Raw genomic sequence first — 56,932 nt, 5'->3', positions numbered from 1 at the left:
GCTCCGCGCTGCTTCAGTCCGTCGACCAGGGCGTTCGTCAGCGCGCCGAAGTCGACATCCGTGCCGGCGGTGATTCGAGTGGCTGCGATCGGCTCGCGTGTGCGGCCCTTGATGAGCAGCGGAGCCCACTCGCGGATCACCTTGTGGTCTTCGCTGTACTCCATTCCGGAGAACAGCGGCTGGTCCTTCAGCGCCTTGTACCGTTTGCGCAGGTACTTCACGTTGTCGCCGCCGCGCACGAACGTCATGTGCGGGGTCGAGGTGATGAACGTGTTGGGGAGCTCGCCCTGTTCGACGAGCGAGGACCAGAACTGCCTGCTGAGCTGGAACTGCTCATTGATGCTGATCGCCTTGTCGGGCGAGACGCTGCCGTCTTTCGCCTCCGGCATGTAGTTGAGCTCGCACATCGCCGCGTGCCCTGTTCCCGCGTTGTTCCACGGGTTCGAGCTCTCTTGCGCGACCTCGCCGAGGCTCTCGTAGATGCGGATCGTCCAGTCCGGCTGCAACCGCTGGAGCATCGTGGCCAGCGTGGCGCTCATGATGCCCCCGCCGATGAGGACGACGTCTAACGGGGCTCGGGAATCACTCACTCGAACAATTCTATTGGCGTGAACGGGGTGCTGCCGACCGGGCGGGAACGCGCGCCCGGCGCCGCTGGGGGAGCAACACCGGACGCGCTGTCACCCCTGTGCGCTCCAACCGCGTGGCGTGCGCCTCGCGGCGAGCGCTTCAGGGATGTTCCGGGACGGCATCGTCTTCGGGTGACGCCTTCTCGGTACTTCGTGCTGCCGCATGATTCGGGTGATCGTGCGGCAGCACTCCTGCAGGCTATGCAGCGAACCTGGTCAATCGACCAGAAACGGCCAAATAGCGGCCGATGCCCAGGGTGTTCTCAGTCGCCGCCTTCGTGTTCATAGTCGCCGCACCCGTGGACCGCACCGCCATGCCGCCACCGGTCGCTACGCACGGGACGATCCGAGCACGATCAGCAGGATGCCGCCGCCCAGCATCGCAATCGTGAGCACGGTGAATCCCACCCAGATCAGCGCGCGTGCGCCGTTGGGCTGCTGCGGATCGCGGCCGATCACCGAGAAGAAGAAGCCTCCGGGAATGAGCAGGGCGCACGCCAGCACGGCGATGCCGACGACTTCTCCCCACACCCCGGCGTGCGCGGCACTCATCACGAGCAGCACGACGAGTCCGAGGATCACGAGCACGCCGGCATGCGCGTGGCCGGCGCGGAAGAACGACTTCTGCAGCGCATTCGCGCCCTGTTTGCCGGTGACCACGCGCAGCATGAACGTGCCGCCGTATGCGATGCCGATGACCGTCAGCAGTACCACGCCGACGGTGATGGTGGTGGATGCCGCGAGCATGACGCGCCTGCCTTCTCCGGCACTGCAGACCGGTCCGGATGCCCTCCGGCCCGGCGTCGTGCGCCGGTGTCGCTGATTGGATAGTTACAGTATCCAATATTGGATACCTGTACTATCCAATGTCAAGGGATACGTCCCGATGTGGCAGCACCCTCGAGGAGCAAGGGAGAGCGGATGCGCATCTCGGAGTTGGCTCGACGCAGCGGCGTGCCGGTCGCGACGATCAAGTTCTATCTGCGGGAGGGCATCCTGCCGACGGGTGCGGCCCGCGGCGCGACCCAGGCCGACTACGACGACGATCACCTCAATCGGCTGCGGCTGATCCGATCGCTCGCAGAGCTCGCCGCACTCCCGATCGCGCAGATCAAGACCGTGCTCGGGCTGATCGACCACCCTGACGCTGACCTGTTCACGACGCTCGGGAAGGCTATCTCGGCGCTGCCGCCCTACGTCGAGTCCGGCGGGGGCGAGCATCCGCGCGCGCGCGCGGCGATCGAGCACCTCGGCTGGACGTACGACGAGACGTTCCCGGCGACCTGGCAGCTCGAGCGCGCACTGGCTGCGGTGGAGGAGGCGGGCATCCCGCTGACCGACGAGCGGCTGGATGCCTACGGCGCCGCCCTGCATCCGATGGCCGAGTACGACGTGGCGGGAGCACCAGGTGGTGCGATCGACGCGGATGCCTCCGCTACCGGTCACCCTGTTATCGACCGCAGTGCTGCCGAGCGCAGTGCCGCCGCACGTTCGGCCGCCGTACGTTACGCGGTGCTCGGCACCGCACTCTACGAACCGGTCGTCGTCGCACTCCGCCGTCTGGCGCACCAGGACATCGCGGCGCGCCGCCTCGGCGCCTGACGTTCTCCGCGCGTCAGCCCCGGTACCGCTCCCCCACCGGGATCTCGACGCCGACCGTGTTGCCCGCCGGCGCCAGCGGGCACGCCCATGCCGGGTCGTACGCGCAGCTCGGGTTGTAGGCGAAGTTGAAGTCGAGCACGATCGTTCCCCGCGTGCCACCGGCTCCGAGGTCGGCGCCCTTGATGGTGTCGAGCAGGTAGCGGCCGCCGCCGTAGGTTCCGTCTTGATGCCCGGCCGAGGCATCCTTCACCGGCACGAAGAGCCCGCCGCCGTACGACCGCAGCCGCCAGACGTCGAACGAGCCGACGTCGGGCACGCGCACGGCGCCGATGCGTTCGAACGGCACGACTCCGTCTGTGCCGGTCTCCACGTCGAGCGCGGCCGGCTCTGCGTCGTCGATCGGCAGTTCGAATCGCCACGCGGGGTCGTACACCGGAACGGGCAGGCCGGAGAAGAGCGCTCGATCCTCTGGCAGCAGAGGCGTCGAAGGATGCGTCGCGAACAGCGCGTCGCGCTCGACGACCCACGCAGCGTGGGCTGCTGCGGGCTCCTCCTCCGACAGCTCGCGAACGAGTTCGTACAGTGCGAACACGCGACGCCGCCAGTCGGCGACGTCGACAGCGGTCTGGATGCCGGTCATGGGTCAACCCTGCCGCAGATGCGCGGATGCCGCAGCCGCACATGTCGCGGGCGGAGGAGCGCCGCGCCACGGATGTCGGGGGCCTCCGGCATGATGAGCGGATGCCCGACCGTGCCCTCGACACCTCGCCCGGCGGATCCCCCAAGGGAATCGGCCTCGCGCAGGGCACGGCACTGTACGTGGCCGCGGTGCTCGGCACCGGCATCCTGCTGCTGCCTGCGCTGGCCGCCGAGGCGGCCGGTCCCGGCGCGATCGTCGCCGTCGTCGTGCTCGCCGTCGTGTCCGTTCCGCTTGCGGCGACCTTCGCGGCGCTGTCGACGCGGCATCCGGATGCCGGTGGCGTCGCCACCTTCGCCCGTCGCGCCTTCGGCCCCACGTCCGCTCGTGTCGTGAGCTACTGGTTCTTCTTCGGCACGCCGATCGGCGCTCCGATCGCCGCCATCATGACGGCGCAGTACGTCGTGGCGATCATCGGCGGCAGCAGAACCACGGTGATCGTGATCGCTGCCGCGCTGGTGGTCATCCCCGTGCTGATCGCCGTCTTCGGCGTGCGCTTCACCGCATGGGCGCAGCTCGGGCTCAGTGCGGCACTGATGGCGATCCTCGTGCTCGCTCTCGCCGCCGCCGCCCCGCACACCCGCTCGGAGAACTTCACACCGTTCCTGCCGCACGGTCTCGCAGGCGTCGGCGTGGCGATCAGCCTCTACGTGTGGGCATTCGCCGGATGGGAGGCGGTCGCAGGCATCGCCGGCGAATTCTCCAGGCCGCGTCGCGACATCCCGCGCGCGACCGCGCTGGCGCTCGCCATCGTCGCTGTCGCGTACGTCGCCATCCAGACCGTGGTCGTCGGCGTGCTCGGGCCAGCGGCCGGGCACGGTACTGCGCCGCTGCTCGATCTGGTCACCGTCGGGCTCGGCCCCGGCTGGGGCGCCGTGGTCGCGTGCGTTGCAGTGATCGTGGTGGTCGGCGTCTTCAATGCATACATTGCGGCATTCAGCAAACTCGGTGCCGCAATGGGACGCGACGGGGATCTGCCTGCCTGGTTCGGCCATGGCTTCGAGCGAGGCGGCATCGCGCGCAGAGGACTGATGCTCAGCACCGCGGTCATCACCGTGTACTTCGTGGTCGTCGCGTTCATCCCCGATCTTCAGCCCGTGATCCTCGTGCACACGAGCATTGCCGCGGCCATCTACGGCATGGGCGTCGCGAGTGCGGTGGTGCTGCTGCCGCGCTGGAGCCTCGGCTGGTGGATGGCCGTCGTCTCCTGCGTGCTCGTACTCGGCCTGCTCGTGCTCGCCGGAGCGAACCTGGTGTATCCGGCCGTGGTCGCCGTGGGAGCCGTGCTGGTGGGCGTGATAGCGCCGGCGCGGGGGCGCCGGACATCCGACGTGGCCGCCGGAAGCTAGCCACCGGAAGCCGGGCGGGCGGGCTCAGACCGCGACTGCCGCCTTGCGCTGGGCCGCCACGATCTCCGCGATCTGCACGGCATTGAGCGCCGCACCCTTGCGCAAGTTGTCGTTCGAGATGAAGAGTGCGAGGCCGCGGCCCTCTGGCGCGCCCTCGTCCTGACGGATGCGACCGACGTAGCTGGGGTCGTTGCCGGCGGCGTGGAGCGGGGTCGGGACATCCTCGAATGCGACGCCTGGGGCATCCTGCAACAGCTCGGTCGCACGCTCGGGCGAGAGCGCCGAAGTGAACTCGGCGTTGATGGACAGCGAGTGCCCTGTGAACACCGGCACGCGCACGCAGGTGCCGCTGACGAGCAGGTCGGGCAGTTCGAGGATCTTGCGGCTCTCGTTGCGGAGCTTCTTCTCCTCGTCGGTCTCGTTCAGCCCGTCGTCGACGATGGAGCCGGCGAGCGGGATGACATCGAACGCGATCGGTCGCACGTATTTCTCGGGGGCGGGCAGCTCGATCGCCGATCCGTCGTGCACCAGGTCGAGCAGGTGGCCGGATGCCACGGCCGCCTCCGCCTGTCCGGCGAGCTCCTGCGCCCCGGCCAGTCCCGAACCGCTGACCGCCTGATAGGTCGAGACGATGAGCCGTGTGAGTCCCGCCTCGGCGTCGAGCACCTTCAGCACAGGCATGGCCGCCATCGTGGTGCAGTTCGGATTCGCGATGATGCCGCGGCCTCCCGCTGCACGGTCCGCCTCGGCGATCGCGTGCGGGTTGACCTCGCTCACGACCAGCGGAACCTCGGGGTCCATGCGCCAGGCGCTGGAATTGTCGATCACGATCGCGCCGGCATCCGCGAACTTGGGTGCGAAGGCGCGGCTACCGGTTGCACCCGCGGAGAACAGCGCGATGTCGATCCCGTCGAGGTCGGCAGTGGCGACGTCTTCGACGACGATGTCCTCGCCCTTGAACTCGAGCGTGCGACCGGCCGAGCGGCTCGTCGCGAACAGGCGCAGCGTCTCCACCGGAAAGTCGCGTTCCGCCAGGATGCGACGCATCACCGTGCCGACCTGTCCGGTGGCGCCGACGATGCCTACGGTCAATCCGTTGCTCATGCGAGTTCCTTCTGTGCCGGCCGGCGGGATGTCGCGCGGCGGTCTTCGTTTGCGGAGCCCGAGCATCCGCGGGTGTCAAAGCTCAATTCTGACAGAGCCGCCGCTATTCCCCGACCCATCTCCTCCCCGCAGCCGTCGACCCGGCACTGTGTTGCCGAGCGGCCCCCGAATTCGCGTGAACTGAGGGGTGGCTCGGCAATACAGTGCCGGGTCGACGAGGGCTGCGGGCACTTCATCCCCTCCGCATACATCGGATGTCTGGGCGGTGCAGCGGTACCATCGCGTATGGCCGTCACGGACGAAGCGATCCTCAAGATCAAAGGGATGATCACGAGCGGCCGGCTCGCTCCCGGCGATCGATTGCCGCCGGAGAAGGAGCTCAGCGAGAGCCTCGGGCTCTCGCGATCGTCGTTGCGCGAGGCTGTGAAGGCGCTCGAGGTGATCCGCGTGTTGGATGTGCGTCGCGGCGACGGCACGTACGTCACGAGCCTGGAACCCCGCCTGCTGCTCGAGGCGCTCTCGTTCGTGGTCGACCTGCACGACGACAGGTCGGTGCTCGAGATCTTCGGTGTGCGGCGCATCCTGGAGCCGGCCGCGGCCAGGCTCGCCGCCGCTCGCATCGACGACGACGAGCTGAAGGAGTTGGATCGTCTCGTCGAGAAGACCAGCGGCACCGACGGCATCGAGTCGCTCGTGCAGCACGATCTCGAATTCCATCAGGCGATCGCCCGATCCAGCGGCAACGACTACCTGGCTCAGCTCATCGACTCGATCTCCAGCCACACCGTTCGTGCCCGCATCTGGCGCGGGCTCACGCAGGGCGGCGCCGCCGATCGCACCATCGCCGAGCACCGCGCGATCCTCGACGCGCTTCGCCGCCACGATGGCGAGCTTGCGGCGGCACACGCCCTCACGCACGTGGCGGGCATCGAGGACTGGCTACGCGAGGCATCCGTCGCCACAGGCGAAAGGTCACCATCGTCGAGCACTGGGAAGGATGCCTGATGAAGGTCGCGCTTCATTCGACGCTCCGCGAGGGCGCGGCCGCCGACTACCGGCGCGAGCATGTGCGCATCCCCGACGAGCTGCTGGCGCTGTTCGACCGGGCGGGAATCCGCGACTGGATCATCTGGCGCTCGGGCGACCGGCTCTTCCACGTGGTCGACTGCGAGGATTTCGATGCAGCGATGGCCGTGATCCGCGCCGGCGATGCCGACCGTCGATGGCAGGAGCACATCGGCGTGTACGTCGACGACTTCTACGGCCCGGACGGCGAGCCCGGCTACCTGCCGCTCGAGCAGATCTGGGGTCTGCAAGACCAGCGGCGTGCCGACGCCGCGCTTCCCGACATGGGCATCGACTGATGCTCGTCGACGCCCACGTGCACGTCTGGAACGTCACGCGGCTCGACTACCCCTGGCTCGACAGCGTTCCTGTGCTGAATCGCACGTTCACGCCCGAGCAGATAGATCGTGCCGACGGCGCCACCACTCACGCGGTCTTCGTGCAGGCGGGATGCCTTCCACGTCAGTCGCTCGCCGAGGCACGGTGGGTAGAAGCCCAGGCGGATGCCTGGCCCGAGCTCTCCGCGATCGTCGCGGCCGCAGACCTGCGCTCCGGCGCTGCGCTCGACGCCCACCTCGATGCGTTGGCTTCTCTCGACGTGCAAGCTTCACCCGAGGCGGCCTCCTCCGACGCTCCGGCCTTCCCCTCGGTGCAGGATGCCCCGCCCGGACAGCCGTCGGGGCGTCGCGTGCCCGTCGCAGGCATCCGTCACCTGCTGCAGGACGAGTCACCGGAACTGCTCGCCGACCCCGCGAGCACCCGCGCCCTCGTCGACGGCCTTCGCCGTCTCGCCGAGCGCGGGCTGACGTTCGATCTCTGCGTGCGGCATCCGCAACTCGACACCGCGATCGATCTGCTCGAACGTGTGCCGGAGCTTCCGACCGTGCTCGATCATGTCGGCAAGCCGCCGGTCGACGACACGATCGACAGCGCGTCGGGTCGTTCCTGGGCACGTGCAATCGACCGGCTGGCCGCGCTGCCGCACGCACACGTGAAACTCAGCGGGTTGGCGGCAGAGGCATCCACAGCGGAGTCGCTCGATGCACACGTCGAGGAGTTTCTGGTGCATGCGCTGAACGCGTTCGGTCCGGCTCGGTCGATGATCGGCAGCGACTGGCCGGTCAGCGCGCTGACGGGTGCCGCGACCACGTTCGCGAGCTGGCGGGAGCGCGTGCGCGCCGCTGCTGCCACGGCCGGCTGCACCGGCGACGCAGCGCGCTCGATCGAGTCCGAAACCGCGGTGCGGTTCTATCGGCTACCGGTTCCTCGCTCCGCAGGGAGCCGAGCCGTGAACTCGTCCGACGACTGAGCCGGCGACCAGACGTGAACGATCAGGCCGCGCCGTCGTAGGCATCCTGCGACGCCGACACATCGCTGAGATGCTCGATCGACCACTCCTGAAGAGCCTTGAGCGGTTCCAGCAGTGTTCGACCGGCCTCGGTGAGCGCGTACTCGACGCGAACCGGCACCTCGGGGTAGACGGTGCGCAGCACGAGCCCGTCGCGTTCGAGTCCTCGCAGGGTCTGGGTCAGCATCTTCTGCGAGACGCCCTCGACGCGACGGCGGAGCTCCGAGAATCTCGCATCGCCCTCCCCCAGCACTCCGACGATGAGCACGGTCCACCGATCACCGATGCGGTCGAGGATGCGACGGGTCGGGCACCCGGCCTGGTACGGGTTGCCGAGAACGGTCGGCGATGTGGTTACCACAAAGTGCCTTCTTCCCAAAGGAGATCTGCTCTCTTATGGTAACCATGTGCCTCGTCATGAGGCGCAGTTCCTGCGAAGAAAGGCACACCATGTCCCGCATCACCGTCATCGGCGGCACCGGCTACGCCGGGTCCGCCATCGTCGCCGAGGCAGCCGCTCGTGGCCACGAGGTCACCGCGCTCAGCCGTTCGCTGCCCGCCGAGCCTGTCGCCGGCGTGAACTACGTGCAGGGCGACGCCACGGATGAGGCGGCACTGTCGTCGGTGATCTCCGGCTCGGATGTCGTGGTCGGTGCGCTCGCTCCCCGCGGTCCGCTCGCGCCCAGCGATGTCGCAGATCCCTTCCGCGACGTATACCGCACGATCACTCGGCTTGCCGACGCCGAGAGCGCCCCGCTGTTCATCGTCGGCGGCTACTCGTCGCTGCGTCCAGCTGCCGGAGCACCGCGCTTCGTGGAAGACCTCAGCCACACTCCCGAGGAGATTCACGCCGAGGTCACGACGGTCGCCGAGCTCATCAGCCACGACCTGCCCGCCACCTCGGAAACGCTCGACTGGGTGTTCGTGAGCCCGGCAGCCGGGTTCGGGTCTTTTGCGCCCGGCGAGCGACTCGGGCGCTACCGGGTCGGCAGCGACGTGACTGTCGAGCCCGACGGCGGCGGAGCCATCTCGGGCGCGGACTACGCCATCGGATTCGTCGACCTGATCGAGCAGGGCGACCACCACAGGGCGCACCTCAACCTCGCATACTGAGAACCGGTGCACAGAGTCGCGTAACGGGAGGGGACGCGCACGCGTTCCCTCCCGTTACACGTCAGTCCAGCGCCTCCCACAGCCCGTCCGGGATCGTGGCGCTGACGCGCTGCACGTTCTGCCGCACTTCGTCCGGCGACGCCATGCCGACGAGCGTGGTTGCCACGACCGGATTGCGGCCGGGGAACTGCAACGCGGCGGCCGGGAGCTCGACCCCGAACGACGCGCACACCCCGGCGAGTTCGCGAACGCGGTCGAGCACGGCGCGAGGGGCGCTGACGTAGTCGTAGCGGGCATCCGCTGGCAGCTCGTTCGTTGCCAGCAGGCCCGAGTTGAACGGCGCCGCGCTGACGACCCGGACTCCACCCTTCGCGCAGACCGGGAACAGCTCATCGAGCGCCGGCTGCTCGAGCAGCGTGTACCGGCCGGCGATCAGCACCAGGTCGAGGTCGCCTTCGCGAACGGCGCGCGCTGCGGCCGCTGTGCTGTTGGTGCCGACGCCCACCTCGCGAACGAGCCCCTCATCGCGCAGCGCGGCAAGTGCCGGCAGCCCCTCGCGAAGGCCGCGATCGATGTCGTACACGTCGGGGTCGTGCAGATAGACGATGTCGACCCGATCGAGTCCCAGGCGTTCCAGCGATTCATCGAGGCTGCGACGGATGCCGGCCTCGGTCATGTCGAATCGACGCATCAGGTCGCCCGGCACCTTGAACACCCGGTCGAGGTCTCCGCTGCCGTCGTCGTCGGGGTTCGGCACGAGCAGCCTGCCGACCTTGGTCGAGACGACGAACTCGTCACGCGGCTTGCCGCGGAGGAAGGCGCCGAGCCTGCGCTCACTCAGTCCGAGACCGTAGTGCGGGGCCGTGTCGAAGTAGCGGATGCCGGCATCCCACGTCGCCTGCAGCGCGTCGTGAGCCTGTTCGACCGACACCTCACGGTAGAGGTTGCCCAGCGGTGCCGCGCCGTAGGAGAGCGGGCCGAACGCGATGCTCATGCCGACGCATCCGTTCCTTCGCTCGCCGCGTGGGAGCCGTGCCACTCGAACTCGTCGAGCGAGGCCGGCCACATCTCGGTTCCGCCGCCCGGTGCGGTCGGAGGCACGTACCGTGCGTTCCGCACCACGACCGGCGTGACGAAGTGCTCGTGCAGGTGGTCGACGTACTCGATCATCCGACCTTCCATGGTGCCGGTGACGGCGACGAAGTCGAACATCGAGAGGTGCTGCACCGCCTCGCACAGCCCGACGCCGCCCGCGTGCGGGCAGACGCGAACGCCGAACTTCGCGGCGAGCAGCAGGTTCGCGATGTTCTCGTTCACGCCTCCGACGCGCGTGGCGTCGATCTGCATCACCTGCAGGCTCTGCGCCTGCAGCATCTGCTTGAAGATCACACGATTCTGCACGTGTTCGCCGGTCGCGACGGGAATGGGCGCGACGCCGCGGGCGATGGCGGCGTGGCCGAGGATGTCGTCGGGGCTCGTCGGCTCCTCGATCCACGCCGGGTCGAACTCGGCAAGCGCGTTCACCCACTCGATCGCCTCTGCGACATCCCAGCGCTGGTTGGCGTCCATCGCGATCGGGAAGTTCGCCCCGAGCACCTCGCGCGCGATGCGGAAGCGACGGATGTCGTCGGCAAGGTCCGCGCCGACCTTCAGCTTGATCTGCTCGAACCCGGCCTCGACGGCTTCGCGGCACAACCGGGCGAGCTTCTCATCCGAGTAGCCGAGCCATCCAGGCGATGTCGTGTACGCCGGATAGCCCTCGCGCTTCAGCACCTCGATGCGCTCGGCACGGCCAGGTTCGGCCGCCCGCAGGATCGCGAGCGCCTGCTCGTGAGTGAGGGCATCCGTGAGGTAACGGAAGTCGACGAGTGAGACGAGCTCCTCAGGACTGAGGCTCGACAGGTGAAGCCAGAGCGGCTGCCCTGCGCGCTTGGCTCTCAGATCCCAGAGGGCGTTCACCACGGCGCCGATCGCCATGTGCATGACGCCCTTCTCAGGGCCGAGCCAGCGCAGCTGCGAGTCGTGGATCAGGCGACGGGATGCCTCGCCCATGTCGGCGACAAGCGCCTCGGCATCCTGCCCGATGAGATGGTCGCGCAGTGCGTCGAGCGCGGCGACCTGTACGTCGTTGCCGCGCCCGATCGTGAACACGAACGCGTCGCCGGTGAGGCCGGCATTCTCGTCGGCAGCATCGGTGCGGATGCTCACGTACGCGGCGGAGTAGTCGGGGTCCGGATTCATGGCATCCGACCCGTCGAGCGAGAGCGAGGTGGGGAAGCGCACGTCTCTGGTGTCGACGGCGACGATCGTGCTCATGGTGTCCTTTCGGGGCATACGACGAAGCCCGACGACCGGGTGACGCACTGCAAGCCTAAACATCCGATGTTTATGGTGTCAATCGACGAACGCTGTGGAAGAATCGGCGAAAACACGCTTGAAAGGACAGACATGGCCACCGACTTCACCGGACTCGTCGCGATCGTCACGGGAGGAGCATCCGGCATCGGGGCCGCGATCACGCGCCGCCTGCGCGCCGACGGGGCACGCGTCGCCGTGTTCGACCGGGACACGGATGCCGTGAGCAGCGACGACGCCGACCTCGCCGTGCGCGTCGACGTGACCGATGACGCGCACGTGGTCGCCGGTGTGCAGCGGGTGATCGACGAGTTCGGCCGGCTCGACATCGTCATCAACAATGCGGGCATCGGGGCGCAGGGCGACATCGCTGCGAACTCCGACGAGGAGTGGCATCGCGTGCTCGACGTGAACGTGGTGGGCATGGCGCGCGTCTCCCGTGCCGCCCTCCCCCACCTGCGCACGTCGCCGTCGGCGGCGATCGTGAACACGGCATCCGTCGCGGCGACCGCAGGGCTGCCCGAGCGCGCGCTGTACTCGGCGTCGAAGGGCGCAGTGCTGTCGCTCACCCGCGCGATGGCGGCGGATCACCTGGCTGAGGGCATCCGTGTCAACGCCGTGAGCCCGGGAACAGCCGACACCCCGTGGGTCGGAAGGCTGCTGGACTCGGCCGACGATCCCGCCGCAGAGCGCGCGGCACTGGCTGCACGCCAGCCGCACGGCCGCCTCGTCTCGGCGGACGAGATCGCGGATGCCGTCGCCTACCTGGCGAGCCCCGCCGCCGGTTCCACGACCGGCACGGCGCTCGAGGTCGACGGTGGCATGGCCGGCCTGCGCCTCCGCCCCCGCGGCTGACGCGATCGCTTCACTCCGCCAGGGGCGACTCGGTGACGAGCTCGGAGAACCGAGCGAAGTCGCGGTCGAGCGTCACCCACGTCGCACCCGCCTCGATCGCGGTGGCAGCATGCATGGCATCAGCGGCCAGATTGCCTTTCGCATTACCGCTCGAGCAGAGCGAGGCGAAGATTCCCCACACGCTCGCGCCAGGCTGAACGACGATGGTACCTGACGACTCGCGCAGGGCGGTCGCTTGAGCGATGGCGACGTCGATCGGTGTCGGAACCGTGAAGACTCGCGGATGGGTGACGATGCGAACGAATCCGGCGAGTACCGAATCAGTGATGCCGAGCGGCGCCGGGCCATTGACCTCGCTCTCGAGCCATGATGCGAGCTCGTCGTGGTGGGGAGCGTCGACGCGGTAGGCGCCGACGAGCACATTCACGTCGACCATGCGCACCGTCAGGATTCCATTCGATCGAGGAGATCGGCGTTCGAAGCGAGGTCGATACCGGGCCGTGCGCCACCACCATCGAACGCGTCGATGCGGAAGGGAACACGTTCTCGGTCGACGCCCGCCAATCGCGTTCGGAGCGCCTCCTCGATGAGCGAGGTCATGGTGCGACCCTCGTTCGCGGCCAGCGTCTTGGTGGCACGATAGAGTTCATCAGGCAGCAATATCGTCGTGCGCATACATATCAGCATACGCAACTGTTTCAAGTTTCGTTGGTGCTGTGCAGACCTCGCCCACGTTCTACAGTGTCGATTGCCGCGGATGCCCGTTCCCGGCACCGCACGAAACTCGAGGACCGCCGTGGAACATCCGACGCACCCCGAGTCCGATCGCGTCGCGGGCAAGGTCGAGGCTCTCGCCGCGCTCTTCCCGAATGTCGTCAGCGAGGTCCTCGACGACCAGGGCATCCCTCAGCGAGCGATCGACTTCGATCTTCTGCGGCAGGAACTGTCGGACCGCGCGGTCGAGGGACCGGCGGAGCGCTACCGGCTCGACTGGCCGGGCAAGCGAGCGGCCGCTGCCTCGGCGAATCAGCCGTCGGGCAAGCACCCGACCCTCGACACCGAGCGTTCGCTGAACCCCGACTCGAGCGCCAACACACTCATCGTCGGCGACAACCTGGATGCCCTCAAGCTGCTTCGCGAGACCCACGCTGGTGCCGTGAAGCTCATCTACATCGACCCGCCGTACAACACGCGCAACGACTTCGTCTACAACGACGACTTCGCCGAGACGACGCGGGTGTTCCGGGCCCGGTCCGAGCACGTCGACGACACGGCCGACGGCCGTTTCCATTCGGCCTGGCTGAGCATGATGTACCCGAGACTGCTTCTCGCCCGCGAGCTGCTCACCGTCGACGGCGTGGGCTTCGTCAGCATCGACGGCAACGAGCTCGCCCAGCTGGGGCTGCTGCTCGCCGAGGTGTTCGGCCCCGACAACGTGGTCGCCACCATCGTCTGGGTGAGCAACCTCAAGGGGCGCCAACTCGGCGCGGGCGGGCCGGCGGGCACGCACGAGTACATCCTCTGCTTCGCACGGAACGCGGATGCCATCGCGCCCTTCAGAGGATCGGCATCCGAGTTCAACACCCTCATGCCTGCGGTCTACCGACGATCCGGCTACCCCGTGAAACAGGATGCTCGCGGCGAGTACGTCACGAAGAACGAGCTCTACAACACCAACTCGCGCTTCAACGAGGTGACCGCTCCGACGATGGTGTTCCGCATCCACTTCCACCCGCGGACCGGCGAGGTGCGGGTGAGCGACGTGGATGACGACACCGAGTTCCCCGGATTCGTCACCGCCATGCCGCACGCCAACCACCGGCCGAACCTGCGCTGGCACGCCTGGCGGTGGAGCAGAGCGAAGGTGCTGACCGACCACGAGGATCTCGAGTTCGACGTCTCGGGCGCGACGCTGCGCATCCGCACCAAGGTACGCGATGTCGACGGAATGACGATGAAGGATGTCGTGCTGGGACCGAGCACGATGAGCGGCCAGGCCGACCTCGACGCCCTCGGCATGCATCACCTCTTCGACAGTCCGAAGCCGGTCGAGCTGCTGCGCACGCTCATCGCGGTCACGACGTCGGACGACGACCTCGTGCTGGACTTCTTCGCCGGGTCCGGCACCACCGCCGAAGCCGTGATGCGGCAGAACGCGCTCGACGGCGCGCACCGTCGGTTCCTGTTGGTGCAGCTCGACGAGCATCCGCCCGCCCGATCGGATGCCGCCAAGGCCGGTTTCGCCTCCCTCGCAGATGTCACGATCGAGCGGATGCGCCGAGCCGGCCTCCGAATCCACGCGGATGCTGGTGCGAACGCGAGCGATCTCGACACAGGGTTCCGGGTGCTGAAGCTCAGGTAGCGGACAGGCACCGCACACGTTCGGCCGCCGCACCTGCACTACCCTCGCATCCATGCGCACTCGACCAGGAGCGGTGCGGGTGCGCGCCACTGTCGTCGCATCCGCGCTGATCGCCCTGCTCGGTCTCGTGCTGTCCGGGTGCTCCGGCGACGACGCCGACGCCGTGACCAGCCCGTCCGCGGTCGCCAGGCCCACTGCGCCGGCCACTCCCGTGCCGACGACCACGTCGACGCTGCGGAAGGCGACGGCCTCAGCCCCCCTGAACTACGTCGCGCTCGGCGATTCGTACTCCTCCGGAATGGGCGGCGGCAAAGAGGTCGGCCCCTGCCGGCGCAGCCCCAATGGCTACCCACACCTGCTCGCCAAGGAGAAGACGATCGAGCTCACGTCGTTCCCCGCGTGCGCAGGAGCCACGACGAAGGACGTGCTGAAGAAGCAGCTCGACGTGCTCGACCCGTCCGTCGACCTCGTGACGATCACGATCGGTGGCAACGACCTCGATGTCGGCGCACTGCCCGTCGCCTGCGCGAAGAGCCAGACCAAGCGGTGCAAGGCGGCCGTGACGGCATCCGTCGATCTGCTGAACACCTTGCAGCCCAAACTCGACAAGACGTATCAGGCGATCGCGAAGGCTGCTCCGAACGCGCGCATCCTAGTCGCCGGCTATCCGGCGTTCTTCGACCTTCCCGACCTCGAGAAGGGCAACGTGAACACGGACGAGCTGTCAGCGGCGGTTGCCGCCGACACCGCTGTCGCATCGCTCGACGCGACCATCGAGACGGCGGTCGTGAGGCAGCGGAACGCGGGAACGGACATCCACTTCGTCGATGTCTCGTTCCTCGGCCACGGCGTGAACAGCACGAAGCCGTGGTTCGTGCTGCACGGAGTGGATGCCTACCACCCGACCGCGGCCGGCTACAAGCAGTACGCCCTCACGCTGCACGACTACCTAGGCTGACGACTACCTGGGCCGACGACTCACTCGACGCGCAGTCCGACTCCGTCCGCTAGGGCGGGTGCCAGCCCCATCAACTGCTCGAATGACACGACAGCACCGCGCAGCGAAGCGACGCCGCGCACTTCGCCGAGGTCGGCGCCGCGCAGGTCGACATCGGTCATGCGCGCGTGAGAGACCTCCAGCGTGTCGATGCTGCAGCGCTCGAACGCGACCCTCGTCGCGGTCGCATCGCCGAGGTCGAGCTCGTCGATGGCGCAGTCTTCGAAGAGCACGTCGACCAGTTCGGATGCCCGCAGATTCACGAACCCGAGCTTGCAACCACGCAGCACGACGGAGTTCCACCGGCTCTCGTACAGTTCGGCAGCACCCAGCCGCGAGCTCTCGACCACCACGTCGCGCCATCCGCCGCCGTGACCCGTCAGCACGGATGCCGTCACGCCCGTCATCCGTACCTCGCGCAGCCGCGCGTCGACGAGTCGCGTGTCGGAGAGGTCGAGCCCGTCCAGTTCGCACTCCGAGAATTCGATCCCGGCGAGGTCGGCGCCCGCGAGAACGCCTCTCCCCTCCACGCCGGTTTCGGCCGCGAACCGTGCCGCTTCGAATCGGTCGGACGTGCGCGGATCACCGCCGAGGAGGCTCGACGGGTCGGCCTCCTCGAGTCGGTGAAGAGAGAAGTCGTCGATGCGCGGGCGTTGGATCGGCTTGAGTCGAGGCACCGCGGCACGGTAGCACGGGCCGGCCATCGGCTTGTGGCGCATAACGCAGCACAGGCCCGCCCCACACCCCTACACCCGCCCCGCCCTCACCCCCACCCGAAAACAGGCAGGAAAGCGCATACCCCGCCAGAACAGGCATAATCTACCTGTTCCGGCGCGATTTGCCTGTACTGCGACGACGGTCGAGGGAGGTCTACCGCCCGGTGCCCGCGTAGACGACGGCCTGCGTGTCGGCGTCGAGGCCGAAAGCGCGGTGCACGACGCGAGCGGCCTCGGCAACCGTGTCGGCTCTGGTCACGACGGAGATGCGGATCTCGCTGGTCGAGATCATCTCGATGTTGATGCCGGCGGTGTAGAGCGCGTCGAAGAGGGATGCCGACACCCCCGCGTTCGACCGCATTCCTGCACCCACGAGCGCGAGCTTGCCGATCTGGTCGTCGTACTGCAGTGCCTGGAAGCCGACATCCGGCTGCTCGGAGCGCAGCGCCTGCAGCACACGCTGCCCGTCGCCCTTCGGCAGCGTGAACGAGATGTCGGTGAGACCGGTGGCTGCGGCGGACACGTTCTGCACGATCATGTCGATGTTGGCATTGGTCTTGGCGACGATCTTGAAGATCTGCGCGGCCTTGCCGGGAACATCCGGCACGCCGACGATCGTGATCTTGGCCTCGCTCAGATCGGTGGCAACGCCCGCGATGATCGGCTCTTCCACTGTCTTGCCTCTCTTCTGAAGCTTCTCTTGCAACGCAGTGAGTTGCTGCGCGTAACGATCGGAGGACTCGTTGAGAACGATGGTGCCCTCGTTGTTGTTGAACGACGACCTCACGTGCAGCGTCACGCCGTGCCGCCGCGCATATTCCACCGCGCGTATATGCAGCACCTTCGCCCCCGCCGCCGCCAGCTCGAGCATCTCTTCGCTCGTGATGTGGTCGATCTTGCGTGCCAACGGAACGATGCGGGGGTCCGACGTGTAGACGCCGTCGACATCCGTATAGATCTCGCAGACGGATGCCTCGAGCGCGGCCGCCAGCGCCACCGCCGTGGTGTCCGACCCGCCTCGGCCGAGAGTCGTGATGTCGCGCGACTCGCGACTGAAGCCCTGGAATCCGGCGACGATCACGACGGCGCCCTCGTCGAGTGCCTCGCGGATGCGTCCTGGCGTGACGTCGACGATGCGTGCCGAGCCGTGCTGGGCATCCGTGATCATGCCGGCCTGGCTGCCGGTGAACGATCGTGCGTCGTGTCCCATCGATTTGATCGCCATGGCGAGCAGTGCCATCGAGATGCGCTCGCCGGCGGTGAGCAGCATGTCGAGTTCGCGCGGCTCGGGAATCGGCGTCACCTCGTGCGCGAGGTCGATCAGTTCGTCGGTGGTGTCACCCATGGCGCTGACCGCGACGACCACCTCGTTGCCGGCCTTTCGCGTCTCGACGATGCGCTTGGCGACACGCTTGATGCTCTCGGGGTCGGCGACGGACGAACCGCCGAACTTCTGCACGATCAACGCCACGTGAGGACTCCTGAGTGGTGGGATGCCGGCGCATCATGCGGATGCCTGCGACGAGCGCCTGGTATCCCAATTCTAGAACACGCCATATGCTCGTCTGCGCGCGTTACGGGAGCACCTGGCAGTGAGCCGAGTTTCGGAGTTTTGAGACGACACGCCGCACGGTGACTCGCCTCCGCGGCGTGTCGCGGTGAATCTCCGAATTCCAGCACGGCCAACGTTCGCCCACACCCCGCTACTCGACCAGCGGTGCGGGCACGGCCGGCGCCGCGGCATCCGCTCGCCACGCGCGCAGCCCGGGGATCGCCGCGGCGATCACGCCTGCCCCCACCATGCACGCCGCGCCGCCGATCACCGCACTCGCGGCCCCCGACGTGACGGATGCCACCAGCCCGGCCCGCAGATCGCCCAGGCTCGGGCCGCCCGCGCCCACGAGGAAGTCGAGCGAGTTCATGCGGCCGCGCAAGGCATCCGGCGTCGACCGCTGCACGATGGTGCCGCGGCTGACCACTGTGCCGGTGTCGGCAGCCCCGGCGACGAAGAGGCCCACGAGAGCGAGGGGAAGCCATCCGCTCAACCCGAACGCGGCCATGCCCGCGCCCCAGATGCCGCAGCACACCACCAAGACGACGCCTTGACGAGGTTGCCGGGTGATGCGTCCGGACAGGATGCCCGCCACGATCCCGCCCAGTCCGACCGCCGGGAGCATGAAGCCCAGTGTCAGCGGCGATCCGCCGAACCGCTCGGCATTGATCACCGGGAACAACGCCGTCGGCATCGCGAGCACCGTCGCATTCAGGTCGGTGACGAACGCACCGACCAGCACCGGCGTGCGTACGAGATAGCGGAGCGCGGTGACGATGCCGCGGCCTGCGTCACCGGCGGCCGCGTCGTTCTGCGGCAGGGAGGCATCCTTCGGCAGGCGCAGGATGCCCCACAACGACGCGAGGTACGTCACCGTGTCGATCGCGAGGCAGACGCCGACGCCGAACTGGGCGACGATGACTCCGGCGCCCAGTGGTCCGGTCAGCACCGCGAACATCGACGACAAGCGCATGAGTGCGAGCCCTGCGGTGAGGCGTTCGCCGTCGAGCAGGCGCGGAGCGAAGGTCTGTGCTGACGGATACGCGATGGCCGACAGCGCCGCCCCGATCGCCATGAAGACATAGACGACCGGCACGCTGCCGCCACCGGCGAGCACGATCACAGCGAGCGCTCCCGACGTGACGAACTGGGTCAGCCTGGTGGCGAGCAGGAGGGTGCGGCGGTTCATCCGATCGGCGAGCGTGCCCCCGATGAGTCCCGTGATGGCAAGCGGGATCGCCTGCACGAGCCCGCTGAGGCCGACCAGCACCGCGGAGTGCGAGAGCGCCCAGACGTAATAGAGCAGGGCGAACGAGCCGAGCTGCGTGCCGATGCTGTTGACCGTCGTGCCGATCCAGAACGCGCGGAATGCCGGGATCTCCCTGAGTGGCCGCACGTCGACCAGATGCTCGCGCCACTTGTGTGCAGAGCGCGCGGAACGCCTCACGACGTCATGCGCCGCAGCACGCGGTCCGCGAACGACTCACGATCGAGCGCGGTGTTCATCGCTGAGACGACGTCGATGAGGGATGCCCCGACCTCGCTGAACACCTCGGCCACGGCGTTCTCGGTGGCGTACCACTCGTCCCACAGCTGAGGGGCGACCTCGCGTCCACGGGCGGTGAGCGAGACGAGGCGGCTGCGGGCATCCGCTCCGGGTTCGGTGTCGACGAGTCCCGCGTCGCGCATCGCCGCGACGGATTGGCTCATCGCCGAGTGCGTCACCTCGCAGCGCTGGGCGAGCTCGCGGATGCTCAACGGCCCAGCCTCGAGGAACATCACCGCCGAGCTGAACCGCGGCCGCACCCCCTCGATGCCGAGCGTGCCGTACGCCTCGGTGATGCCGTCGCGCATCCGAAGCTGCAACTCCTTCAGCGGACGCCACACACTCGGCAGTTCACTCAACCGCTGCGGGCGAGCGGATGGCTGCGGCGGTTGTGCTCCTGTTCCATCCGGAATTGTCACAGCGCTAATATAACAGGGCTGTCAGGATGCGTCGATCCCCTCGGGGCGAGTTCCCTCGTCCACAGCCAGCGGGTCCGTACGACGATCCACGAACGTGCGTCCTGCGGCGGCTTCGCCTCGGTGGCTCGTGACAAAATCCTTCACGGAATGATCGATAGCGTTGATTGCATGCATTGCATGCACATGGCGCAACATCGAGCTACTCTCGAAGGGTGGACATCTTGACCGTGCGCAATCTCGATCCCGTCGTGAAAGCGAAGCTCAAGGAGCGCGCCCTGCGCCACGGGCGTTCGATGGAATCGGAGGCTCGGGCGATCCTGGCTGCGGCCGTCGAAGTGCCGGATGACCCACTCGGTCTGGCCGACAGCATCCGACGGCATTTCGGCGATCACCCTGCGACACTTCCACCCCGAAGTCGTGCCGATGAGACGCAGCGCTCGATCGACCTCGACCGATGATCGTCATCGACACGAACATCTTCTCGGCGCTGATGTCGGCAGATCATGGGATCGACGACTGGCTCACGACGATATCGCCCTCCGATCTCTACACCACGTCGGTGACGCGAGCAGAGATCAGGTACGGCATCGCCCGCTTACCCCACGGGCGGCGTCGCGACGATATCGAAGGGCGAGCGGATGCCCTCTTCGCGGAGATCGACGACCGCACGCTCACGTTCTCGTCACGCGCGGCGGACGCATACGGAGACATCGTGGCGACTCGTGAACACGACGGCCGTCCTATCGGAGTACTCGATGCACAGATCGCAGCGATCGCTCGAATTCACCGCGCTGCGGTCGCCACCCGCAACGTCACTGATTTCGAGGGGTGCGGCGTCGACGTAGTGAATCCGTACACAGCTGCTGGAGATCACTAGCACCGCACCGAGGCTCCAGGTCGCGCGCGAGGAGGGACATCGGGTCGCCATCTGATCAGGGCAGCTGCACCCCCGCCAACCGCGCGCCGGTGTACGCGTCGATGCCTGCGACGCGCTCGCCCTCGACGTGGAACGCCATCAGTGACACCACCTCGCCGTCGACCGTGACGAAGACGCCAGGCAGACCGTTGATCACGACCGGGTGCAGCACAGCGCGCGGCCGCGAGAACATCAGCGCGCGACTGGCGACCTGGGCCGCTCCGCGCACGATCACCGTTGCGGATGCGACCTCGCCGTCCGCCCGCAGCAGCACGTCGGGCGCGAGCACAGACACCAGCTGATCGAAGTCCCCCTCCCGTGCGGCGGCGAAGAAAGCGTCGACGACGCGGCGTCCGCTTCCGGTGCGCGCGGCATCCCGATCGGCACTTGCGTCGCGCACACGCCGCCGCCCACGGCTCGCAAGCTGTCTGGCGGCCTCCGGCCCTCGCTCCAGCAGCTCGCCGATCTGCTCGAACGGCACATCGAACGTGTCGTGCAGCACGAACGCGACGCGTTCGGCCGGGCTCAGTGTGTCGAGCACGAGCAGCAGGGCGGTCTCGACGGCATCCGAGAGCTGGGCGGAGGCATCTGGATCGCCGTCGACAGCGATCGACTCTACGATCGGGTCGGGCAGCTGCTCGTCGAGCGCAGTCTCGCCTCGCATGGCGCGAGTGCGCAACAGGTTGAGGCACACGCGCGAGGTGACTGTGGTGAGCCACCCGCCGAGGTTCTCGATCTCCTCGCCGCCTGAGCGCGACAGACGCAGCCACGCTTCTTGCACCGCGTCATCGGCCTCGGCCTCCGATCCGAGCATCCGTCTGGCGAGGCGCTGCAGTCGCGGCCGCTGCTCCTCGAATCGCTCGGCGAGCAGATCTTGATCGGTCATGTCACGTTCCTTTTCATCGGCGGGTCACTCTGATGACCGCCCGCAATGCGGCGGTGTGACATTCCGACTCGAGGAGACCATCATGACCGACACGATTCAGGCACGCGACGCGGGTGCCAACGCCGTTCCTGCGCCGGGCCCCGATGCAGACGCGATCGTGGAGCCGAAGGCACGCATGCCGCATCCCGCGTTCCTGCTCGACGGCGGGATGGATGCCCTCACCGCCATGAACAGAGTGGCCGCATCCGCAGACATCCAGCCGGCGATTCTGCACCTGGTGACGCTGCGCGCCAGCCAGATCAACGGATGCTCGTGGTGCACCGTCGAGCACACGCGCGAGCTGCGGGAGGATGACGGCGCGAGCGACGAACGTATCGCGGCCGTGGCATCCTGGCGCGAGGCACCGTACTTCACCGCACGCGAGCGCGCGGCTCTGGCCTTCACGGAGGCCGTGACGCGCATCGCGGACCGGCCGGACCCGGTCTCCGACGAGCTGTGGAGCGAGGTCAGCGCGCTGTTCAGCAATCGGGAGATCTCGGCGCTGCTGTTCTCGATCGGCACGATCAACGTGTGGAACCGCATCAACGCGGCGATCCGCCAGCCCGCCGGCCGGCGGTGAGCCGTCGATCCGCTGCAGTTTCGGCAGACACGCGGGCCATCGGCACCTGCGGTCGGCCCAAACCACCGCGGATGCCAGCGGTGGCGGCGCCAAACACAGGCAACCGGCGCATGCTGGAAGCATGACCACCCAGCAGAGCCGACCGGCAGCGCAGCGGGCGTTCGAGCCGGTAGCCCGCTCACTCGCAGGCAGACGATGGTTCCCGATCTGGGCCGTGGTGCACCATCGCGGGCGTAGCAGCGGCACCGAGTACGCGACCCCGGTCGCCGTCGTGCCGACGGTCGACAAGTCGATCGTGCTCATCGGGTTGCCCTGGGGTGTGAAGACCAACTGGGCGCGCAACGTCGTCGCGGCCGGCGGCGCGACGCTGACGTGGAAGGGACGCGACGAGCGAACGAACGAACCCCGCATCGTCGAGTCGGCAGATGCGGCGGCTCTGGCGAAGCCCTTCATCCGCTTCATCGTGTGGCGCATGCCCGGCGCGATCATCCTCAAGCGCGACCGCCCGTCTCCCCTGCCGGTCGAGTAGCGCGCGTCCCCGCCGGTCGAGTAGCGCGCGTCGAAGGCGCACGCGTATCGGGACCCTCCTCACCCGGCTGCTGCCACCACCAGATCCGCACGTCCGCGGCCGCCCGCGATGCGGCGCGCGTTCGGTTCGTCGACGCGCGCGACCCAGGCGCGGGCATCCGCTGGGCTCTTGCCGAACTGCTCGTGGCGCGCGATGAGGCGCGGCACCCGCACGTCGTCGGGCGTCTCGACGAACCACGCCTCGGTGAGCAGCGGTCGGATGCCCCGCCACGGCTCCTCGACGTCGAGCAGGTAGTTGCCCTCCACGATCACGATGCGCGCCGCCGGATCGATCGGGATGCTCCCTGCGATCGGCTGCTCGAGCGTGCGCTCGAAGGCGGGCGCGTACACGGTGTTGTCGCGTTCGTCGGCGATTCGTCGCAGCATTGCGAGCACGCCGTATCCGTCGAACGTGTCGATCGCACCCTTGCGGTCGAGGCGTCCGAGCCGGGTGAGCGCCACGTCGGCGAGATGGAAGCCATCCATCGGCAGCACGGCGACCTCGGCGCCGCGTCCGCGTGCATCAGCTCCGCGCTCAAGCCGCTCGGCGAGCGTCGACTTGCCCGCACCCGGTGCTCCGACGATCCCCAGCACGACCCGAGCGGATGCCTGCGAGTCGGCGAGCGCGAGCATCCGCTCGACGAACTGGTCGGTGGAGTCGGCGGTCATGGGTTCGATCATGCCTGAGCGATCACACTGCCACACCCGCCCCAGCTCCCTGAGCGAGCGCCTCTAGTGCGCACTCCGATCAACTGCAACGGTCACGGTCGAGAACCCCGGCAGCGTGACGTCCGCTTTCGTGACGGATGCCGGCAGCGGCGGCACGACCCCATACATCACCTCACCGGTCGCGTCGACGTAGTCGGGGAGCGTGCTGCACGCGCACGCGAGGTCGTCGCCGTTGCCCTGCGCCGGAACGTAGGTGTACGGACGGTACGTGGTGTGCGTCGCGGCATCCACGATGCCGAGCAGTCGGGTGTCCATCAGCGGCGGGTACGCGAGCTGGAACGACGCCGTGCGCACCTTCGCGTCGGACGCGCTCTTCAGTCGCCAGGTCACGACGGTGGACGTCGCGGTCGCGTGAATGCGCAGTACTTCAGCGACGACGGGCGACGCGGTGCCGTTGGCTTCCAAGGTCCCCTTCGCCGTCGCCAGCACGGGCAGCGGCTTCGGCGTCGCCATCACCTTCGCTGCGGCCTCTTTCGACGACAGCTCGGAGTCGGCGGCTGCCGTCGGCGTGCCCGTGGACGAAGGCGAAGCCGCCGTGCAACCGCACAGAGCGAGCGCAGCTACCGTTGCGGCCGACGCGAGCACGAGCATCCTGTGTCGGCGCATCAGTTGCCTCCCTCGGTGAACGTGACTGTCACGCAGCGGTTGAGCGCGCGGCCGGCATCCGTGCTGTTGTCGGCAATCGGGTGCTGCTCGCCCATGCCGGATGCCTGAAAGGTCACTCCCGAGGCGGTGACCAGCTTCTCGAGCGCCGCCTGCACCGCCTGTGCCCGTTGCACGGACAGCGTCTGGTTGTAGGAGTCGTCGCCCACGTCGTCGGTGTAGCCCACGATCGCGACCGATCCGGTGCCGGACTTCGAGATCTTGTCGGCGACGCCCGCGAGCACGCCGTTCGCCGCTGACGTGAGCGTCGCCTGATCGAACGCGAACAGCACGCTCGAGTTCAGCGCGACCGACGTCGTCTTGCCGGTGTTCTTCGTGGCCGCTTGAGGGTTCGCCGTGTTCTTCGCCATCGGGCGAATGGACAGGGACGTATCCGACGCGGCGATCGTCGACTTCGAGGGAAGCGCCGGCCAGCCTGACCCGAGCTTCACGGGCGTCGACGTCGCCGTCGGGCGAGGCAGTTGCTTCGTGACCGGGATGTCCGTGAGCACGTTCCCGAATCCGAACATGACCGTGACGGTCTTCAGCTTCGCGGGCAGCGGCGGCAGCACCGCATACCCGACGAGCGGAGTCTTAGGGCCGGGCACATCGCCGATGTCGGCAGTCTTGCTGCACAGGCAATGGCTGTCCGACTTCACCAACGGCAAGTAGTACTTCATGCCCTGGGGATCGATGACTCCGATAGACCACGCATCGAACGCGTTGTACGGGGTATTCAGACCGACCGTCGGCATCGCCGACGCGTACGAATCGGCGCTTCCGCCGAGGCTGTAATACACGGCCGTTCCCCCTGGGATGCGCACCACCGCGTTGATCGCGCCGTGGATGACTCCCTGGCTCGAATCCTGGGCCGCGTGGTACGTGAACGTCGCCGCGATCGGCACACCGTTCGGCCCGCTACTCCGCCCGGTCGCCTGGTGTACCGGCGCAGCCGCCGCCGGAGCAACGGTCGCGAAACCGCATATCGCTCCGACCAGCAGCGCGGCACCCTGAATCAGGATGCCTACTCCCCCGACCCTCGCGCGCAAGCCGCGCTTTCGCGGCATCCGTTCCCCACCCATGCCGACAGCGTAGGGAGACAGAGGTGTCACCCGACATGGGGACAACTACCCATGGCGGCTCAGCTCCCTGAGCGAGCGCAGCGAGTCGAGGGGCGCCGTCACACGCCGTCGCCCGACTCTGCGCCATCCGCCAGCAATGCCACCGCCGCCCGATCCGGTTCCGGCCACTCCACATCGCGCAGCTCGTCGCGACCGAACCAGCGGATGTCGTCATGATCCGTGCTCGAGGAGGGCGCGGCATCCGTCAGCGTCGCCCAGTAGCAGGCGAGGTCGACGAGCCTGCCGTTCATCGGAGTGACGCCGCGATGCAGCAGCCCTCCGACACGGATGCCCACGCCGAGCTCCTCGCGGATCTCCCGCGCGAGAGCATCCGCCGCCGACTCCCCCACTTCGACCTTGCCGCCCGGGAACTCCCACAGCCCGCCCGCCTCGCGATCGGCATTGCGCCGGCAGGCGAGCACGCCGTCTCCGCGCGTGATGACGGCCGCGACGACTTCGACAGTTGGCACGTGCATGATTCGATCTTGGCCCAGGCAGTCCGCCTGGTGGCGCGATCCCCCACGACACCCCCTCGACGCGTGGCATGCTGGCGTGCATGCTGACCATCGACCCAGCACTTCCTGTTCCCCTTTACGAGCAACTGCGCGACCAGTTCATCGAGCAGATCACCGCGGGTGAACTTGCCCCCGGCGACAAGCTGCCGTCGGTCAGGCAGCTCGCCGTGCAGCTCGACCTTGCGCCGAACACCGTCGCCCGCGTGTACAAGGAGCTCGAGGCATCCGGATATCTGCAGACCCAGGGCAGGAACGGCACGACTGTCGCGGAGGATCTCGCCGGTAACGAAACCCACCGGCGGGCCTCGGCGCTCACCAGCGAGTATCTCGAGGCCATGGCTCGGCTCGGGTTCAACACGGAGCGGACAGTCGCATACATCCAGCGGAACGTCGGGCGGTAACGCGCAAGGAGTGAAACGAACCGGCGCTGAGCGGTCGAAGGCCGACCGCTCGAATCTCACCCGAGCCCGTCGATCCGCCGCTGCAGATACGTGGAGAACCACCCGCGGTAGCGCTCCTGCAGTTCGGGAAGCATCCAATCGCGGCCGTCGATGACGTGCCGGCAGGCATCCGTGTCGCAGTGGCATTCCATCGACCCGCCGTAGTCGTCGAAGAGCGTGTAGTCGGTGGTGAGTTCCTCGCCCGCGACGACGTCGCGCATCGCGACGAGGTGCAGGCGGTCAGCGATCTGGACGTCCGAGTTCTGCAGCTTCTGCGGCAACGCATGCAGCTCATCCGTGGTGACGACGTGGCCACCCTTGACGGCGACGCCCCCACAGGATGCGCAGTCGATGCAACGCCCCGTCGAGAGTTCGCAATACGTCCACTCCGATGCTCGCAATTCGTCCAGCCAATTCTTCGCAATCCGTCCATTGCAAGGCCCGCAAAGTGTATGGTCAGGGTGTGAAGGACTACCGAGCCCGTGTTGCGGACGTCGAACTTGCAGCCAAGATGCGCACTGTCGGCGCCGTCCTTATCGAAGGGCCGAAGGCATGTGGGAAGACGGCGACCGCTTCGCGAGTCGCCACAACAGTGTTCGACATGGATCGGGACGCCACCGCGCGAGCGTCGATTGAACTTAACCCGGCGTATCTCTTCGACCGACCCACGCCGATCCTCTTTGACGAGTGGCAGGTCGACCCTGAGCTGTGGAACCGAGTCCGGCGTGCAGTTGACGACTCGGATCGTGGTCGTGGTCTGTATCTGCTGACCGGATCAGCGACCCCGCGGCAGGACGTTAATCGCCACTCCGGAGCAGGCCGAATCGGAACGCTGCGGATGCGACCGATGAGCTTGTTCGAGTCGGGACACTCCACCGGCGAGGTCTCGCTGACCGCACTACTGGATGGCACAAAGCAACTCGGCAAGGACAACGGCCTGACTGTCCCCGACCTGATGCAGCGCGTCGTCATCGGGGGATGGCCTGCCCTGCTTGATGCCGATGAAAACGAAGCTCGGCGCTGGATTGAGGACTATCTGCGCCAGATCGTCGAAGTGGACATCCCAACATTCGTCGGGCGCCGCGATCCTCGGACCCTTCAGCGGGTCTTAGCATCGCTCGGCCGCTTCGTCGCACAAAGCCCTGCCACCCGCACTGTCGCCGCCGATGCCGGAGGCGACAGGGGGTCGATCGCGTCCGACACGATCTACAGCCATCTGGATGCGCTCGATCGGCTTCGCTTGCTCGACGATTCAGAAGCATGGCAGCCCCATATGCGGTCGAGGTCTCGACTGCGGACAACGGCGACGCGCTACTTCGTCGATCCCTCAATCGGCACGGCCGCACTCCACGTTGGCAGCAGCGATCTGCTTCGCGACCTCAATGCCGCGGGGTTCTACTTCGAGGCGCTCGTCGTCCGCGACCTACGCATCTACGCCCAGGCGCTCGGTGGGCGCGTCGACACGTGGCGCGATGAGGCAGGCAATGAGGTCGACGCGATTCTCACCCTTTCCGATGGGCGCTGGGCTGCGGTCGAAATCAAGATGAGCCAAAGCGATATCGACAATGCAGCGGCGAACCTCCTCAAGTTCAAGGGGCGCGTAGACACTGTGCACCAGGGTGAGCCGGCAGCACTCGTAGTTGTCACCGCAACCGGCAGTGCCGGGCTTCGCAGCGACGGTGTCCACGTCGTGCCGATCACCGCGCTTGCACCTTAATTCTTGCCTGGCCGGCAAGGTTCAACGAGCAAGAGTGCGCCGCCGAGATGATCAAGCTCCGCCGATCCGCCGCTGCAGATACGTCGAGAACCACCCGCGGTAGCGCTCCTGCAGCTCGGCGAGCATCCAGTCCCGACCGTCGATGACGTGCCGGCAGGCATCCGTGCCGCAGTGGCATTCCATCGACCCGTCGTAGTCGTCGAAGAGCGCGTAGTCGGTGGTGAGCTCCGCCCCCGCGGAGATGTCGCGCATCGCGACGAGCACGACGTTGCCGGCGACCCCGACGTTCGGCGCGCAGGAGTGGTTGATGAACAGCATGACCGGCTCGTACTCCGTCTCGGTCAGAGCGACGAGGTGCAGGTGGTCGGCGATCTGGATGTCCGAGTTCTGCAGCTTCTCCGGCAGTGCGCGCAGCTCATCGGTGGTGACGATGTGTCCGCCCTTGACCGCGACCACCTCGCCGGACGCGATGTCCTCGGTCGCGAAGAGCCCGCGGCCCGCGATGGTGCTGGGCGTGCCTTTGCGCGCCTTCGGGGTGATCCAGGATGCGATGGGGGCGGTGCGCATGCGGGTTACGGTACGCCAGGCAGAGCCCGACCGCGTTCACGAAAAGTGTCCGTAAAGGGTGCCGTCTATGAGACAATCGAACTACACCCCCGGATACTTCGGTTACCGGTTAGAAGGCCCCAGGCAACTGGGGCCTTCGGAATTTCGGGCTGATGTCAGTGGAGTTTCCACGCATCTGGCCGGTGGAAGATGCGCCCTTCAGAGTCGACAAGCTGGTCATCGAACTGACACGCGCGCAACGCGTCGAGTTTGACGTGCGTCACGAAGTCCGGGGTGGTGTGCACCAGTTCCTTGGCTCCACGCGACGATGGCATGGGAAAGATGATGCCCGTTGATTTGCCGAGCTCTTCCTTGAGCATCCGGATCGGGCCAGCGAGGTCCGAGTCGTTCGACAGCATGACGACGATGTCTGCGCGGCCGAGGATCGAGTCCGCGACCATGCGCGAGGCAAGGTTGACGTCGGATCCCTTCTCCTCGAGCTTCTTGACCGTCGTCGTCGCCCACTTGCCTGTCTTCGGGTCCACACGCACAGGGTGGATCGGCATGTTCCGTCGATCGTTCCGGAACGAGCCGAAGTGGATGGACAGGCGCTCCTCGCCTAGCGTTCGTAGCGCGCGCAGGTACATCTGCTGCCGCACAGGCGTCCGCGGGTCGAACTGAATGCCCGGGCGCAGTTGCGCCGTGAAGTAGTCGACGTGCTGGAGCTCGAAATCCGGCAAAAGCCTCTGACACAGTGCCCACAGGTCAAGCCATTTCAGATCGGGGTGTGACGACAGGCAGCGTCGGTACAAGTTGAACCCATCGATGTAAACACGGGCGGTCGGAACGCGATCAGCCATGGATGGGTGCTCCGGGTCGAGTCAATACGGCGTACCTCGAAGTGTGACAGGTACCTCTGACGGCTGCTCGCCCGTCCACCGTGCGACTCACCGCATCGCACTAGTGAACTCATGCGTTACGACACGGATGCCGGCGACGGCGTGATCCAGGATGCGACGGGAGCGGCGGATGCCGTCGGCTCGGCAGACATGTCGGCCACGGTACGCCACGCGATCAGGTGACGCGTAGGGTCGCATCCATCGGCGTACGCGCCGCGCGAGAGGAGATCCGATGGCGAGGCCCGCGGAAGAGCAGCTGGATGCACCTGGGCGTATTCGCGTCGTGCTCGATCTCGCGATCCGGCTCGCTGAGGTGCTCTTCGCGTCAGGCGCGGGCGCGGCGGACGCCACGACCGCGATGACCGCGATCGCGCGCGTCTACGGTGTGCGTAACGTGGATTCGGATGTCACGCACACGGCACTGAGCCTCACCTGGACGAATCCGAGCACCTACGAGTCGGTCGCGCGGCGCCGCACCATCGCCGCGCGCAACATGGACTTCTCGAAGCTGACGGCGGCATCCGCACTCTTCGCCGACATCACGGACGAACGCGTCGACCTCGCCACCGCACGGCGCAGGCTCGCGCGCATCACCTCGCGCAAGCCCGCGTCGCGGCAGGTGCTGCGCATCGGCTGGAGTCTGATCGGTGCGGGCGCCGCGCTGCTTCTCGGCGGCGACCTCGTGATCGCCGCGGTCGCGTTTGTCGCGGCCTTCGTGCTCGAGAGCATCACGTCGGCGATGGCCGCGCGACGAGCGCCCGTCTTCTTCACCAGCATCGTCGGGGGCCTGATCGGACCGGTCGCCGCCGTGCTGGTGCACCTGGTCGACCCCCACGAGTCCGCACGGCTCGTCGTGATCGCGACGATCATCGTGCTGCTCGCCGGCAGCCTCATCTTCGGCGGGGTGCAAGACATCCTGTCGGGCTTCTACCTCACGGGCCTGGCACGGCTGACGGAAGCCGTGGTGGTCACGATCGGCATCGCCGCGAGCGTGCTCGGCGCGTCGGTGCTGTTCACCTGGTTCGGGCTCTCCATCGACGTCATCTCCGGCGGAGTGCTGGGCGGAGGTCCCGTCTTCGTCACGGTCGTCGGTGCGATCGTGATCGTGATCGGCTTCGCGCTCGCCTGTCAGCTTCCCTGGCGCGCGCTCTGGGCGGTGTGCGTGCTGGGCGCGATCGGCGAAGGCCTCTATCTGACGTGCACGGCGTTCTCGCTGGGGCCGGTGTGGTCGTCGGCGATCGCCGCCGTGGTCGTCGGGATGCTCGCCTCGATTCTCGCGCGCTGGAGCCGCACGCCGGTGCTCGCGCTCGTCATCACCGGCCTCGTTCCCCTGCTGCCCGGCCTGGTGATGTTCAACGCGTTGATGAACCTCGCGTCGGGCGCCGTCGCAGGCTTGCTGGATGCGCTCGTGGCCGCCGCTGTCGCCGCCGCGCTGGCAGCCGGCGCGATCGCCGGACAGTACCTGCTGCAGGCATCCTGGCGCAGCACGTCGCGGGTCGTGCGCCGAGGTCGCGGGCCGATCCTCTCGATCGCGTCGCAGCGGCGGCGGAGGTGACGGCCCTCCTGTCATCGCAGGTCGAGGAGCACACGGGACACCCGCGATCGCCTCGGAACCGGCCCGTGCGCTCAGCCTGCCCCCGACCACGCCGCCCCTGCACCCTGTACCTGCGTCCGCATCTGCATCCGCATCCGCATCCGCACCTGCATCTGCATCTGCATCTGTGCCGCATACCAGCACCAGCACCAGCACCAGCACCTTTTCAGGACATAGGCGGGGCCGCCGAGATAGTCGGCGCGGTCGACCGCATGTCCTGAAATAGTGTCGGCGGGGACGTGTGGCGCAAGGGTGTTGCGGCTGCGTCGAGCTTTGAGACGCTGCGCGGTCTCCTCAGCCAACGGTCGGGAGCGACCGCGACGTCGTTCACCGGTAGGCTCGGCTTCCGTGGCTGCAGGCGCGACGATCTACACGTTCGATGTCGATCTGGCCGACGTCGATCGCGGCGTCTACGAGAGCTTCACCCTGCGCGTGGCGCGGCATCCTTCGGAGACTGATGCCTACATGCTCACGCGCGTGCTGGCCTACTGCCTCGAGTTCGAAGAGGGCATCGCCTTCAGCGACGGCATCTCGGCGACCGAGGAACCTGCGGTTCTGGTTCGCGACCGCACCGGCGCGACAACAGCCTGGATCGAAGTCGGAGCACCCGATGCCGCGCGCCTGCACCACGGCAGCAAGCTCGCCGGCCGCGCGATGGTCTACACGCACCGCGATCCGGCGAAGGTGATCGCACTGTGGGCGGGCAAGAAGATCCACAACGCGGCCGCGATCGTCGTGCACAGCTTCGATCCGGCGTTCATCGAGACGGCGACCGCGGCGCTCGAACGGCGGAACACACTGTCGGTGTCGGTCACTGAACGCCAGCTGTACCTCGAGCTGAACGGAACCAGCCTGAGCTCGGGCATCCACGAGCATCCGATCGCCTGAGCGGCGGTGGCAGTGCGGTGGCAGCGCTACACGTTCGCAACATGACGCCGGGTCTGCCGGTGATCTCACGCGACATTAGGATTCGGTCCGACGATCATCCGCGTACCGCGGTGCCATCGACTCCATCTGGTCCATAACGAGCTTGATGGCCTCGGGCTGCTTATCCGGTGGGTACTTGTACTTGACCAGCAGCCGTTTGATCGATGATCGCAGCTTCGCGCGCACGTCGTCACGCACCGTCCAGTCAGTCCGCACGTCGCGACGCATCACTGCGACAAGTTCCCGGGCGATCTGAGCCAGAACGTCTCCACCCTGGATCGTGACGGCCGACTCGTTCTGTGCAACGGCGTCGTAGAATGCAAGCTCGTCGTTCGACAACGGCGGAGAGAAGTGCTCACCACGGGATGCCTCTGCAGCGACTTCCTTCGCAAGTTCGACTAGTTCCGCGATGACCTCAGCCGCCGAGAGCTGCTGGTTTGTATAGCGCTTCATGATCTCGGCGATTCGCTCCGAGAACGCTCGCTGTCGGATCAGGTTTCCCTGCGTTGCGGACGATCCGGCATCGACAAGTGACTTGCGCAATGCCTCGATCGCGAGATGTGCGTTCGGGATCGCCTGCGCCCTTGCAACAAAGTCCGGGCCGAGATCGTCCAGCGAGAGTCGTGGCAGGCCAGCAGCGTCGTAGATGTCGAGCACGTCGCCCGTCGACACGGCCTCGGCGACCAAGCCGCCGAGCAGCCGTTCGATCTCTTCGGACACCGGCTCGTCGCGAGCCTGACGTTCCATGGCGTCGAACTTCGCCATCCATATGCGGACTTCCTCGTAGAAGGCGATCTCGTCATGAAGCTCGGCGAGTCCCGCTCGGCCCGAGCTGAGCGCCCACGCACGAGCCAGCTTTCCGCTCGCGGCACGATAGCGATTTGCCAGCCGATCTGTGCCAAGTTCCGGGTCGTTCAGCGGGTTCGCGGCGTCGCGAAGGTAGTTCGTCGCAACCGTTGCCGCCGCGATCAAGGGGCGGTGACCACCTCGTCGCAGGACGGCACGCCAGTCGCACCCCGCGAGCATTTCTCGAATCTGCGCCACGAGCTCCGTGGCGATCGCTACCGCTTCGTCGACGTCCCGGCCGACCGGTTTGTTTGCTTGATCCTCGACCGTGTACTCAGAGAGTGCTTTGGCGAGATTGTCTGCCAGGGGTGCATAGGCAACGAGGAGCCCGTCCTCTTTTCCCTCGAAGGTGCGGTTCACCCGGGCGAGCGTCTGCATCAGTAGTGCGCCCTTGAGAGGGCGATCCAGGTAGAGCGTGTGAAGGGGTGGTGCGTCGAATCCGGTGAGCATCATGTCCTTGACGATCACCAGTTCGAGTTCATCCGAGGCATCCTTCAAGCGATCTTTGATCGCGGCGTTCGCAGAGTCACGGCGCACGTGGTCGCTGACTGGCGGCTGGTCAGTGGCGGATCCCGAGTAGACGACCTTGATCTTTCCCTGGTCAAGTGCATCGGAGTGCCACTCGGGCCGCAAAGCGATGATCGCCGTGTAGAGCCGGGCGCAAATCTCTCGTGTCCCACCGACGATGAGACCTTTTCCCGGTGACCCAATGAAGGGGATCATGCGAGCCTGGCGCTCCTCCCAGTGAGCGACGAGATCTTCCGCGAGGGTTTGGATCCGCTCGGGCGACCCGTAGACCGCATTAACAACGGCGACGGATGCTTCGATCCTGGCGCGCTCAGTGTCGTCCAGGCCGAGCGTGTACTCATCCGCGGCGCGGTCAATGTCCTCGTCGCTCGTGTCGTCGGCAAAGGACACTTTGATGAGCCGCGGCTCGAAATACACGGGAACGGTTGCGCCGTCATCCACGGCTCGGGTCAGATCGTAGATGTCGATGTAGTCACCAAAGACGGCTTGCGTGTTGCGCTCAGCGAACGAGATCGGCGTGCCGGTGAAGGCAATCAGTGTCGCGTTCGGCAGAGCATCGCGGAGGTGACGGGCATAGCCATCGAGGTCATCGTAGTGGCTGCGGTGGGCTTCGTCGACAATGACGATGACGTTGCGGCGATTCGTGAGGAGCGGATGCTGCGTGCCGGAGTGCCTCTCGGTTTCCGTGAGACCGAATTTCTGAAGCGTCGTGAAATAGACTCCGCCGGTTACTCGCTGGCTGAGTTCATCGCGCAGCTGTGCTCGTTCCCGTACCTGCACGGGCTTTTCAGCGAGAAGAAGGCTGCGGTCGAATGTTTGGAACAGTTGACCGTCGAGTTCATTCCTGTCCGTGACGACAACCACCGTGGGATTCTTGAGTTTCGGATGCCGCGTCACAAGGTTCGTGTACAGCTCCATCTCCATGGACTTGCCCGAGCCTTGGGTGTGCCACACAACGCCGGCCTTGCCATTGGTCTCGACCGCCTGGATCGTGCTGCCGACCGCCTTGGTGACGGCAAAGTACTGGTGCGGCTTCGCGATGCGCTTGACGAGGCCCTCGGCGCCTTCGTCGAAGGCCGTGAAGTTGCGCACGAGCTGTAGGAAGCGCTCCTGGTTGTAGAGACCGTCGAGTGCGTCATCCAGCGGAAGCACGTCGACCACGCCCTCGATACGCGGTTGCTTCAACGGGGCACCATCGTCATCGACATTCCACGGCGCGAAGTGGTTGAGCGGCGTGAATGGTGTGCCGTACTTGGCGTCGATCCCATCGCTCACGAGAGTGAAAACGCAGAATCGGAACGCCGACGGAAACTCCCGCAGATACGTCTGCAATTGGGCGTGCGCGGGAGCCACCCCGGTTGACGCGGCTCCGGCCTTTTTCAGCTCGACGATGCTCATGGGCATTCCATTGACGTAGAGCACGACGTCGAACCTGCGGTGCAGGTCGCCCTGCCGTATCGTGACCTGATTGACCGCCAGCCAGTCGTTCTGGTCCGCTTCACCGAGCAAGCGCACGCGGGGGTTCTGCTCGACGCCGTCGCTATCGATGTAACTGAGCGGGTAGCCGTCGACCAGGTACTGGTGGATGCGATGGTTCTCGGTGATCGCGTCCTGCGACGTCGGCGCCGCGATCTCCGAGATCGCCTGTTGCAGGAACGGCGCCGGGACCGTGGGATTCAAGAGGCGCATCGCCTCGAGCAGCCTCGGACGGATGAGGAGTTCGTCCCAGGTCTCGCGTTCACCCGAGCCCGGGGCGATCTCCTCGCCGCGCTTCGGCGTCCACAGGAGCGGTTCGGCAAGGATGTCGAGTGCGGCCAGCTCCCAGTCCGATTCAGAGATGCCGGTCATGGTTTCGCCATCCGTTGTTCGGTCATCTTGCGAATGACGGTGAGGAAGTTGGGGGCGTAGTGGCCCCACGATTCACTGACCTTGTCCAGGTCGATCTTGCCCGTGTGCACTCGCTCGCACAGCTGAAGCCAGCCCTGGCCGGTGGCCGCGGTGAGAGCGAGAGCTACCCCCGCCCCGATGACGCTCCCGGCGCCCGGGATCAATTTGAGAAAGCTACGCGCCAGCGCCTGTCCCGTGATCTGCACTCCCAGCTGAGCGATGGCGCCGGTGGAGAGCATTGTCGTGAGTTCAAGGTCATAGATGGCTGCGATGCGACCCATCATCGTCAACTGGATCGGCGCCAGAACCGTCGCATCCGCAACCGGAACGGGGACCGCTGCAGCCGCGGCAGCTGCTCCTGCAGCGGCTGCAATGACCGGGCGAGCCATCTCACGCTTCCAGGGAAGGTTGAGTCGCTGCGCGATACGAAACGCATCCTTCTCGTCTTCTGGCGAGAGTGCCAGCGTCTCGGCCACGAGCTCACCGAGCCCATGTCCCTTGCCCTTTCCGTGCTTGTCCCGCGTGGAGGTCAGGAGAACTCGTCGGTAAGGGATGTCAATGGGTTCGTCGTTCTCATCGATGGGGATCTCCAACCACGCGAGGAACTTCTTGACGTCTCCGGGTACGACTCTCTTGCCTGTGACAGGATTCTTTGTCCAGTCCACCTTCGTGAGCACGAGGATCACCGGCAGGCCAGCGACGTCCAGTTCACGAATCATCGCGATGTCGGCCGCCGTGAGGCGGTCTTCATTGGACTTGACGCAGTACCAGACGACCGAAATCTGCTGATCCCTGGCGCGTTCGGAGATCACCTTCAGGTGAGCCTTCAACTGCTCGCCCGGTGGGATGGCCGAACCGATCTCGAAGCCCTCGATGTCCCAGATGCCCAGGGATGAGTCGTGGTAGTACTGCACGCCACGAGTCACGGGCAGCCCCAAGCCAACCTTGGCCAGATCCCGTCCGAACACGGCGTTGACGAGCGATGACTTTCCTACGCCCGTGCCCCCCACGATCGCGAGATTGAAGCGCCCATACCGCGACTTCGCCTGACTGTTCGCCTCGATGAACGGCGCATCGTCGATGACGAGCGCGTCGGTGCCCTCGGGTATCGGTTCGTTCTTCATCGCGTCCGCCTTGCTTTTTCGATCGGTCGTCATGTTGTACCCCACTTCACTGGCCGGCGACGCAACTCGGCGTGTTCACACGCCCGCGGCGGATGCCGCTGCCTCCGCGTCGCGGACGCGCAGCTTGCCCGACATCAGCTGCGGAAGAAGCGCGTCGCGGGTCTCAGTCAAGATGCGGTTCTCCTTAAGCTTCGCGCGGGCAAGTGCATGAAGAGGTTCGGCCACCGAGTCAAAAGCAGCGAGAGTGATCGAATCCGGTACCCGCAGAGGTAGCTTCCTGAAGTTGCCTCTGCTCAACTCCAAGAATGTGGCACCATTCGCCCATGAGATAAATTCGTCAACACGACTTTCCATCTCATGAAATAGCCACCAGCGCAGGGCCTCGTCGTGTGGTTCGACGACAATGAATCCCTGATTTACGGCGGTTCGACTGCCATTCACTGCAAGCACGCCGATCGTGGCCCGAGATGTCATCAGGATTGCGCCGGGCTCAAATAGTTTCGAGCTGCAGGACTTAAGGCCGGACTCAGTAATGGTTCGCGAAGTCGACTCGAGATAGGGGCCGGCCAGGGCAGTTAGGTCCGTCGGTGTAGCCCAATGAATCGAGCCATCCCATAAGGACGGGTTCTTCGTACTAGGGGTACCGCCTCCACTGATCTCGGCAAGATCCGAGAATGTCTGCGCCCCGTACGGAATCGTCGAAGCTCTCGCGCGAAACTCGATGCGTGCCATAGCAATGGCGCTCTCACTGAAAGAGGCATTAGCAGCGATCTTGTCGTCGAGGGCGCTCAGCACCTCGGCGATCGCCTGCTGCTCGGAGAGAGGTGGGATCGTGATACTCGCAGTCCGCAAGTCAGACAAGCTGATGTACGGAGCCATGTCCGTGTTTCCTTGCATGTGTGATGACTGTCTTCGGAACGCTGGCGATTGCAGCCAGTAGCTCAGGTAGCGGGCATTCACCACATCGGGCTTCTTTATGCGGAACCAGCAAAGTTGAGGCGAGTAGACGGCCCGCGAGACCACATCTGGAACGATGGCAACTCTTCCGATCGTGCCCTTCGTGGTGAGCAGTACGTCACCAGGAGTTGCAACCTTAGATCCGATCTGCCTTGCATACTGATCGCTGACAAAGTCCGGACTCTCAAGGCCGATTCGGCCGCCCCTGACGTCAGCCACACGAATGATCCGAAAGCCGCCGGTCGCGAGCTCTGCCTGCTTGGTGCGATATCCGTCACCAAGATCAAGCACGTTCGCGTTGGCAAGTGCGCCGAGCGTGGTTTCAAACATCGATCCTCCCGAGCTGCTCGCGCACGACATCCGCCAGCCGCGCCGACTCGGCGAACTGCTTCTCAAGCTCGCCTCGCAGCCGAGTGACCTTCTGTTCGATCGGCTCACCGTCATCCTCAACTTCGGCGGCGCCAACGTAACGTCCGGGTGTCAGCGCGTAGTCGGCAGTCTTGATCTCGGCAAGAGTCGCCGAGTGACAGAAGCCTGCGACGTCCGCGTAGCCGTCGGGTACCGCGATGGCAGCGGGACCCGATTCGATGCCTCGCCACGCATGGAACGTGCCGGCAATCCTCGCGATGTCCTCGTCGCTCAGCGCCCGCTCGGCGCGGTCGACCATGTGCCCGAGAGCACGTGCGTCGATGAAGAGCACCTGGCCCGTACGATCGGTCGCGCCTCCATCTCCGGCAGCCTTGTCCTTCGCAAAGAACCAGACGCACACCGGGATGCCTGTAGAGCGGAACAGCTGCGTCGGTAGCGCGACCATGCAGGAGACAAGGTCTGCCTCGACAATCTCCGCCCTGATCTGGCCCTCTCCCCCCGAGTTCGTTGACATCGAGCCGTTCGCCATCACAACGCCCGCCTGGCCTCCCGGAGCGAGCTTGGAGAGGATGTGCTGGATCCACGCGTAGTTGGCGTTCCCGCTAGGGGGAACCCCGTACTTCCAGCGCGGGTCGGACTCGTTGCGTGCCCAGTCCTTGATGTTGAACGGCGGGTTCGCCATGACGAAGTCCGCCTGCAGCTCCGGGTGCAGGTCGCGCGCGAAAGTATCGCCCCACCGCGATCCGAGGTTGCCGGAGAGTCCATGGATCGCAAGGTTCATCTTCGCCATGCGCCAAGTACGCTCGTTGAGTTCCTGGCCGTACACCGAGATGTCGGCGCCCTCGCCGTGGTGTGCGTCGATGAAGCGCTCGGCCTGCACGAACATGCCACCCGACCCACAGCACGGGTCGTACACGCGCCCATCGGTTGGCTGCAGCAGCTCGACAAGCACTCGCACGACTCCGGCGGGTGTGTAGAACTCCCCACCCCTCTTGCCTTCGGCCGCCGCAAACTTCTCGAGGAAGTACTCGTACACCTCACCGAGGAGGTCGCGAGCGCGTCGCCCCGATGCTCCTGCTTGACCCTGTCCGGCGAAGCGAGCGGAATTAAGCAGGTCGAGCAGCTCGCCGAGCCGACGCTGATCGACGTTGTCGCGGTTGAAGATGCGAGGAAGCGTGCCCGCCAGTTGCGGATTTGCCTGCATTACGGCATCCATCGCCTCGTCGATGAGGAGTCCGATCGACTTTTCGGGTGCGTCGAGCGAGGGCCCGAGGCCCTTCGCGTGCTCGGCCAGGAACGACCACCGTGCGCTGGCCGGCACCCAGAAGACACCGCGACCGGTGTACTCGTCGGTGTCGCCGATAAGCTCAGCGATCTGCTCCTCGTCGTAGCCGTCGTCGGCGAGTTCGGTCCGGATCTGCGCGCGACGCTCATCGAAGGCGTCGGAGACGTACTTGAGAAAGATCAGACCGAGGATCACGTCTTTGTATTGCGACGCGTCCATCGAGCCGCGAAGCTTGTCGGCGGCCTTCCAGAGCGTGTCTTTCAGCTCCTTCATCGTCGACGGCGTCGGCGCGATTGCTTTCGGAGTGCGAACCATAGTGTCCTTCAGTGTTTGGTTTCAGCGTCGGTGTCTGTGTGCGGAAATGCCACGACGCCAGCGACAACGGCATCGGTAAGTAGTTCGGTGTACGAGTCGAGAGCTCGCGTGCGTCGTAGAAGTGACTCACGACGTGCGGCGAGGTCGACGAGGGCTGTGCGAAGCGGCGCGGTCAGGATCGGTGGGACACGGCGCAGCTGCCAGCGCCGCCACGACGCGGGGCCGCCGGCCGAACGGTTGATGTCGGCGGCGATGATCTCCGGCACAAGCCCACCAGGATCCGCAGCGCTGATCCGCAGTACTCTCGCCGGGTAGGCCACAACCTTTGAGCCGTCGGGATCGACCCACGCCTTCGCAGTCGGCGACGTTCGGAATACCACGTCACCGGCAACTGTGAGGTGGGTTGAGGGATGTTTGCCTGCGAAGGCGAGAGGTTCGAGCCGCCGCTGACCGATCCGTGACGGATCGTCAAGGTCGTCGACGCCGACCACGACGAGACCGGATTCGGTGACCTCATCGGCCGAAAGGCGAGTGCCAGAGATGACACGGAGGTGCCGTCCGGTGATGAGTTCCTCCGCCCCGGTACGCGTCAGAGCGGGCGTTGAAGCCGGGACTGGTTCCGCCGCAGGAGCGTCCTCACCAAGGCTGAGGTGTGCCTGGTCGAGGAGAGCCGGTAAGTCGCGCGCCGGCAACCTTTGTGCCCTTGGTGCGCCGGTGTCTGGAACAAGGGGCCCCCGCGAAGCGATCAACGAACTGGTGCGGACCAGCCGTGCAAAGCGGAATGCGTGAGAACGCATGCCCTGGACGCTACCCAACGCTGCAAGGACATCGTTGATGAGGTCAGACCGTGAGGCTTCGGTCAGCGCGTTGTCAGTGAGTCCAGCGACGGCAGTGACGCGATCTGCTACAGCGACATGTCCCGTCTCGCGCCCCAGCACCCAGAGCGCAAGGTGCTCACGTGGAGACGAGACCACGAGGCCGGCGGGAAGTTTCACAATCGCCCGCACCCGACCGGTTCTCAGCACGTCAGTACGAGCGAGGTTGGCATCAGTCGCAAGCGGCCCGGCCAACACAGTCGCTGGAGCCACTACGATCGCACGGTCCTGATCCTTCATGCCCAGCGCGAGTTCGTCTACAGCCTGCAATATCTCAGAAGCAGACGTAGCCCCACTCAACGGCAGCCGTTCGACACTCAGCCGGGGTCCCCCCGAGACGATGTGCTCAATGGGTGAAATGAGGCCGGCACAGAGAAGCCTGCGTCGAATACGCCGCCCTTCTGGCTGCGACGAGGCCACGACCTCGACATCATCGTTCAGTTGGCCGACGAGCTCGGAGGCGAGCGACGGAGCCAGCCCGTCGTTGACGACAAGACTCGCCGGGCGGTCGACCGCGAGCGCGTGCACGAGTGCGACCACGAGCGCTTCCGCCTCTGCCGACAACGGCCCAGCGGATCCCGCCGAGGGCGTAGTGGCCTTGTGTCTGCGTTCGAGGAGCTCGGATGCTCCGGCCGGTGAATAGGCAGCGTCGGCCAACAGGTCGGCCCACTCTCCCCATGCGTCCTGGACTGGGCCGATCTCGGCCACCAAGCAGGAGTCTTCGGGGTCGGCGGCAACAGCCGCTTCGCGCAGCTCACGAGCCGTCAGCTCGCCAACGGGCTTGCCGGAAGCCGCACGCAAGGCGAGAAGAGCATCGACGGCAGCAATATGTGACGTATTCGAGAAGTCGAACTCGCTGGGGGCGGCGGATGCGGCTGCATCCGCCACGACATCACCGTTGTTCCCGTGCTCGGTACGCACGAGCCACTGCGCGACCGACATCGCATCAAAAAGTGCTTGCCCGCCACGCTCCGACGCGATCGCCGGAAACGGATCGTTTGTTGATGCAAACCTCGTGCGCCAGACGGACGCCACCGGTCGCCGTACATCGGCCAGCCGGGCGATGCCGGCCAGGTCAATGAGAAGCGGCGCAGTCGAGGACATAGAAGGAATCTAGCCGAGTTCCGATTGGGCTGTGATCGCCTGCTGATAATGGGGGTTATCAGTATAGATTGCGCAATGACGACGAAGATTCGCCATCCTTGCCCCGGCGGCACTCGCCGTCACCGCAAGGGACTCTCCGGCGCTCCCACTGCGGTCCGCACACACGATCGGAGGATCGACATGAACGCAAGAGAGATCAAATGCCCCCGCTGCGGGACCGCATTCACCATCGACGAGGCGGAGTACGCCGACATCGCGCAGCAGGTACGCACGGCGGAGTTCGAGAAGGATCTCCACACTCGCCTGGCCGAGGCCGAGAAGGTCAAGGCCGCCGAAATCAAGCTCGCGGAAGCGAAGGCCGCCCAGGAGGCACAGAAGACCAGCGCCGAGAAGGATGCCGAGATTCAGCGGCTCACAACGGAGCTCACAAACGCCGGCACCGCCAAGGAGCTTGCGGAGACGAAGGTCGCACAGCAGGCGCAGAAGGCTGCCTCGGAGAAGGACGCCGTCATCGAGCGGCTGAAGTCCGAACTGGAGCAGGCGGCAACCCAGCGAGAGCTCGCGGTCACCAAGGCCGTTTCTACGGCACAGGAACAGCTCAGCGAGGCCGAGAAGCAGCTGGCGGTGAACAAGGCTGAGCAGCTGGCGCAGGATGCCGCTCTCCGGGAATCGCACTCTAAGGAACTCGCGGTCAAGGATGAGCTCATCGAGCGCTACAAGGACATGAAGGCCAAGCTGTCCGTCAAATTGCTCGGCGAGACCCTCGAACAGCACTGCGAGAACGAGTTCAACCGTGCACGCTCGCTCGGCTTCCAGAACGCCGAGTTCGGGAAGGACAACGACACGTCGGGCGGCACGAAGGGTGACTACATCTTCCGGGAATTCAGCGACGGCGTCGAATACATCTCGATCATGTTCGACATGAAGAACGAGGCGGACCTCACCGCCAGCAAGAAGAAGAACGCAGACTTCCTCGCGAAGCTCGACAAGGACCGGAATGACAAGGGATGCGAGTACGCGGTGCTCGTGTCGATGCTCGAGGAAGACTCCGAGCTCTACACCGGCATTACTGATGTCTCGCATCTCTACCCGAAGATGTTCGTCATCCGTCCGCAGTTCTTCCTGGCCATCATCGCACTGCTGCGCAATGCCGCTCAGACGAACATCTTGGTCAAGTCGGAGCTGGAGCAGGTGAAGAAGCAGAACATCGACATCACCAACTTCGAGGCCGAGCTCGATGAGTTCAAGTCGGGATTCGGTCGGAATGTCGACCTCGCCAAGCGCAAGTTCGATGCGGCGATCAAGGACATCGACGCAGCCATCGACCGCCTCCAGAAGGTCAAGGAGGGTCTGCTGGGTTCTGGGAACAATCTCCGGCTTGCCAGTGACAAGGCAACAGGCCTCAGTGTCAAGAAGCTCACCAAAGGCAACCCGACCATGCAGGCCAAGTTCGCCGAGCTGGAGCCCCCGGAGGGCGAGGACGCCGCCTAGAAGACTGCCACCGGCGCTCACCCGCACTCCGTTCAGAGGCGGCCTGCTTTTGCGGGCCGCCTCCCGTTGATAAAGGGAGCACTCAAGTTCCGCCCCATTCCTACTCTTGGAGGCCCAACCACCGACGGCACCGGCCCTGCTGTCGTCGACCGCATCGTCTCCACAGCGGCGGGCGATCCGGCAGCAGCTATCGGCGCGCTCATCGTGCTGGTCGCGCTCATCGCCGCCGGCGCGACCGTACTGGCGCTCTGGCTGCACCGCCGCAATCGCACGAATGCCCGCATCGCCGCGATGTCACCCGCCGAGCGCGAGCAGCACGACGCTCGACTCGCCTATCAAACAAGCATCCGCTCGGCCGAAAAGGCTCTGGATGCCGCGACCAAGGCGCGCTCGGCGCGACTGAAGGCATCCGAAAAGGCACTCACCCAGGCGCAGACGTTCGGCAACCATCGCATCGCGCACTACCGCGGCAAGGACGGCTCCGCGAGCGTCAGCCCCACCGCGATCACGGTGCCGCAGGGAACGTTCGCGCTGACGGCATCCGTCATGGCCACCGTCGACACGGCCGGCAACCTCGCCACGAGCAGCCGCTCCACCCTCACCCGCATCGCGGCCGGCGGACTGCTCTTCGGACCGGTCGGCGCCATCGTAGGTGGCGTCGCCAAGAAGACCCGCATGCACGACGCCCGCGAGCTCTACCTGCTCATCCAGAGCGACGCGTTCGCGGCGGTGATCACGTGCAATCCGGATGACGGCCAGCGCCTTCGCCAGTTCGCCACCGCCGTGCGCCAGGCAGCACTCAACGCCGACGCGGCGCGCCAGCACTGGTCGCAGCTCGTCGCCCAGTCCGAGCACGCCCTCGCGCTGGAGCAGCAGAACACCGGCGAGGTGGATGCCGCCCGCAGCGCCCTGCACCGGGTCACCGCCGACACCTCCCGCGTGGATGCCGCTAACGCGGCGCTCGCGCTGGAGCAGGCGCCTCCCCCTCCGCTGGTCGAGTAGCGCGCCCGACCCCGGTTGAGCAGCGCCGCAGGCGCGTGTCGAAACCCTCGCGCGGTTGAATGCCGCGTGGCGGGTTTCGATACGCGTCTCCCTTCAGGTGGCGCTACTCAACCGACGACGGGGGCGCCCCGGCGCCGGCCATCGGCGCTCTCGCCGGTCGCTTACACCTCCCACAGCGCCGGGACCGGCACGGCCCAGAGGCGATCGCCGAAAGGTAGCGCGCGTTGCGAGGTATTGAGCACGATGCCGGCAACGAACCGGTCGCCCAGCCGATCCCGCAACGATGCGAGAGCACTGAAATGCTCGGACTTGGCCGTCGCGCCTGCCTTCACCTCGATGCAGACGACGCGACCATCGTCGAGTTCGGCGACGACGTCGACTTCGAGTCCCGCTCGATCTCGAAAATGAAAGAGCTCGTGTGGACGGCTGGCCCACCTCGACTGCTTGCGAAGCTCGGACACGACGAAGCCCTCCACTTGACCGCCCAAATGTGGCGAGCCCAAAGGCGAGGCGAGCGCCGATGCCGGGAGCCGAGCGAGCCGGGCTGCTAGACCGGGGTCCATCACGATGGCCTTAGGCCGCCCCACCTCACGACTGGTAAGGTTTGGCGTCCATGGGCGAAGTAGGCCAATGAGGAACATCGTCTGCAGAAGGTCGAGTGCCACCGACGCTGCAGTCTCCGGCATCGACGCGTCGCGTGCCAACCGTGCCCTGACGAGCTCTCCTGACTGGTTCGCGGCGATCAATCGGAGCAACGCTGCGAGCCGCGCTGGATCGGATGCCCGAGTGAGTTCGCGCGAATCACGCGTGACGAGACGCGTTGCGTAGGCGTCGAACCACAGATCACGCATTCGTGTCGACAAAGACTGTGCCTCCGGGTACCCGCCGGTGACGATCCGGTCCACCAATGCCTGGCGATCGAAGTCGGTTTCAAAGCCCGTGAGCACATTCGTATTGTTGGCGACTCGCGAGACGAAGTCGTCCACTCGATTGAGCAGCTCACCTTGGCTGAACGTGTCGAGCGCGACCGTGACCGCGCGACCTGCGAGGCTTTCGGGTGCGCCGGGCATCCGGAGCATGTCGCTCGATCCGGTGAGGAGAAATCGCCCCGGCCTTCGGTCTCGATCGATTGACGCCTTGATCGCCAGCAGCAGATCGGGTGCGCGCTGAATCTCATCGACGACCAGTGTTCCGCTGCCTGCCTGTGCAACGAAAGTTGCCGGATCGCGTATTGCCGCTGCGCGGACATCCTCGTCGTCGAGGGTGAGCACCACCGACTCCCTGCCGTGGGCGAGTTCGCCCGCGGTGGTGCTCTTGCCGACCTGCCGTGCACCCTCAATGATCACGGCGGGAAAGGTGTCCAATGCCTCGTTGGCGAAGGTGGTGATATGACGCGGACGCAAGGGTGCCATAGCGAGAGACTAAGCCCAAAGTCACGGAAACGCATCAACAAAGTCACGGATTCGCACTCATGCAGTCACGGAAACGCAGACTAAAAGTCACGGATTCGCAAAGTCGGATTCCGCATGTTCGGCTCTCCCCCACACAACGCGGCTACCGCGTACTCCCACGTCAACGCTCCGACCTGATCGGCGAACGCGTCCCGCCCGGTCGATAGGCGCAACGCAACCGTGAACACGACATCAGTGCCTCCGGCGACCGCCCACTCGCTGGGGTCCCGCGCCGCGAGCTTCGCCGCACGCTGAAACCGCGCGGCCAGAAGGGAATTCACGATGTCGGCCATGCGTCCTCCCCTGTTGCGAGAATCGCCTGCAGCCTTACCGACACTTAGCGACATAAGTGTCGGTAATAGTCACCGAAGCCGACTCCTCGCGCACATGTCACCGACCAGACCTGAGGAAATGTCAGTGGCCTCGGGCATCCTGCAATATTCGCCACTCGGCGGGTGCCGCAGCACAGCAGCGCGGCTGGACTCGGGGCCGACCGCGGCCCTCTGCACCAAAGGACTCACCATCATGAAGAAGTTCAGCTCGCAGCCGAAGGGGCTGCGTTCGGCCGCGTATGCCGCGGCATCGATTCTCGTCGTCGCCCTGTTCGTGGGCGTCGGCATTCTCGCGTGGAACACCGTCGCAGCACCCCGCATCGACACAGCCACCGCCGTGGCGTGCGCGAAGGCGTTCTCGCACACGGATGCCCGCAACGAGTGCCTGCGCGGGGACATCCCGAAGGCGAAGACCACTCAGAAGAAGCTCGAGCTGCAGGCGAAGTGCGAGGGCGATTACACCCTCGCGCTCGCGATCATCGATTGCGAGAACGGGCACAATGCAGCGGCAACGGATGCCCAGGCCGCCGCGGATGCCCAAGCCGCCGCCGACGCCGCAGCAGCGGAGAAGGCCGCGACGGTCGGTCAGAGCTACGACAACCCGTATGCAGCGGGCACGAAGACGTCGATGCAGACGACCAACCGCCTGGACGGCACGACTGCCGACTACACGGAGTGGGTCACCGGCTTCGACGGCAACTGGACCGGATACGACGAGTTCGACGCCCCCGACGCCGGCAAGAAGTACGTGGCCTTCATCGTGAATGTGCAGGCGACGGATGCCGGTGTGGATGCCGGCACAGTCGCCTACGACGCCAGCTTCACCGACTCGAGCGGCAACGTGTACTCGCACGCGACGGCCATGTACGACGCGAGCAACCAGATGCCGGAGGTCACGCTCGGCGCCGGCCAGCAGGCGAGCGGCATCGTCGTGTTCGAGGTGCCGGCATCCGTCGCCGGGGGCGTCGCCACCTTCGGCGACGGCACGGTCTTCGAGTCGCTGGGCTGACCCGCTGATCGAGTAGCGCCGCCGAGGCGACGCGTATCGAGATCCGCAATCGGGTCTCGATACGCGTGCGGTCTGCGGCCGCGCGCTACTCGACCACCGGAGGCCCTACTTGCAGCTCACGGCGTCGTACGCAACCTCATACGTCGTCGAGTGTTTCTTGCCACCGACGGTCTTCGTCGTGACAACGGATGCCTTCCCCGCACCGAGCACCGGTCCGTGACCTGCGTAGGTGAGGTACTTCGCCGCACCGGCGGCGAGCGCCGACACCGATGTCGAACCGAGCACACTCGTCACCTTCGCGTCCACCGGCACTGCCTCTTTGTTCGCAACGTACACGGCCAGCGACGGCGCACCGTTGACACACTGAGCTTTCGCGGAGACGGACAGGGAGACATCCATGCCTCCTGCCGGGTACGACAACGTGATCGGCGCACTCGAGCTCGACCACGCGGACGCTCCGAGCGCGTTCGTAGCCTGCACTTGGAACGTGTACGACCTTCCGTCCTTCAAGCCGGTGATCACGCAGTCCGTGGCAGTCGTCGCCGTGCAGGTCTTGCCGCCGGGCGTGGCCTTCGCTGAGTACCCGGTGACGAGCGAACCACCATCGGATGCCGGTGCCGTCCAGGCCACGCGTGCCGACGTGTCGCCCGTGGTCGCGGTGACCGCTGTCGGTGCGGCCGGAGCCGTCGCCTTGGTCAGCGTCCAGAGCTGATCGGGTGACGATACGTTCGCGCCGGTCGCCTGCGGGTCGGACACGATCGTGGCATCCTGCCCGTTCCCGGACGAGTCCTTCGCCGTCGCACCACCCGCCTCGTCGAACGCGTAGTGCACGACATCGCCGTTGCCGGCCTTACCCGATGCGAGGGTCGCCACCTCGGATGCGCTGAGCGCGCGATCGTAGATGTTGAAGTCATCCACGGTGCCGTTCAGCTCAGGGTCGTTGTACTGCGAACGCCCGAGCCAGTTCTGGTTCGTCGCGCCGAGCTGGCTCGGATGGAGCGTCAGATTCGTGTTCGTTCCGACCGCCGTTCCGTTGACGTACAGCGTGCCGGTCGTTCCGGAGACGGTCACGGTCAGCAGCGACCACTGGTTCAGCGGCAGAGCGGATGTCGCATTGATCTGCTGTTCCGCCCCCGGACCGCCGGTGGTGATCGCGAATCGCGGTGCCGTTCCGGCGTTGACAGTGAGGAAGAGGTAATCCGTCGTGCCGGTTCCGATGTCGAAGGCTCTCGACCATGCGATATCGGCAGCCGGGTTCACCCACTCCGAGACGGTGTAATCACCGGTGAGAGAGCTCGCGATGCCGTTGGGCATGTTCACGTATTCGCCATTGCCGCACAACTGAACGGCATTGCCGATCTCGCCGACCGCACGCTCCCCTGTCGCTCCGCAGCTCGAGGTGGCCTGACCGTCCGACCACTGGATGACCTTCGCGCCCGAACTCGTGCTCTGATCGATCACGCCCAGCACCAGACCGCTGTCGTAATTCGCGATCTTGTCGTGTCCGTTTCCGTCCGGGATGACCTGCCAGAGCTGATCGGATGCCGACGATCGGGTCTCTGCGACCGCCGCCGCCCCGGTGTCCGAGCTTCCGTTCACGCCGAGACGCAACCCGCTGCCCCGGTTGGTGATCGTGTAGAGCCCTGAACCGGCATCCGCCAGCGTCCACAACTGCGACTTCGAGCCGCTCGCCGTCGCCTGAACCGCAGCCGTCCCTGAGGTCGTGCCCGGGGCGTCCAGTAGCAGTCCACTGTTCGCGTTGCCGAGCGTGTACGTGCCTGCGATGCTCGCCGTCTTCGATGCCTTCGTGATCACGAGATGGTATCCGTTGGCGGCGTTCATCGTGACGGGCACGGTGATGCTTCCGCTGCCCACGGCATACGTGCTGTCCGAGATGGTGATCGGGCCGGCGACCGCCGTCGTTCGGCCCTTCGATGGCGTGTACTCGAGCTTGACGTTCACTCGGTTGCCGAGCGCGAGCTTGTTCAGCCCTGTTACCTTCACGGCTGTCGAGCCCGATCCGCCACCGAAGATGACGCTGACTTGCTTCTTATCCGCAGTGACGGATGCCGCACCGTCCAGTCCGGTCTGCGACGGCGGCGTGGTGACGACCATCTTGCCGGTCATCTGGCCGTACCAGGTGTAGAGCCAGTAGGCACCGTTGGGCGAGCCTCCCGTGTCGGTCAGCGTGTCGCCGAGTGTGCCGTAGTGGTTCCAGAACGCGAGCTCGGCGTTGTTCACTCCGTAACGTTCGAACTTCGCGATATAGCCGACGAGTGCACCGGGAACACCGACCTCAGAGGTGGTGCCGTATTCCTCGATGGCAATGGGTCGCGGCGCGATTCCGAGACTCTTCTCGATCGAGGTCACGGTCGCGATGTCGGTAGCGATGTGGCTCGAGCTCTCCAACTCGTGCCACGCGATGATGTCGGGCACCGTGTTCGTCGCGACGGCGTTCTCGAGAAAGCTCTGCATGCCCGAGATGTTGTCGGAGTAGCTCGGCCCCTGGATCGGAATCGTCGGATCGAGCGACTTGATCTCCTTCACCGTGCGCGTCCAACCGTCGTTGAACGAGCCGGCAGCCGCCGTGTTCCACGTCCAGTCAGGCTCGTTCCACGGCGCGACCGCGGAGATGTTGGTGTCGCCGGATGCCTGGATCACCTTGATCTGCGTGTCGACCGCACCCAGCCAGTCGGACCAACTCACCCACTTGTACGGAAAGTTCGGATACCAGTCCGACATGCGCACCACGACCTTGGCGCCGGCCTTCGCCGCCTCCGGCGCGACAACAAGCGAATCGCCGGCGGGCGCGGGCTCGCCGTTGGGCAGCTGGCTTCCGCCGGGCGCCATCTGCACGAAGGTGTTCGGATGCGTCGCTTCGACCAGCGCATCCGACGGCGTCGAGGCATCCGCGAGACCGTACAGCGCCCCGGATGCCACGTGCGTCACTGGACGGAGTGTTTGGTCGGCACTGACCGTGAGAGTCGTGGCCGCGGTCGGATCGGCGGATGCCGTCCCCGTGGCCACCAACGATCCGCCTGCCAGCACGGCAAGGCCGCCCATCATGGCGAGAGATCGAGTGAGCACATTCGCGGAACGTGGATGATGTGGGGCGCGCTCGAGAGTCGCCCTTGTGATTCGAGGCATGGTGTGTTTTCGTTCTCCGTCGTTGTGGAGGGGACGACCCACCGCCTGCAACGCACGGCGCATCGTTCAGGGGCAACGTGCACGCTCGGCGACAACCACGTCTCCGCGCCTACACGATCCTGGCCATGCGTCGGATCGTGCTCGCCCCGTGACGGCCATCGTCGTCCGGTCCGCGCACATCCTCGACATTCCGTGCGGCCAGTGCGTGAGCAGGAACTCACTTCAACACGACACGAACCTGAACCACCACGGGGCTGTGCCCGCGCGATGACTCCTGGAACGTGCCTGGAGTGGACGCTATCCGGATCACCGAGCCGCGTCAAGAACAGAAACTATGCGCTTCGATGACCCCAATTGCCGCCTGCCATCATCGCGACGCATTCAGCTGGCCCGTGCATCCCAGTGTTTGCAACGAACTTGCGATCGCATGACCGATGTGCATACACTCCCATCGACGCGCTTCGACTATGCGCTTCGATGAGGAGGCCACCGTGGCTACGAGCGCAGACGTCGCCCGTCTTGCCGGAGTTTCGCTGAGCACGGTGTCGTACGCCCTTTCCGGCAAACGGCCTGTCTCCCAAGAGACCCGTGACCGAATCGAGAAGGCGATCGCCGAGCTCGGCTTCTCGCCGAACGCGGGCGCTAGGGCACTCGCTTCGTCGCAGACGCACGTGCTCGGGTTGTTCGTGCAGTTCCTCCCCGACGAGTTCTCGCCCGCAATGCTCCAGTACGTTCTGCCGATCACCGAGGCTGCCCGATCTGCTGGATACGACACCCTGTTCGTGACAGAAGCCGACGGGCCGCACGCCCTCCAACGCATTGCGTCATCGAACATGGTTGACGGAGTCGTACTGCTGAACGTTGCGCACGACGACCCGAGGCTGCCGATACTGCGGAACATCCGGCAGCCGGGCGCGATGGTCGGCCTCCCGCGTACGACGGACGGATTCGACGTCTTCGATCTCGACTTCGCGGAGTCGGCACGCCTCCTCGTCGACCACCTAGCCCAATTGGGTCATCGCGAAGTCGTTCTGATCACCCCGAACGAGCACGTATACGAGCGTGGGTATGCATATGCGTGGCGCTTCAGGGACGCGGCATTGGAGCGGGCGTCGCGGCACGGCATCCGGGTCTTCTCCTACCCGGGCCAGACCCAGCAGCCTGGACTGAACGAGCAGCTGAATCGCATCCTCGACGAGCGCCCAGAGGCGACCGCACTCGTCGTTCACAACGACGCGGCCATCGCGGCCCTCCCTGCAGTGCTGCACGCGCGCGGAGTACGCGTACCCGACGATCTCTCGGTCGTCGGTCTCTATTCCGAAGACTTCGGCCGGCTCTTCTCGCTGCCTTACACAGCGGTCGAGTCGTCGCCGGACAAGCTGGGCCGCAGTGCGGTCCAAACCCTGGTCAAGCGACTGAACAAGCCCGAAACAGAAGGGCACGTTCTTGAGTTGGTTGTACCGGAGATCACCGACCGGGGCAGCACCCGAGCTGTTTGACGGTCACCACGGCGCGTGCACGGATCACTGCCGATAAGAGCACATCACATTTCAGAGAGGAAATACCGTGGACAAGATCCGCAAAGTCCGCGCTGTCGGCGCGGCCATCCTGACGGCGGGCCTCGCCGCTGCAGCCCTCGCAGGATGCAGCAGCAGCGGCTCGGGCAGCAGCTCGAGCGCAGGCGGAACCTACACGTTCTGGGACCCATACCCGCAGTACAACAACTCGTCCGCGTGGGCGAAGGTGATCCAGAAGTGCGGCACCGAGGCGGGTGTCACGATCAAGCGCAGCGCCTACGACACGAGCGATTTGACGAACAAAGCACTCCTGGCGGGTCAGCAACACAATTCGCCGAACATCCTGCTCGTCGACAACCCTGTGGTCTCCACGCTCGCCTCGGCGGGCATCCTGACCACCACGAGCGACAACGGTCTGTCCACCAAGGGCATCGCGTCGAACATCTTGGGCGCCGGCGTCATCGACGGCAAGACCTACGGGGTGCCGATCGGTGCGAACACGCTCGCGCTGTACTACAACCCGAAGGTGCTTTCCGCCGCCGGCGTCGATATCTCATCGGTCACTGACTGGAACACCCTGACCGCTGCACTGCAGAAGGTCGTGACATCCGGGCACAAGGGAATCACGTTCGCCGGCATCGGCACTGAGGAGGGTTCGTTCCAGTTCCTTCCCTGGTTCTGGGGCTCTGGCGCAAATCTGAAGAACCTCGACTCGTCGGATGCGCAATCGGCACTCACGCTCTGGACGAACTGGGTGAAGCAGGGCCTCGCCCCGAACTCGGTGATCAACGATACGCAGACCACCAGCTGGCAGGAGTTCCAGACCGGCGACTTCGGCTTCGCCGAGAACGGCACCTGGCAGAAGGCCAGCGCGGCACAGGCCGGTTACAAGGTCGTTCCTCTGCCGGGCGAGACCGCCGGATCGGCGGCACCCGCACCGACAGGTGGGGAGTTCTTCACTATCCCGACGCAGAAGGATGCCGCGACCTACAAGACCTCCGCGAAGATCGTCTCCTGCCTCACGAGCACGAAGAACATCGTCAACACGGTGAACACGCTCAACTACATCGCGGCCACCAAGACCGCGCAGGCGCAGCAGCTCAAGGCCGACCCGAGCCTGCAGCCCTGGGTCACCGCCGTACAGAGCGCCAAGGCACGCACCGGCGACAACCTCGGCACCAACTACCCGATCATCTCCCAGCAGATGTGGGGCGCGGTGCAGAACGCATTGTCGGGTTCCCAGTCGCCCGCCGACGCGCTGAAGGCGGCCCAGACCGCGGCTGCCTCGAAGGTCAAGTAGCACTCGCCCGATGTTCGCTGCCCAGGTGAATCGACTCTGAATCGACTGCGGCAGCGGACGCCGATCACCCGAAGGACCATGTCATGTCGTCAACGCAGCTGTCTTCCCGGACGACTGCAGCCGACCCCGAGCGGGGAGCTGCCGGCCCGGCGGCTCCCCGGCTTCGGGCCGGAACGCGCAAGGCCAAGCGTCGAGCGCAGTGGATCGCGTGGGCCTTCCTCGCTCCCGTCGTCGTCTACCTGCTCGTCTTCTACGCGTACCCCCTGCTCCGCAACCTCGAGCTGAGCTTCCGCGACTACACCGTCGCCGCGTTCGTCAGCGGCAACGCGCAATGGGTCGGGTTCGCGAACTACATCGAGGTCATCCAGAGCCCGACGTTCGCGCCGGCCCTCTGGAACACGGCCGTGTTCACGGTCGTCTCGATCATCTTCCAGTTCACGATCGGGCTAGCCCTCGCCGTCTTCTTCTATCGGCACTTCCCGCTCTCCGGCACGCTGCGAGCACTCTTCCTCGTGCCGTGGTTGCTGCCGCTGCTCGTCTCGGCATCCACCTGGTCGTGGATGCTCAACAGCGACTCGGGCGTCGTCAACTCGTTCCTCGAAGCGGTCGGCCTTCCGGCCATCAACTGGCTCACCTCGCCGCAGTGGTCTCTGATCGCCGTGCTGATCGCGAACATCTGGATCGGCATCCCCTTCAACCTGGTCATCCTGTACAGCGGCCTGCAGAACATTCCTGGGGACGTCTACGAAGCGGCTTCGATCGACGGCGCGAACGGCTGGCAGCGATTCTGGCGCATCACCTTCCCGTTGCTGCGGCCGGTATCGGCCATCACCATCCTGCTCGGACTCGTTTACACCCTGAAGGTGTTCGACATCATCTGGATCATGACAAGAGGCGGTCCCGGCACCGCGTCGACGACGTTCGCGATCTGGGCGTACCAGCAAGGCTTCGGGTCCACCCTGCCCGCCTTCTCGCCGGCGGCCGCCGTCGGCAACCTGCTGATCATCATCGCCTTCGTCTTCGGGCTCATCTACATCCGCGTTCAGCGGCGAATGGACATCTCATGAGTGCGCGCAGGTCGTGGTGGCGCATCGTTGTCGGCGTCCTCCTGACGGCAGTCATGCTCTTCCCCGTCTACTGGATGATCAACGTCTCGCTGACGCAGACGGCGGACATGCGCAAAGACCCGCCGAACCTGTTCCCGATCGACGCCACGTTCGAGGGCTACCAGCAAGTGTTCTCGGATCAGCTGCCGTTTCTCGGCACCAGCCTGATCATCGGCCTGGGAACGGTCATCCTCACCGTCGTGCTGTCGGCGCCCGCCGCGTATTCGCTGGCGAAGCTACGCCCGAAGGGCGGCGGAACGCTCAACTTCATCCTGCTGATCGCACAGATGATCCCCGCCGTGATCATGGCCATGGGCTTCTACGCCATCTACCTGAATCTCGGGCTGCTCGACAGCGTGCCTGGGCTCATCCTCGCCGACTCGACCATCGCCGTCCCGTTCGGCGTGCTCATCTTCACGGCGTTCATGAGCGGCATCCCGAACGAACTTCTGCAAGCAGCGACCATCGACGGCGCCGGCCACTGGCGCACCTTCCGCTCCGTGGTGATGCCCGTGAGTCGCAACTCGATCGTGACGGTCTCGCTCTTCGCGTTCCTCTGGGCGTGGTCCGACTTCATCTTCGCCAACTCCCTCGACGGTGGTGGCGCGCTGCAGCCGATCACGATGGGCATCTACCGCTACATCGGCAACAACAACCAACAGTGGAACGCGATCATGGCGACCGCTGTCGTGGCATCCATTCCCGCCGCGATCCTCCTGGTGGTCGCGCAGAAATACGTTGCGGCCGGCGTCACCGCCGGTGCCGTGAAGGACTGAAAGGCATCCATGACCACCCTGCCCGAGACGGAAACGCACAGCTCCACGGTTCGAGACGACACCGCTCTCACCTTCGACGTGCGATCCATTCCGTTCAGCCGCCGCGGGTCGTGGCTCGACCTCTCACCCGTCGTCGCGCTGCAGCGAACCGAGGCGGACATCCATCTCGTTTCCCACACCACCGGCATGCACGCCGTTTTGCGGCTCACCCCCCGTACCGGCGAAGAGCGAGCGGATGCCTCACTCACCGGCACCGCGGCATCCCTGCTTTGGCGGACGCCGGCCGGTACGGTCGAGGCGGTCTTCGAGACGACGGATGCGATCCGGTTCCGCGGACGCGGGCTCGGGATGCGCTTCGCCGAGGCCGCCACCGAACTCACGCCGTTCACGGGCACCTATCTCTACAGCGATCCGATCGATGGGTCCGCCGTGTACACGTCGTACGAGACTGGCCGCCGCTATCGCATCACCCCGCTCGAGGGCGAGATCGCCATCGTCGGTGCGCAGTCGTTGGGCGCCGCAGAGCGCCGAGTCGAGGCAGGCGGTGATGCGTGGGAACTCGTGGTCGAAGAATTCGAGACCGCTCGCGCGCCCTATCGCGCGCGCCAGTCCTTCGAGGAAGCGCGCGATCTTGTCGCTGAAGAGTTCAACGGCTTTCTCGGGATGGTGGCGCCTCGGCGGCTGCCGAGCGCTCCTGCGACATCGGCCGCCGCCTACGTTCTGTGGTCGGCGACGGTGGCGCCAGCGGGCTTTCTCGAGCGCGAGGGTGTGCTGATGTCGAAGCACTGGATGGACAAGGTGTGGAGCTGGGACCACTGCTTCAACGCGCTGGCACTCGCCGACGGAGCGCCGGAACTCGCACTTGATCAGTTCATGTTGCCGTTCGACCATCAGACGGACGAGGGCGCGCTGCCGGACTCGGTAACCCACTCCGAGGTGCTGTACAACTATGTGAAGCCGCCGATCCACGGATGGGCGTTCACCGCACTGCGCCGCGTGCTGCCCGCGTCACTGGTGCTCCCGCAGCTCCCCGAGATCTATCGGCGCCTCGCCGCGTGGAGCCGATTCTGGCTGGATTGCCGGCGGGTGCCGGGGCACGCACTCCCGCACTACCAGCACGGCAACGACAGCGGATGGGACAACGCGACGACGTTCGACGTCGACCGAGTCGTCGAGTCCCCTGACCTCGCGGCGTTCCTGCTGATCCAACTGCGAGTGCTCGCCGACCTCGCTCGTGAACTCGGCGGCGACACCGCAGCGGATGCCTCGCTCTGGTCAGCGGCCGCAGCGGAGGTCGAGACGGGGCTCGGTGAGCTCTGGCGAGGGGACGGGTACGTCGCGGTCGCGGCATCCGGCGGCCAGGAGGCGAAACGACGCAGCCTGCTAACGCTGCTGCCCATCATTCTCGGCGAGACGCTCGGGCCGGAGGCATCGATGGTGCTCGCCAACGGAGTCAGCTCCCATCTGACGTCTCACGGGGTCGCGACCGAGCCGGTGGAATCCGAGGACTATCAGTCGGACGGGTACTGGCGCGGCCCGATCTGGGCGCCCTCTACCGTGCTGGTCGAAGACGGTCTACGACGAGCCGGGCACGTGGAACTCGCCGACTCGATACGCGCGCGATTCCTGCGCCTCTGCGAGAAATCCGGATTCGCCGAGAACTTCGACGCCATCACAGGTCAAGGTCTGCGCGACCGCGCATACACCTGGACGGCGTCCGCCTACCTGCTGTTCGCACGCGACGACCTGAGGTAGCGCACCCGAGCAGATGGGCCCCGGAATCCGTGCCCGGGGCCCATCGTTGTGTCCGCGGGACTCCGCGCGGCCGACTCAGACGAAGAAACCCGAACGCCCGGTGCTCCGTCGCCGCTGATCGCTCCCGCCGGCCGAGTAGCGCAGCCACGGGCGGGTCGGTGTCGATCGGGGCATCCGTCGATCGTTCACTTCGCAAGGACGCAGTTCGCGGCCGCACGAAGGAGGATCACTATGGCGACCATCACCGCATTCGAAAGCATCACGCTCGACGGAGTGGTGCAGGCGCCCGCGCGACCCGACGAGGACTCTCGCGGCGCATTCCCGTATGGGGGATGGGCCGTTCCGTATCAGGATGCGAGCACCGCCCCGTTCTCGGGTGACGGGAAGGACGCCGGCATGCTCTTCGGCCACCGCACCTACGACGACGTGTTGGGGTATTGGACATTCACTACGGATCCGAATCCGTTCACGGCCAGACTTACCAACGCGAAGAAGTACGTCGTGACGCGCGATCCGGATGCCAGGCTCGCCTTCCCGAACTCGCAACCGCTGACCGACGAGGCGATGGTGACCGTCGCCCAGCTGAAGAGGGAACTCGACGGAACACTCACCGTGCTGGGCAGCGGGGAACTCGTGCGGTCGCTTCTTGCGGCCGCGCTCGTCGACACTCTCGTGCTTCTGATACATCCGCTCGTACTCGGCACGGGCATCCGACTCTTCGGGGATACCCGCACGGAGCTCGACTTACGCCGCAGCGTCACGTCCGACACCGGTGTCGTCATCGCGGAGTACGCGCTTCAGTGAGTCATCCGCGAAACACCCGTTAACGCAAGAAGGGCCGCCCATTTCTGGGCGGCCCTTCTTGCAAAGGAGTCCGGCGGTGTCCTACTCTCCCACAGGGTCCCCCCTGCAGTACCATCGGCGCTGAG

The 56,932-nt window shown here is 65.9% G+C and carries 55 protein-coding genes (1 of these 55 cut by a window edge); 26 read left to right on the top strand and 29 right to left on the bottom strand.

Going from position 1 to position 56,932, the window contains the following annotated elements:
* Positions 1 to 590: the 5' end (the start) of a malate:quinone oxidoreductase gene (locus tag MJ603_RS08960; RefSeq protein WP_308220579.1), read on the bottom strand. It extends 883 nt beyond the left edge of the window; 590 of the gene's 1,473 nt are visible here — the first part of the coding sequence; the start codon lies at positions 588 to 590; the stop codon falls past the left edge of the window.
* Between the two features lie 369 nt (positions 591 to 959).
* Positions 960 to 1,376 (bottom strand): hypothetical protein, encoded by a 417-nt coding sequence (locus MJ603_RS08955; RefSeq protein WP_243063370.1) that lies wholly within the window; start codon positions 1,374 to 1,376, stop codon positions 960 to 962.
* A 174-nt stretch (positions 1,377 to 1,550) separates the two neighbouring features.
* On the opposite strand from MJ603_RS08955, the gene MJ603_RS08950 reads away from it, so the two are divergent.
* Positions 1,551 to 2,231, top strand: a complete 681-nt coding sequence (locus MJ603_RS08950; protein ID WP_243063369.1) for a MerR family transcriptional regulator — start codon at positions 1,551 to 1,553, stop codon at positions 2,229 to 2,231.
* A 13-nt stretch (positions 2,232 to 2,244) separates the two neighbouring features.
* Here MJ603_RS08950 and MJ603_RS08945 read toward each other — a convergent pair whose 3' ends face one another.
* Positions 2,245 to 2,871 carry a DUF1684 domain-containing protein gene (locus MJ603_RS08945; RefSeq protein WP_243063368.1) on the bottom strand — a complete coding sequence of 209 codons (627 nt, stop codon included), beginning with the start codon at positions 2,869 to 2,871 and terminating at the stop codon, positions 2,245 to 2,247.
* 101 nt (positions 2,872 to 2,972) lie between these two features.
* Here MJ603_RS08945 and MJ603_RS08940 point away from each other — a divergent pair, with 101 nt between their 5' ends.
* Complete coding sequence (locus tag MJ603_RS08940; protein WP_243063367.1) at positions 2,973 to 4,277, top strand: APC family permease; 1,305 nt, start codon at positions 2,973 to 2,975, stop codon at positions 4,275 to 4,277.
* Between the two features lie 24 nt (positions 4,278 to 4,301).
* Here the strand turns inward: MJ603_RS08940 and MJ603_RS08935 are convergent, their stop codons facing one another.
* Entirely contained in the window at positions 4,302 to 5,381 is a 1,080-nt protein-coding gene (locus MJ603_RS08935; RefSeq protein WP_243063366.1) for an aspartate-semialdehyde dehydrogenase, read from the bottom strand.
* 285 nt (positions 5,382 to 5,666) lie between these two features.
* Between MJ603_RS08935 and MJ603_RS08930 the strand changes: the two genes are divergently transcribed.
* Genes MJ603_RS08930 through MJ603_RS08920 form a run of 3 tightly spaced genes read left to right on the top strand, consistent with a single transcriptional unit; the run spans position 5,667 to position 7,755 of the window.
* Positions 5,667 to 6,386: a FadR/GntR family transcriptional regulator gene (locus MJ603_RS08930; RefSeq protein WP_243063365.1), complete on the top strand. Its 720-nt coding sequence runs from the start codon at positions 5,667 to 5,669 to the stop codon at positions 6,384 to 6,386.
* Entirely contained in the window at positions 6,386 to 6,745 is a 360-nt protein-coding gene (locus MJ603_RS08925; RefSeq protein WP_243063364.1) for an L-rhamnose mutarotase, read from the top strand. Before MJ603_RS08930 ends, MJ603_RS08925 begins: the two co-directional genes overlap by 1 nt.
* On the top strand, positions 6,745 to 7,755 hold the full coding sequence (locus MJ603_RS08920) for an amidohydrolase (protein WP_243063363.1): 1,011 nt from the start codon (positions 6,745 to 6,747) through the stop codon (positions 7,753 to 7,755). The genes MJ603_RS08925 and MJ603_RS08920 overlap by 1 nt, the downstream gene beginning before the upstream one ends.
* Positions 7,756 to 7,777: 22 nt before the next feature.
* On the opposite strand, the gene MJ603_RS08915 is transcribed toward MJ603_RS08920, so the two are convergent.
* Positions 7,778 to 8,155, bottom strand: coding sequence for a helix-turn-helix domain-containing protein (locus MJ603_RS08915; RefSeq protein WP_243063362.1), 378 nt, complete (start codon positions 8,153 to 8,155; stop codon positions 7,778 to 7,780).
* Between the two features lie 89 nt (positions 8,156 to 8,244).
* On the opposite strand from MJ603_RS08915, the gene MJ603_RS08910 reads away from it, so the two are divergent.
* Complete coding sequence (locus tag MJ603_RS08910; RefSeq protein ID WP_243063361.1) at positions 8,245 to 8,907, top strand: NAD(P)-dependent oxidoreductase; 663 nt, start codon at positions 8,245 to 8,247, stop codon at positions 8,905 to 8,907.
* Positions 8,908 to 8,968: 61 nt separating this feature from the next.
* On the opposite strand, the gene MJ603_RS08905 is transcribed toward MJ603_RS08910, so the two are convergent.
* Positions 8,969 to 9,901 carry an aldo/keto reductase gene (locus MJ603_RS08905; RefSeq protein ID WP_243063360.1) on the bottom strand — a complete coding sequence of 311 codons (933 nt, stop codon included), beginning with the start codon at positions 9,899 to 9,901 and terminating at the stop codon, positions 8,969 to 8,971.
* Positions 9,898 to 11,223: an L-fuconate dehydratase gene (locus MJ603_RS08900; protein ID WP_243063359.1), complete on the bottom strand. Its 1,326-nt coding sequence runs from the start codon at positions 11,221 to 11,223 to the stop codon at positions 9,898 to 9,900. Before MJ603_RS08900 ends, MJ603_RS08905 begins: the two co-directional genes overlap by 4 nt.
* A 132-nt stretch (positions 11,224 to 11,355) precedes the next feature.
* Between MJ603_RS08900 and MJ603_RS08895 the strand changes: the two genes are divergently transcribed.
* Entirely contained in the window at positions 11,356 to 12,117 is a 762-nt protein-coding gene (locus MJ603_RS08895) for an SDR family NAD(P)-dependent oxidoreductase (protein WP_243063358.1), read from the top strand.
* Between the two features lie 10 nt (positions 12,118 to 12,127).
* Here MJ603_RS08895 and MJ603_RS08890 read toward each other — a convergent pair whose 3' ends face one another.
* Entirely contained in the window at positions 12,128 to 12,553 is a 426-nt protein-coding gene (locus tag MJ603_RS08890) for a TA system VapC family ribonuclease toxin (RefSeq protein WP_243063357.1), read from the bottom strand.
* An 8-nt stretch (positions 12,554 to 12,561) separates the two neighbouring features.
* Complete coding sequence (locus MJ603_RS08885; protein WP_243063356.1) at positions 12,562 to 12,792, bottom strand: ribbon-helix-helix protein, CopG family; 231 nt, start codon at positions 12,790 to 12,792, stop codon at positions 12,562 to 12,564.
* A gap of 121 nt (positions 12,793 to 12,913) precedes the next feature.
* Here MJ603_RS08885 and MJ603_RS08880 point away from each other — a divergent pair, with 121 nt between their 5' ends.
* Positions 12,914 to 14,479, top strand: a complete 1,566-nt coding sequence (locus MJ603_RS08880; protein WP_243063355.1) for a site-specific DNA-methyltransferase — start codon at positions 12,914 to 12,916, stop codon at positions 14,477 to 14,479.
* A gap of 52 nt (positions 14,480 to 14,531) precedes the next feature.
* Entirely contained in the window at positions 14,532 to 15,437 is a 906-nt protein-coding gene (locus MJ603_RS08875) for an SGNH/GDSL hydrolase family protein (RefSeq protein ID WP_243063354.1), read from the top strand.
* A gap of 20 nt (positions 15,438 to 15,457) precedes the next feature.
* On the opposite strand, the gene MJ603_RS08870 is transcribed toward MJ603_RS08875, so the two are convergent.
* The 4 genes from MJ603_RS08870 to MJ603_RS18755 form a co-directional block, all read right to left on the bottom strand.
* A complete protein-coding gene (locus MJ603_RS08870) occupies positions 15,458 to 16,153 on the bottom strand; it encodes a pentapeptide repeat-containing protein (RefSeq protein WP_243063353.1) in 696 nt (231 codons plus the stop codon).
* 193 nt (positions 16,154 to 16,346) lie between these two features.
* A complete protein-coding gene (locus tag MJ603_RS08865; RefSeq protein WP_243063352.1) occupies positions 16,347 to 17,663 on the bottom strand; it encodes an aspartate kinase in 1,317 nt (438 codons plus the stop codon).
* A 232-nt stretch (positions 17,664 to 17,895) separates the two neighbouring features.
* A complete protein-coding gene (locus MJ603_RS08860; protein ID WP_243063351.1) occupies positions 17,896 to 19,191 on the bottom strand; it encodes an MFS transporter in 1,296 nt (431 codons plus the stop codon).
* Positions 19,188 to 19,709 (bottom strand): MarR family winged helix-turn-helix transcriptional regulator, encoded by a 522-nt coding sequence (locus MJ603_RS18755; protein WP_243063350.1) that lies wholly within the window; start codon positions 19,707 to 19,709, stop codon positions 19,188 to 19,190. Before MJ603_RS18755 ends, MJ603_RS08860 begins: the two co-directional genes overlap by 4 nt.
* Positions 19,710 to 19,921: 212 nt before the next feature.
* On the opposite strand from MJ603_RS18755, the gene MJ603_RS08850 reads away from it, so the two are divergent.
* On the top strand, positions 19,922 to 20,167 hold the full coding sequence (locus tag MJ603_RS08850) for an Arc family DNA-binding protein (protein WP_243063349.1): 246 nt from the start codon (positions 19,922 to 19,924) through the stop codon (positions 20,165 to 20,167).
* Positions 20,164 to 20,586: a type II toxin-antitoxin system VapC family toxin gene (locus tag MJ603_RS08845; protein WP_243063348.1), complete on the top strand. Its 423-nt coding sequence runs from the start codon at positions 20,164 to 20,166 to the stop codon at positions 20,584 to 20,586. The genes MJ603_RS08850 and MJ603_RS08845 overlap by 4 nt, the downstream gene beginning before the upstream one ends.
* 55 nt (positions 20,587 to 20,641) lie before the next feature.
* Here the strand turns inward: MJ603_RS08845 and MJ603_RS08840 are convergent, their stop codons facing one another.
* Positions 20,642 to 21,511 carry a sigma-70 family RNA polymerase sigma factor gene (locus MJ603_RS08840; protein WP_243063347.1) on the bottom strand — a complete coding sequence of 290 codons (870 nt, stop codon included), beginning with the start codon at positions 21,509 to 21,511 and terminating at the stop codon, positions 20,642 to 20,644.
* A gap of 82 nt (positions 21,512 to 21,593) precedes the next feature.
* Here MJ603_RS08840 and MJ603_RS08835 point away from each other — a divergent pair, with 82 nt between their 5' ends.
* Together MJ603_RS08835 and MJ603_RS08830 are read left to right on the top strand one after the other, a co-directional pair.
* Positions 21,594 to 22,130: a carboxymuconolactone decarboxylase family protein gene (locus tag MJ603_RS08835; protein ID WP_243063346.1), complete on the top strand. Its 537-nt coding sequence runs from the start codon at positions 21,594 to 21,596 to the stop codon at positions 22,128 to 22,130.
* Between the two features lie 121 nt (positions 22,131 to 22,251).
* Entirely contained in the window at positions 22,252 to 22,659 is a 408-nt protein-coding gene (locus MJ603_RS08830) for a nitroreductase family deazaflavin-dependent oxidoreductase (protein WP_243063345.1), read from the top strand.
* 59 nt (positions 22,660 to 22,718) lie between these two features.
* On the opposite strand, the gene MJ603_RS08825 is transcribed toward MJ603_RS08830, so the two are convergent.
* The 4 genes from MJ603_RS08825 to MJ603_RS08810 all read right to left on the bottom strand — a co-directional run bounded on the left by MJ603_RS08825 (position 22,719) and on the right by MJ603_RS08810 (position 25,659).
* Positions 22,719 to 23,366, bottom strand: a complete 648-nt coding sequence (locus tag MJ603_RS08825) for a nucleoside/nucleotide kinase family protein (protein WP_243063344.1) — start codon at positions 23,364 to 23,366, stop codon at positions 22,719 to 22,721.
* Between the two features lie 63 nt (positions 23,367 to 23,429).
* Positions 23,430 to 24,032, bottom strand: a complete 603-nt coding sequence (locus MJ603_RS08820) for a hypothetical protein (protein ID WP_243063343.1) — start codon at positions 24,030 to 24,032, stop codon at positions 23,430 to 23,432.
* The gene (locus tag MJ603_RS08815) at positions 24,032 to 25,150 is read right to left on the bottom strand and encodes an OmpA family protein (protein ID WP_243063342.1); all 1,119 of its coding nucleotides are present in this window, start codon (positions 25,148 to 25,150) and stop codon (positions 24,032 to 24,034) included. Before MJ603_RS08815 ends, MJ603_RS08820 begins: the two co-directional genes overlap by 1 nt.
* Positions 25,151 to 25,248: 98 nt before the next feature.
* Complete coding sequence (locus MJ603_RS08810; RefSeq protein ID WP_374230878.1) at positions 25,249 to 25,659, bottom strand: (deoxy)nucleoside triphosphate pyrophosphohydrolase; 411 nt, start codon at positions 25,657 to 25,659, stop codon at positions 25,249 to 25,251.
* 86 nt (positions 25,660 to 25,745) lie between these two features.
* On the opposite strand from MJ603_RS08810, the gene MJ603_RS08805 reads away from it, so the two are divergent.
* Positions 25,746 to 26,105: a GntR family transcriptional regulator gene (locus MJ603_RS08805; RefSeq protein ID WP_243063340.1), complete on the top strand. Its 360-nt coding sequence runs from the start codon at positions 25,746 to 25,748 to the stop codon at positions 26,103 to 26,105.
* 56 nt (positions 26,106 to 26,161) lie between these two features.
* Here the strand turns inward: MJ603_RS08805 and MJ603_RS08800 are convergent, their stop codons facing one another.
* Positions 26,162 to 26,545: a hypothetical protein gene (locus MJ603_RS08800; protein ID WP_243063339.1), complete on the bottom strand. Its 384-nt coding sequence runs from the start codon at positions 26,543 to 26,545 to the stop codon at positions 26,162 to 26,164.
* Positions 26,546 to 26,607: 62 nt separating this feature from the next.
* On the opposite strand from MJ603_RS08800, the gene MJ603_RS08795 reads away from it, so the two are divergent.
* A complete protein-coding gene (locus MJ603_RS08795) occupies positions 26,608 to 27,861 on the top strand; it encodes an ATP-binding protein (protein WP_243063338.1) in 1,254 nt (417 codons plus the stop codon).
* 51 nt (positions 27,862 to 27,912) lie between these two features.
* Here MJ603_RS08795 and MJ603_RS08790 read toward each other — a convergent pair whose 3' ends face one another.
* The gene (locus MJ603_RS08790; RefSeq protein ID WP_243063337.1) at positions 27,913 to 28,428 is read right to left on the bottom strand and encodes an SET domain-containing protein; all 516 of its coding nucleotides are present in this window, start codon (positions 28,426 to 28,428) and stop codon (positions 27,913 to 27,915) included.
* 155 nt (positions 28,429 to 28,583) lie between these two features.
* Entirely contained in the window at positions 28,584 to 29,147 is a 564-nt protein-coding gene (locus MJ603_RS08785; protein ID WP_374230876.1) for an NYN domain-containing protein, read from the bottom strand.
* Between the two features lie 391 nt (positions 29,148 to 29,538).
* On the opposite strand from MJ603_RS08785, the gene MJ603_RS08780 reads away from it, so the two are divergent.
* Complete coding sequence (locus MJ603_RS08780; protein WP_243063335.1) at positions 29,539 to 30,861, top strand: threonine/serine exporter ThrE family protein; 1,323 nt, start codon at positions 29,539 to 29,541, stop codon at positions 30,859 to 30,861.
* Positions 30,862 to 31,248: 387 nt separating this feature from the next.
* On the top strand, positions 31,249 to 31,788 hold the full coding sequence (locus MJ603_RS08775) for a YaeQ family protein (protein ID WP_243063334.1): 540 nt from the start codon (positions 31,249 to 31,251) through the stop codon (positions 31,786 to 31,788).
* 75 nt (positions 31,789 to 31,863) lie between these two features.
* On the opposite strand, the gene MJ603_RS08770 is transcribed toward MJ603_RS08775, so the two are convergent.
* From MJ603_RS08770 to MJ603_RS08750, 5 genes are all read right to left on the bottom strand, one after another.
* On the bottom strand, positions 31,864 to 35,049 hold the full coding sequence (locus MJ603_RS08770) for a type I restriction endonuclease subunit R (protein ID WP_243063333.1): 3,186 nt from the start codon (positions 35,047 to 35,049) through the stop codon (positions 31,864 to 31,866).
* Positions 35,046 to 36,212: a GTPase gene (locus MJ603_RS08765; protein WP_243063332.1), complete on the bottom strand. Its 1,167-nt coding sequence runs from the start codon at positions 36,210 to 36,212 to the stop codon at positions 35,046 to 35,048. The genes MJ603_RS08770 and MJ603_RS08765 overlap by 4 nt, the downstream gene beginning before the upstream one ends.
* A gap of 75 nt (positions 36,213 to 36,287) precedes the next feature.
* A complete protein-coding gene (locus MJ603_RS08760; RefSeq protein WP_243063331.1) occupies positions 36,288 to 37,499 on the bottom strand; it encodes a restriction endonuclease subunit S in 1,212 nt (403 codons plus the stop codon).
* Positions 37,492 to 39,096 (bottom strand): class I SAM-dependent DNA methyltransferase, encoded by a 1,605-nt coding sequence (locus MJ603_RS08755; protein ID WP_243063330.1) that lies wholly within the window; start codon positions 39,094 to 39,096, stop codon positions 37,492 to 37,494. Before MJ603_RS08755 ends, MJ603_RS08760 begins: the two co-directional genes overlap by 8 nt.
* A 50-nt stretch (positions 39,097 to 39,146) precedes the next feature.
* Positions 39,147 to 40,955, bottom strand: coding sequence for a hypothetical protein (locus tag MJ603_RS08750; RefSeq protein WP_243063329.1), 1,809 nt, complete (start codon positions 40,953 to 40,955; stop codon positions 39,147 to 39,149).
* A gap of 342 nt (positions 40,956 to 41,297) precedes the next feature.
* Between MJ603_RS08750 and MJ603_RS08745 the strand changes: the two genes are divergently transcribed.
* Both MJ603_RS08745 and MJ603_RS08740 read left to right on the top strand, forming a co-directional pair.
* The gene (locus MJ603_RS08745) at positions 41,298 to 42,608 is read left to right on the top strand and encodes a DUF2130 domain-containing protein (RefSeq protein WP_243063328.1); all 1,311 of its coding nucleotides are present in this window, start codon (positions 41,298 to 41,300) and stop codon (positions 42,606 to 42,608) included.
* Between the two features lie 66 nt (positions 42,609 to 42,674).
* Positions 42,675 to 43,610 carry a hypothetical protein gene (locus MJ603_RS08740; protein WP_243063327.1) on the top strand — a complete coding sequence of 312 codons (936 nt, stop codon included), beginning with the start codon at positions 42,675 to 42,677 and terminating at the stop codon, positions 43,608 to 43,610.
* 161 nt (positions 43,611 to 43,771) lie between these two features.
* On the opposite strand, the gene MJ603_RS08735 is transcribed toward MJ603_RS08740, so the two are convergent.
* The gene (locus tag MJ603_RS08735) at positions 43,772 to 45,022 is read right to left on the bottom strand and encodes an ATP-binding protein (RefSeq protein WP_243063326.1); all 1,251 of its coding nucleotides are present in this window, start codon (positions 45,020 to 45,022) and stop codon (positions 43,772 to 43,774) included.
* Positions 45,023 to 45,102: 80 nt separating this feature from the next.
* On the bottom strand, positions 45,103 to 45,354 hold the full coding sequence (locus tag MJ603_RS08730) for a hypothetical protein (protein WP_243063325.1): 252 nt from the start codon (positions 45,352 to 45,354) through the stop codon (positions 45,103 to 45,105).
* 232 nt (positions 45,355 to 45,586) lie between these two features.
* Between MJ603_RS08730 and MJ603_RS08725 the strand changes: the two genes are divergently transcribed.
* The gene (locus MJ603_RS08725; RefSeq protein WP_243063324.1) at positions 45,587 to 46,402 is read left to right on the top strand and encodes a DUF4352 domain-containing protein; all 816 of its coding nucleotides are present in this window, start codon (positions 45,587 to 45,589) and stop codon (positions 46,400 to 46,402) included.
* Positions 46,403 to 46,507: 105 nt separating this feature from the next.
* Here MJ603_RS08725 and MJ603_RS08720 read toward each other — a convergent pair whose 3' ends face one another.
* A complete protein-coding gene (locus MJ603_RS08720; protein ID WP_243063323.1) occupies positions 46,508 to 49,549 on the bottom strand; it encodes a LamG-like jellyroll fold domain-containing protein in 3,042 nt (1,013 codons plus the stop codon).
* Between the two features lie 491 nt (positions 49,550 to 50,040).
* Here MJ603_RS08720 and MJ603_RS08715 point away from each other — a divergent pair, with 491 nt between their 5' ends.
* The 6 genes from MJ603_RS08715 to MJ603_RS08690 all read left to right on the top strand — a co-directional run bounded on the left by MJ603_RS08715 (position 50,041) and on the right by MJ603_RS08690 (position 56,807).
* On the top strand, positions 50,041 to 51,048 hold the full coding sequence (locus tag MJ603_RS08715; RefSeq protein ID WP_243063322.1) for a LacI family DNA-binding transcriptional regulator: 1,008 nt from the start codon (positions 50,041 to 50,043) through the stop codon (positions 51,046 to 51,048).
* A gap of 67 nt (positions 51,049 to 51,115) precedes the next feature.
* Positions 51,116 to 52,366: an extracellular solute-binding protein gene (locus tag MJ603_RS08710; protein WP_243063321.1), complete on the top strand. Its 1,251-nt coding sequence runs from the start codon at positions 51,116 to 51,118 to the stop codon at positions 52,364 to 52,366.
* An 83-nt stretch (positions 52,367 to 52,449) separates the two neighbouring features.
* Entirely contained in the window at positions 52,450 to 53,433 is a 984-nt protein-coding gene (locus MJ603_RS08705) for a carbohydrate ABC transporter permease (protein ID WP_243063320.1), read from the top strand.
* Entirely contained in the window at positions 53,430 to 54,248 is an 819-nt protein-coding gene (locus tag MJ603_RS08700) for a carbohydrate ABC transporter permease (protein WP_243063319.1), read from the top strand. Before MJ603_RS08705 ends, MJ603_RS08700 begins: the two co-directional genes overlap by 4 nt.
* A 9-nt stretch (positions 54,249 to 54,257) precedes the next feature.
* A complete protein-coding gene (locus MJ603_RS08695) occupies positions 54,258 to 56,003 on the top strand; it encodes an amylo-alpha-1,6-glucosidase (RefSeq protein WP_243063318.1) in 1,746 nt (581 codons plus the stop codon).
* Positions 56,004 to 56,234: 231 nt separating this feature from the next.
* The gene (locus tag MJ603_RS08690) at positions 56,235 to 56,807 is read left to right on the top strand and encodes a dihydrofolate reductase family protein (RefSeq protein ID WP_243063317.1); all 573 of its coding nucleotides are present in this window, start codon (positions 56,235 to 56,237) and stop codon (positions 56,805 to 56,807) included.
* Positions 56,808 to 56,932: the final 125 nt, after the last annotated feature.

It is taken from the genome of Humibacter sp. RRB41, from assembly GCF_022761015.1.
In the GTDB taxonomy this organism is placed as follows: Bacteria; Actinomycetota; Actinomycetes; order Actinomycetales; family Microbacteriaceae; genus Humibacter.
The sequence above is the reverse complement of the archived record's forward strand: the minus strand, read 5'-3'. Positions and strand labels throughout refer to the sequence as shown.

Coding starts and splice junctions, on each gene's coding strand:
- MJ603_RS08955 (WP_243063370.1), bottom strand. CDS start 1,376: ATGCTCGCGGCATCCACCACCATCACCGTCGGCGTGGTACTGCTGACG.
- MJ603_RS08950 (WP_243063369.1), top strand. CDS start 1,551: ATGCGCATCTCGGAGTTGGCTCGACGCAGCGGCGTGCCGGTCGCGACG.
- MJ603_RS08945 (WP_243063368.1), bottom strand. CDS start 2,871: ATGACCGGCATCCAGACCGCTGTCGACGTCGCCGACTGGCGGCGTCGC.
- MJ603_RS08940 (WP_243063367.1), top strand. CDS start 2,973: ATGCCCGACCGTGCCCTCGACACCTCGCCCGGCGGATCCCCCAAGGGA.
- MJ603_RS08935 (WP_243063366.1), bottom strand. CDS start 5,381: ATGAGCAACGGATTGACCGTAGGCATCGTCGGCGCCACCGGACAGGTC.
- MJ603_RS08930 (WP_243063365.1), top strand. CDS start 5,667: ATGGCCGTCACGGACGAAGCGATCCTCAAGATCAAAGGGATGATCACG.
- MJ603_RS08925 (WP_243063364.1), top strand. CDS start 6,386: ATGAAGGTCGCGCTTCATTCGACGCTCCGCGAGGGCGCGGCCGCCGAC.
- MJ603_RS08920 (WP_243063363.1), top strand. CDS start 6,745: ATGCTCGTCGACGCCCACGTGCACGTCTGGAACGTCACGCGGCTCGAC.
- MJ603_RS08910 (WP_243063361.1), top strand. CDS start 8,245: ATGTCCCGCATCACCGTCATCGGCGGCACCGGCTACGCCGGGTCCGCC.
- MJ603_RS08905 (WP_243063360.1), bottom strand. CDS start 9,901: ATGAGCATCGCGTTCGGCCCGCTCTCCTACGGCGCGGCACCGCTGGGC.
- MJ603_RS08900 (WP_243063359.1), bottom strand. CDS start 11,223: ATGAGCACGATCGTCGCCGTCGACACCAGAGACGTGCGCTTCCCCACC.
- MJ603_RS08895 (WP_243063358.1), top strand. CDS start 11,356: ATGGCCACCGACTTCACCGGACTCGTCGCGATCGTCACGGGAGGAGCA.
- MJ603_RS08890 (WP_243063357.1), bottom strand. CDS start 12,553: ATGGTCGACGTGAATGTGCTCGTCGGCGCCTACCGCGTCGACGCTCCC.
- MJ603_RS08885 (WP_243063356.1), bottom strand. CDS start 12,792: ATGCGCACGACGATATTGCTGCCTGATGAACTCTATCGTGCCACCAAG.
- MJ603_RS08875 (WP_243063354.1), top strand. CDS start 14,532: ATGCGCACTCGACCAGGAGCGGTGCGGGTGCGCGCCACTGTCGTCGCA.
- MJ603_RS08845 (WP_243063348.1), top strand. CDS start 20,164: ATGATCGTCATCGACACGAACATCTTCTCGGCGCTGATGTCGGCAGAT.
- MJ603_RS08840 (WP_243063347.1), bottom strand. CDS start 21,511: ATGACCGATCAAGATCTGCTCGCCGAGCGATTCGAGGAGCAGCGGCCG.
- MJ603_RS08835 (WP_243063346.1), top strand. CDS start 21,594: ATGACCGACACGATTCAGGCACGCGACGCGGGTGCCAACGCCGTTCCT.
- MJ603_RS08830 (WP_243063345.1), top strand. CDS start 22,252: ATGACCACCCAGCAGAGCCGACCGGCAGCGCAGCGGGCGTTCGAGCCG.
- MJ603_RS08825 (WP_243063344.1), bottom strand. CDS start 23,366: ATGACCGCCGACTCCACCGACCAGTTCGTCGAGCGGATGCTCGCGCTC.
- MJ603_RS08820 (WP_243063343.1), bottom strand. CDS start 24,032: ATGCGCCGACACAGGATGCTCGTGCTCGCGTCGGCCGCAACGGTAGCT.
- MJ603_RS08815 (WP_243063342.1), bottom strand. CDS start 25,150: ATGGGTGGGGAACGGATGCCGCGAAAGCGCGGCTTGCGCGCGAGGGTC.
- MJ603_RS08805 (WP_243063340.1), top strand. CDS start 25,746: ATGCTGACCATCGACCCAGCACTTCCTGTTCCCCTTTACGAGCAACTG.
- MJ603_RS08790 (WP_243063337.1), bottom strand. CDS start 28,428: ATGCGCACCGCCCCCATCGCATCCTGGATCACCCCGAAGGCGCGCAAA.
- MJ603_RS08780 (WP_243063335.1), top strand. CDS start 29,539: ATGGCGAGGCCCGCGGAAGAGCAGCTGGATGCACCTGGGCGTATTCGC.
- MJ603_RS08770 (WP_243063333.1), bottom strand. CDS start 35,049: ATGACCGGCATCTCTGAATCGGACTGGGAGCTGGCCGCACTCGACATC.
- MJ603_RS08765 (WP_243063332.1), bottom strand. CDS start 36,212: ATGAAGAACGAACCGATACCCGAGGGCACCGACGCGCTCGTCATCGAC.
- MJ603_RS08760 (WP_243063331.1), bottom strand. CDS start 37,499: ATGTTTGAAACCACGCTCGGCGCACTTGCCAACGCGAACGTGCTTGAT.
- MJ603_RS08755 (WP_243063330.1), bottom strand. CDS start 39,096: ATGAAGGAGCTGAAAGACACGCTCTGGAAGGCCGCCGACAAGCTTCGC.
- MJ603_RS08750 (WP_243063329.1), bottom strand. CDS start 40,955: ATGTCGGTCGCGCAGTGGCTCGTGCGTACCGAGCACGGGAACAACGGT.
- MJ603_RS08745 (WP_243063328.1), top strand. CDS start 41,298: ATGAACGCAAGAGAGATCAAATGCCCCCGCTGCGGGACCGCATTCACC.
- MJ603_RS08735 (WP_243063326.1), bottom strand. CDS start 45,022: ATGGCACCCTTGCGTCCGCGTCATATCACCACCTTCGCCAACGAGGCA.
- MJ603_RS08730 (WP_243063325.1), bottom strand. CDS start 45,354: ATGGCCGACATCGTGAATTCCCTTCTGGCCGCGCGGTTTCAGCGTGCG.
- MJ603_RS08725 (WP_243063324.1), top strand. CDS start 45,587: ATGAAGAAGTTCAGCTCGCAGCCGAAGGGGCTGCGTTCGGCCGCGTAT.
- MJ603_RS08720 (WP_243063323.1), bottom strand. CDS start 49,549: ATGCCTCGAATCACAAGGGCGACTCTCGAGCGCGCCCCACATCATCCA.
- MJ603_RS08705 (WP_243063320.1), top strand. CDS start 52,450: ATGTCGTCAACGCAGCTGTCTTCCCGGACGACTGCAGCCGACCCCGAG.
- MJ603_RS08700 (WP_243063319.1), top strand. CDS start 53,430: ATGAGTGCGCGCAGGTCGTGGTGGCGCATCGTTGTCGGCGTCCTCCTG.
- MJ603_RS08695 (WP_243063318.1), top strand. CDS start 54,258: ATGACCACCCTGCCCGAGACGGAAACGCACAGCTCCACGGTTCGAGAC.
- MJ603_RS08690 (WP_243063317.1), top strand. CDS start 56,235: ATGGCGACCATCACCGCATTCGAAAGCATCACGCTCGACGGAGTGGTG.